The following is a 57,671-nucleotide window of genomic DNA, read 5'->3' on the forward strand; positions in this document are numbered from 1 at the left end:
AAGCTACATGGCGATCGCTCAGATCCAGGCTCGTACGGCGGCCCACGCCGGCTCTCGGCACCTAAGCTGCCAGATTCCGAACAGATAAGGCTCGTGTGCTGCCATCCATGGCAGCACACGGTCCCGGCCTGGCAATCCCGCCGCGCCTCCGACAGTGTGCTGGTGGGGGAGGGAGAGCAGCCGGGCATGGCCCGGCTCAACCGTTCTGATGGGTTGGCGAAGTGACGCTGTTCGTATTGAATCTTGGCGACTGAGCGACTGAGCGACTGAGCGACTGAGCGACTAAGCGACTGAGCAATTGATCGATTGATCGATTGGGCGAAGGCACGACTTCGCGATGAAAGTTGCGCTCCTTGGCGTCTCGTGCGCGAGAGTCGGTGCCCGAAGCTAGACGTCAGCTGCGCAGCAAATCCGCTTTGACCAGCCGCACTTCGCAATCTGTCAATTCGGAGAGGCGCAGCCCATTTCAGGGCCGTAGTGCGCCATGGATGGCGCACTACGAGCTTACATGGGTGAGGGCGGATCGCTTGCGAGGCACTGCCTCGCATCCGACCGAACGCACAGCCGCCAGCGGCTGGGCCGGGCCGCGGAGCGGGACTTGCAGCGGGCCCAGAAATGGGTTGCGCCTCTCCGCAAACGCAGAGAGAGTGGAAACGCTGCTTTTCGCGTTGTCTGTAAGGCGTCAGAGCGTCAGAGCGTCAGCGCTTCGGCAGCCGCACGACCCGCGTCCCGCTGGCCCGGTCATGCCAAGTCAACCGCTGCCGATCCACCAGCGCCCACCAGAACCCCAGGCCGGCCGCCAATACCGACAGCGAGCCCACCGCATAGCGCCGCCACAACTGCCCGCGCGTCGGCACCGTGCCGTCCAGCGAGACCACCTGCAACCGCCACGGCCGCATCCCCAGCGTCTGCCCACCGCGGCGCCAACTCATCGTCGCGTACAGGCCCGTCACGCCCCAGCAGCACGCCCACAACGCCCACTGCCACGCACTGAACGGGGCGATGTTCTCCCGCTCTGCGTGACCGCTCACCGTATAGATCGCCACGAACACCGCACCGAGCAGCATCCACAGCGCCAGCGCGGGGAAGAAGTCGTACAACAGCGACAACCACCGCCACAGCAGCAACGATGCAGGGCGATCAGCAGCGGGGGACGACAGCGCGGTATCGGTCATGACCCGGAGCATACCCGGCCCGCTGCCCGCGTTCGATGGCCCACGCACGGTCTGCTCCGTATGCTGTCCGCATGTCCGATGCCACCACCCCCGCACTACGCCGCCAGCTCATCCAGCACCTGCCCGAGCTGCGCGATGACGACAACGTGCGCATCCAGCGCTTCCTCGACACCGCCTGGGCTGAACACGGCCTCGCGCGTGCCAGTCTGGACAGTTACCGGCGCGATCTCGAAGGCCTCGCGCGCTGGCGTGATGGCGTGGCCGGGGGACTGGCCGGTCTCGATCGCGCCGGGCTCTTCGACTACCTGGCCTGGCGCTCCCGCCACGGCTGGTCGCCGCGCAGCAATGCCCGTCTGCTTTCCGCGCTGCGGGCCTTCTTCGCCGATGCGGTTCGCCGCGGCGAGCGCAGCGATGACCCCAGCGCGTTGCTGGATCCGCCCAAGCTGCCCCGGCTGCTGCCCAAGGCGCTGGCCGAAAGCCAGATCGATGCACTGTTGGCCAGTCCCGACATCGAGACGCCGCTCGGGCTGCGCGACCGCGCCATGCTGGAGTTGATGTATGCCGCGGGCCTGCGCGTCAGCGAACTGGTCAACCTGCCGGCCAATGCCGTGAACCTGCGCCAAGGTGTGCTGCGCGTAACCGGCAAGGGCAGCAAGGAACGGCTGGTCCCGCTGGGGGAAGAATCCCAGCACTGGCTCGAACGTTATCTGGCTGAATCGCGCCCGCAGCTCACCGGGAAGCGCAACGTGCCGACGCCACAGGACGGCGCCGTGCCGATGTTTTTGGAGCCCTCCCTGCATCCCTTGAGCCGCCAGCAGTTCTGGGGGCTGGTGAAGAAGTACGCGGTGCTGGCCGGGATCGACCCCGCCCGGATCAGTCCCCACGGCCTGCGCCACAGCTTCGCCACCCACCTGCTCAACCGGGGCGCCGATCTGCGCGCTCTGCAGATGCTGCTCGGCCACAGTTCGCTGTCCACCACCCAGATTTACACGCTGGTGGCCCGCGAACACCTGCAGAAACTGCACGCCAAGCATCACCCGCGCGGCTGAGACGACGCAAAACCCGGCCGCGCGTCACCGTTCCACTGCGGTCCAGCTGTGTGAGCAGGCAGCTGTGCGAGAATCCAGCCTGACTCCTTACACCGGAATGCTCGATGCTCCGTGTTGCCATTGCGGCGCTCTTCGGCGCGCTCAGCCTGACTGCCTGCGCGCAGCAACCGTCCGCCCCGGCGGCCAACTCCACTGCCGCGGCCCCGGCCGCTGCCGGCGATGCCGACCAGCGCGTGCGCACCGCGCTCCAGCAGCTGGACCCCAACTTCAAGCCCGACTTCATCGGCGCGGCGCCGTTCCCCGGTTTCCGCGAGGTGTTGGTGGGTGGTCAGGTGCTGTACGTCTCCGATGACGGCCGCTACCTGATGCAGTCCCAGCCGTATGACATCCAGAACAAGGCGCCGGTCAGCAGCCAGGGCCTGCTCAGCTACCGCCGCAAGCTGCTTGACGGCGTGCCGCACAACGAGCGCATCGTGTTCGCTGCGCCGAATGCCAAGTACACCGTCAGCGTCTTCACCGACATCGAGTGCGGCTACTGCCGCAAGCTGCACCAGGACATCGCCGAGCTCAACCGCAACGGCATCACGGTCGAATACCTGGCATTTCCGCGCATGGGGCTGGGCAGCCAGGACTACACCGACATGATCTCGGTCTGGTGCGCGGCCGACCGCAAGCAGGCCCTGACCGCCGCCAAGACCGGCAAGGCCGTCACCCCGAAGAACTGCACCAACCCGGTGGCGATGCAATACAAGCTCGGCCAGCAGATGGGCGTCAACGGCACCCCGGCGATCTTCGCCGCCGACGGCACCCAGCTCGGTGGCTACCTGCCGCCGGCGCAGCTCAAGGCTGCGCTGGAGCGCGTCTCGGCAGGCGGCAGCCGCTGAAAACAGAACGCCCCGGCCAGGCCGGGGCGTTTTTCTGTCAGCGGGGGAGCGGCCTGCTTGATCAGCGAGGCAGCGTCCCCCGCGATGGTGTCACTTCAAGCCATCACTGATCGCCTTGGTCAGGGTGCCCTGCGCATCATCGCCGCTGAACTCCCAGAAGAACGCACCGCCCAGGCCCTGTGTTTTCACATAGCCCATCTTCTCGGTGACCATCGCCGGCGTGTCCAGACTCCAGAACGTGGTGCCGTTGGAGATCCACGTGGCCTTGGCAACGTTGTCGGTGTACACCGGCCAGTTGAGGTTCTTCAGCACCTTCCAGTCTTCGATACCGGCTTCGTACGTGCCCGGTGCCGCGCCGCTGGCGCTCTTGTAGAGCCCGTTGTTGCCGCTGGCCACGCCGGTCCAGCCACGCCCGTAGTAGCCGATGCCCAGGTTCAATTTGCTGGCCGGCACCCCGCGGCTGAGGAAGGCTTCCATCGCATCGTTGCTGTTGTAGAGCTTCTGGTCGCCGGTGGAGGGATCAGCCGGTGAATCGAACAGCGCAGAGTGATGGTTGGTCTGCGGATCCCACGCGCCGTGGAAGTCGTAGGTCATCACGTTGATGAAATCCAGGTACGGGTGGTAGCTGGCCGGATCGGTCACACGGATCTTGTCCACGCCAGCACCGACCGCCACCGTCAGCAGCAGGCCGGGTCGCACCGCATCCAGCTGGCGGCGGAACTCGGCCAGCAGCGCGGTGAAGTTGGCATTGTCGGCCGGTGTGCCGCAGCTCAGCCCGCACGCCACCGGGTACTCCCAGTCGATGTCGATGCCGTCGAACACGCCGAGCGCCGCGCCCGCGCCACCCGCGCCGTCGGCCACCGGCAGGTTGCCCTTGATGTACGCATCAATGCACGAGGCCACGAACGCCTGCCGGTTGGCCGGCTGCGCCGCGCTGGAGAAGCCGCGCGACCAGGTCCAGCCGCCCAGCGAGATCAGCACTTTCACGTTCGGGTGTTTGGCTTTGAGCTGCTTGAGCTGGTTCCAGTTGCCCCGCAGCGGTTGGTCCCAGGTATCGGCCACGCCGCTCACGCTGGCACCGGCAGCGAAGGACTTGCCGTAATCGGCGTAGGCATCGCCACCCACGCCGGTGTTCGGGTCGGAGGCCTGGGTCACGCCGACTTCGCAGCGGTTGTTGCGCACGTTGCCGAAGGCGTAATTGATGTGGGTCAGCTTCGCCGCCGAACCGCTGGTGTCGATGTTCTTGACCTGGTAGTTGCGGCCATAGATGCCCCATTGGGTGAAGTAGCCGATCACCCGTTTGGTGCCCCCTCCGCCGCCACCGGCGGCTGTGGTCACGCTGATCGAGCCGCTCTGCGCCGAGGCATTGCCGGCGTTGTCACGTGCCCGCACCGTGTATGTATAGGCCGTGCTCGCGGCAAGACCGCCATCGGTGTACTGGGTGGCGCTGGGCGAGCCGACCAGGCTGCCGTTGCGGTACACGTCGTAGCTGGCCACGCCGCTGCCGCCGCTGTTGTCGGTCGCTGCGTTCCAGGCCAGATTCACCGTCGTCGCAGTCCTGGACGGGGACGCCAGCCCGCCCGGGACGCTGGGTGGCGTGGTGTCGTTGCTGGCCGCGGTGACGGTCACATTGACCGTGGCCGAAGAGGTCACGGCGTTGTTGTTGTCGGTGGCCACCGCCTTGAAGGTGTGGCTGCCGGCCGAGGCATTGCTCCAGACCGCGCTGTAGGGCGCGCTGGTGTCGATGCCCAGCGAGGTACCGCCGCGGAAGAACTCGACCTTGCTGATGCTGCCGTCGGTATCGCTGGCAGTGGCGCTCACCGTGATGCTGCTGCCGGCGGTGAAGCTGGCGCCGGCGGCCGGGGAGGTCAGTGCGACGCTGGGTGGCTGGTTGCTGCCGCTGCCATCGCAGGCGCCGAGGTTGGTGTAGTAGGGCGCGCCGGCCGGGTGGTCGGGCGGGGCGTTCCAGATGTCCTGGTTGGCGCGGTACAGCATGCCGCCTTTCTGCAGAGTCTGGCCAGCGAGGTAGATGGCGGCCCCGTTCCATTCGGGCACACCGGTACAGTTCGCGGCCTGTACCAGCGTGGGCGTGCCGGCGGCAGCGGCCAGGGCCAGCGCCAGCAACCAGCGCCGTCGGCGCGGAAGCAGGGCGGGGGAGGAAAACGATGTCACTGCACGGCGCGCAATCGGGTCTGGCATGGTCGGTCTCCGATCAGGTGGGCGCATGCCGCCGGGATGGCGGCATGCGTGCAGCAGGGTCCGGGCGCCGGTGAGAGAGGCCGGCAACGACATGGGGGACGGACAGCACCTGGCGCTGGGGCCAGGTGGTGATAACGTTGTCATGTAATCCCGGCGCAATCCGTGAACCAGCGCATGGTTCGGGTGTGAACACACCTTGCCGCCGCCCAGGCAGGCCGATCCCCAGGGCCGGGCTGCGGCGGCCGACTTGGGTACAATAGTGGGCCCCGTTCCCAACCACGGTTCCCCGGACATGATGGTCCTCGAGGGCGCATCCGCCCTTTCGCCGTTCCGCCGCGAACGTCTTGAATCCCGCCTGCAGTCCCTGGCCGCCGATCTGCGCATCACCGGTGCCTGGCATGTCTACTTTATCCAGACCGAGGGCGATGCGGCCCCGGACCCGGTGATCCTGAGCCGGATCCTGGAAGCCCAGCCGACCCTGGCCGGGCGTGAGGACGGGGCGGTATCGCGCTTCGTGGTGCCGCGGTTGGGCACGCTGTCGCCGTGGTCGAGCAAGGCCACCGAGCTGGTCCGCGGTGCCGGGCAACCGATCCGCCGGGTCGAACGGGGTCTGCGCATCGATCTGGCCGGCTGGCCGGCCGACGCGGCCGCGCAGGAAGCAGTGATCCGCGCGCTGCACGACCCGATGACCCAGTCCGTGCTGGCCGAGACCGCCCAGGCGCAGGCGCTGTTCAGCGCCCCGGCGCGCGGTGAGCTGGAACGGATCGCCCTGGAAGATCTGGAGGCAGCCAACAGCCGCCTCGGCCTGGCCATGGCCCAGGACGAGATCGACTACCTGCGCCAGCGCTTCGGCGAACTGGGCCGCAAGCCGTCGGACGTGGAACTGATGATGTTTGCGCAGGCCAACTCCGAGCACTGCCGCCACAAGATCTTCAATGCCAGCTGGACCATCGACGGTGCCGACCAGTCGCACTCGCTGTTCCGGATGATCAAGAACACCCACCAGCAGACCCCGCAGCACACGTTGAGCGCCTACAGCGACAACGCCGCCGTGGTCGCCGGCTTCCCGGCCGCGCGCTATCGCCCGGATCCGGCCACCGGCCAGTACCGCAGCGAGGCCGTGGTCGATTCGGCGTTCTGCATCAAGGTGGAAACACACAATCACCCGACCGCGATCGCCCCGTTCCCGGGTGCGGCCACCGGTGCGGGTGGTGAGATCCGCGATGAAGGCGCGACCGGCCGCGGCGGCAAGCCCAAGGCCGGCCTGACTGGTTTCTCGGTCTCGCACCTGCGCATCCCGACCCTGCCGCAGCCGTGGGAGGCGCCGCGCGCGCTGAACCCGCGCATGGCCCCGGCGCTGGACATCATGCTGGATGGCCCGCTCGGCGGCGCCGCGTTCAACAATGAGTTCGGCCGGCCGAACCTGCTTGGCTACTTCCGCAGCTTCGAACTGCCCGAAGGCGAGGGCCTGACCCGCGCCTATGACAAGCCGATCATGCTGGCCGGTGGCCTCGGCGCGATCGACCAGAACCAGGTCGAGAAGCTGCGCCTGCAGCCCGGCGACGCGGTCATCGTGCTGGGCGGCCCGGCGATGCTGATCGGTCTCGGCGGCGGTGCCGCCAGCTCGGTGGCCTCCGGTGAGAGCGCCGAGGACCTCGATTTCGCCAGCGTGCAGCGCGACAACCCGGAAATGGAGCGTCGCTGCCAGGAAGTGATCGACCGCTGCGTCGCGCTCGGTCTGGACAACCCGATCCGCTGGTTCCACGACGTCGGCGCCGGTGGTCTGTCCAACGCGATTCCCGAGTTGCTGCATGACTCCGGCGTGGGCGGTGTGATCGATCTGGGCAAGGTGCCGGCCGATGACCCGTCGCTGTCGCCGATGCAGCTGTGGTGCAACGAATCGCAGGAACGCTACGTGCTCGGTGTGCCGCAGGCGCGCCTGGCCGAGTTCGCCGCGTTGTGCGCGCGGGAACGTTGCCCGTTCGCCGCCGTTGGCGTGGCGACCGCGGAAGAGCATCTCGTCGTGGCGTACGGCGCCACCGTGGGCAATACCCCGGTGGATGCCCCGATCGATCTGCCGATGGACGTGCTGTTCGGCAAGGCGCCGAAGATGCACCGCGACACCGTGCACCCGGCTGCACCGCGCTGGCCGGCGCTGAAGACCGCCGGGCTGGACCTGCACGAAGCCGGTCTGCGCGTGCTGGCCCATCCCTCGGTGGCCTCGAAGAACTTCCTGGTCACCATCGGCGACCGCAGCGTTGGTGGCCTGACCGCACGCGAACAGATGATCGGCCCGTGGCAGCTGCCGCTGGCCAACGTCGCCATCACCCTGGCCGGTTTCGATACCGTGGCCGGTGAAGCCATGGCGATCGGCGAGCGTACCCCGCTGGCCCTGCTGGATGCGGCCGCGTCGGCGCGCATGGCGGTCGGTGAAGCGATCACCAACCTGTGTGCGGCGCCGGTGGATGCACTGGAAACGGTGAAGCTGTCGGCCAACTGGATGGCCGCGGCTGGCCATCACGGTGAAGACGCGCTGCTGTATGACGCGGTGCGTGCGGTCGGCATGGAGCTGTGCCCGCAGCTGGACCTGAGCATTCCGGTCGGCAAGGACTCGCTCTCCATGCAGGCGCAGTGGCAGGACAACGGCCAGGCGCACAAGTCGGTGTCGCCGGTGTCGCTGGTGATCTCGGCGTTCGCGCCGGTGGCCGATGCGAGCGGCCAGCTCACCCCGCTGCTGGACCGTGACGCGGACAGCGAGTTGTGGCTGATCGGCCTGGGCGCCGGCAAGCAGCGCCTGGGCGGCTCGATCCTGGCCCAGGTGCACGCGGACCATTCCGCACTACCGGCCTTCGCCGGTGCCGTGCCGGATCTGGACGATGCACAGCGCCTGCGCGCCTTCTTCGAACTGATCCGCGATGCGCGCCAGGCCGGCCTGCTGTTGGCCTACCACGACCGCAGCGATGGCGGTGCGTTCGCCGCGCTGTGCGAAATGGCCTTCGCCTCGCGCCTGGGCCTGGATATCACCCTGGACGCATGGGGCGATGATCCGTTCCGCAGCCTGTTCAATGAAGAGCTGGGTGCGGTGGTGCAGATCGCCAAGGAAGACCGCGCCGCGTTTGCTGATCTGGTCGAACGTCATGCACTGACCGAATGCGCGCAGCGCATCGCGCGTCCGACCACCGCCCCGGTGGTGCGTGTCTCGCTGCAGGGCGAAAGCCTGGTCGAGTGGCGCTGGGAAGCGCTGTTCGATGCCTGGTGGTCGGTCACCCATGCCATGCAGAAGCTGCGCGACAACCCGGACAACGCCGACCAGGAGCGTGCGATCGCGCGCAACTTCAACGCGCCGGGCCTGAAGCCCAAGCTGACCTTCGATATCAACGAAGACGTGGCGATGCCCTTCATCAACACCGGTGCGCGTCCGCGCGTGGCGGTGCTGCGCGAGCAGGGCGTCAACGGCCAGATCGAAATGGCGAACATCTTCGAACGTGCCGGCTTCAGTTCGTTCGACGTGCACATGAGCGATCTGATCGAAGGCCGTGTCGCACTGTCCGATTTCACCGGTCTGGTGGCCTGTGGCGGCTTCAGCTACGGCGATGTGCTGGGTGCCGGCCGCGGCTGGGCCACCTCGGTGCTGGAGCGCAGCGCGCTGCGGGATGCCTTCGCCGCGTTCTTTGCCCGCGAAGACAGCTTCGCCTTGGGCGTGTGCAACGGCTGCCAGATGATGAGCCAGCTCAAGGACATCATCCCCGGTGCCGAGCACTGGCCGCAGTTCCGCCGCAACCGCAGCGAGCAGTTCGAAGCCCGCACTGCGTTGCTGGAAGTGGTGGAATCGCCGTCGATCCTGCTGCGTGGCATGGCCGGCTCGCGCCTGCCGGTCGCGGTGGCGCATGGCGAAGGCCAGGCGGTGTTCGCCACGGCGGTCGATCAGGCCGCGGCGCGTGTGTCGCTGCGCTACATCGATGGCGACGGCAACGTGGCCACGCAGTACCCGCTGAATCCGAACGGCTCGCCCGATGGCATCACCGGCCTGACGACCACCGATGGCCGCACCACGATCATGATGCCGCACCCCGAGCGCACCCCGCGTGCGATCAACCACAGCTGGCATCCGGACGACTGGAACGGCGATTCGCCGTGGCTGCGGATGTTCCGCAACGCAAGAGTATGGTGCGGCTGATACCGCGCACCGCGTCTGATGTGATGCAGTGAAAATCGCGTGAAGAAACCGCCGGCCTGTCCGGCGGTTTTCTTTTGTGTGGGGCACAAACTGATCGGGAGCAATGAGTTACACAGCGTTACAACGTGAAAATGCGTTATATCGTTTGCTCACATGCAGCTAACAAAAATGCGCAATAACGCGGCGGTTTTGTGACGCGCGGCACGGTCATATGAAAATCAACGTCAAAGTCTTGACGTCATTGAAACTGTACGTTAACACTGCATCCTCATTTCGACAGCGTTCAGTTCCACAGTAACCGCATGGATGGCGAGCACGCTGTAGGTATCTGCCAGCCATTGCGCACAACGCAGTAAATCAAGCGAAAAAACGCCCCCAGGGGACGTTGGACCACGCGGTCCGGCGTTGGCGTCGCTTTGCCTAAAACCAGCCTAATCAGGAGCCGCATCGATGAATCGGATTTATCGCAAGGTCTGGAACAAAGCACTGGGGCAGATGGTCGTCGCCTCGGAATTGGCCAGCAGCCAGTCCTCGGGTGTCGTCATCGATCAACGCCGAACCGCTGGCGGACGCAACACCGCGCTGCTCTCGGCCGCTATCGCGTTGACGCTTGGATTAGGCGCGGCAGGCGCTGTGCAGACGGCACACGCGCAGTCGATCGAAGTCGGCGGCAATGCGAATTGCCTGGTGCTCAACAGCGGCATCGTCGACAGCTGCGTGGTCGACGGCAACGCCACAGCCTCGGGCACCAACGCGGTCGCCATCGGCAGCAACAGCACCGCCTCCGGCGCCAACAGCGTGGCGCTCGGCGCCGGCTCGAAAACCAACCGCGCCAACACCGTGTCGGTCGGTGATGCCGGCAAGGAGCGCCAGGTCACCAACGTCGCCGCCGGCACCGCCGCTACGGATGCGGTGAACAAGGCGCAGCTGGACAAGGTGGCGGTCGCCGCCGAAGGCGCGACCCGCTATTTCAAGGCCGATGGTGACGGCACCGCCGCCGATGCTGCGACGATCGATGGCGAGGGTGCGCTGGCCGCAGGTGCCAGCGCCAACGCCGATGGCGACGGCGCAACGGCCCTTGGCAACAGCAGTCAGGCGATCGGCAATGCCACCACGGCCGTTGGCAACCAGGCACTCGCGGTTGGCCTCGGTGCAAGTTCGTTCGGCCAGGGCAGCATGGCCTTCGGTGATGCCAGCATCGCGCTCGGCCAGAGCGCGGCGGCATTTGGTCTGGGCGATGTCGCCCTGGGTGCATCAGCGGTAGCGGCCAGTGAGAACGGTGCGGCAACGGCAATCGGTGGTCTGGCCGAAGCCAGCGCCGATGGTGCGACCGCGATCGGTGGTGGTGCGCTGGCCATTGGGCCGGGCACCACCTCGCTGGGCCGCGGTGCGGCCAGCGCGGGCGAAGCCTCGGTGGCGGTGGGTGCGTTCAGCGTCGCCGTCGCGGATTTCAGTGCGACGCTCGGCGCGAATTCGGCGGCGGTTGCCGTAGGCAGTGTGGCGCTCGGCGCTGGCTCGTACGCCGATCGCGTCGACACGGTGTCCGTCGGCAATGCGGACAACGGCCTGCGTCGCCAGATCACCAACCTTGCCGACGGCACCGAAGACAGCGATGCGGTGAACAAGGCGCAGCTCGATGAGGTCGGTGCGGTTGCCGCGAACACGAGCAGATACTTCCAGGCCACCGGCAGCAGCGACAGCGATGCCGGTGCGCTTGCGGCAGGCGACAACGCGACCGCGATCGGTGAAGCATCCAACGCGCTGGCCGACGGCGCGACCGCGCTAGGCAGCGGCGCCACGGTCACCGCGCAGAACGCGACGGCCGTCGGCTACAACGCCAGCGCCACCGGTCAGAACAGCGCAGCCTTCGGTACCAACGCGCAGGCCAACGGGCCGGGCAGCGTGGCCGTGGGCGGGGCCGCGGTGGATGCCGACGGCAACCCGCTGATCACCAACGGCGGCGTGCCGGTCGATACCGGCGCGACCAGTGCCGGCGTGGGCGGCACGGCGGTCGGCGCGAGTGCGGAAGCTGCGGGCTTCGCGTCGTCGTCGTACGGCGTGGGTGCCTACGCATCCGGTGCACAGGCCTCGGCATTCGGCGCGGTCTCCAATGCCACCGGCGACTACGCCACGGCGGTCGGTACGCAGAGCGTGGCGACCGGCAACAGCAGTACCGCCATTGGCGGTCCGGCGGATCTGCTGCCGGGGCTTGGCTTCTTCGTGCAGACCCAGGCCAGTGGCGAAGCCGCTACTGCGGTGGGTGCCGGTGCGATCGCCAGCGGCGACTACGCCGTGGCCAACGGCACGTTGAGCGAAGCCTCGGGCACCGAAGCCACGGCCGTGGGCTACTTCGCCTACGCCCCCGGCGAGGGCGCCACCGCACTGGGCGCGGAGACCTGGGCCAGCGGTGAACTGAGCACAGCGGTCGGTTTCTACAGCACCGCACGCGGCGCCAACAGCGTCGCCCTGGGCGCCAATTCCACCGCCACCCGTGCCAACACGGTCTCGGTGGGTGACGTCGGCAACGAGCGCCAGATCACCAGCGTCGCCGCGGGTACCGAAGCCACTGATGCGGTCAACAAGGCGCAGCTCGATGCGGTTGCGACCTCGGCCTCGGCGACCTCGGCGCAGTTCAAGGCAAACGGTGCGGCCAGCGGTGCGGTCGGTGCGTTCGCCGAGGGCGACGATGCATTGGCGGCCGGTGAAGCCAGCAATGCACTCGGCGCAGGTGCCACCGCCGTGGGCGGTGGGGCAACCGCGGTCGGCGACGACACGGTGGCCTTGGGGCGCAACAGCAGTGCGACCGGCAACGGCAGCGTGGCTATTGGTGGCCTGGGTCAGGCGTATGACGAGTACAACCAGCCGCTGGTCGATGACCAGGGCAATGCGATCCTGATCGGTGCCACCGCGGCGCCGGACAGCGTGGCGGTCGGTGCCGGTGCACAGGCTACCGGCACTACAAGCAATGCGTTCGGCAGTGGCGCACAGGCCACCGGCAGCAACAGCCTGGCCAGTGGCTACAAGGCACGCGCCACCGGCGATTACAGTGTGGCGCAGGGCGACAACGCCTTCGCCAGCGGTGAAGAAACCACGGCAACCGGCGCATATGCGTGGGCAACTGCGGATGGCGCCACCGCGTTCGGTTCCAGTGCGTGGGCCACCGAAGCCAACGCCACGGCGGTGGGTCAGTCGGCGTGGGCCAGCGGTACCGGGTCCACCTCGATCGGCTACAACAGCTGGGCGCGCGGCAGCAGTTCCACCGCGCTTGGCCGCGGTGCCTTCGGCTACGGCGACAACAGCGTCGCGGTCGGTTTCCAGGCGCTAGGCAACAGCATCAACAGCATCGCCATCGGTACCAATGTGGTGGCCGGCGGTGAAAGCTCGATCGGTATCGGTGCCGGCAGCAATGCCAGCGCGTCCAATACCGTGGCGCTCGGCGCCGGTTCCGTCGCCGACCGTGCCTACACCGTCTCGGTTGGCAACGATGGCCGGCAGCGCCAGATCACGCAGGTTGCCGCCGCTACCGAGGGCAGCGATGCCGTCAATCTGGATCAGCTGACCGCCGCGACGGACCAGTTCCAGGCCAGCGGTGACGGTGTTGCCGTCGCAGGTGGCGAGGAGAGCGTGGCCGCCGGTGCAAACGCGGCGACCGACGGCGATTACGCCACTGCGGTCGGTTCGAGCAGCTTCGCAGCCGGCACCGGTGCATCGGCGATCGGCAGCGGCGCCTTCGCCTTGGCGGACAACGCCAGTGCAGTAGGCTTCAATGCCGTCGCCAGCGGTGCCAATGCAACCGCAACCGGTGCCAACGCGCAGTCGACCGCCGAGTACGCAACGGCGACTGGTGCAGAGAGTCTGGCTTCCGGCGAGCAGAGCACCGCGACCGGTGCGGCCAGCGTCGCCTCCGGCGCCGGCAGCCTGGCCGGTGGCGCGCTGTCCGATGCGGCCGGTGAGGAGTCGGTGGCCCTGGGTTACTTCAGCAGCGCCAGCGGTGATGGCGCGACGGCCGTCGGCGCGGAAAGCGTGGTGAGCGGGACCCTCTCCGCGGGTTACGGGTTCGCCTCGGAAGCGACGGCCAGCTACACCACTGCGATCGGTGGCTATGCGGTGGCCTCGGCCTTCAACGCGACCGCGCTCGGCAGCTTCGCCCAGGCGACCGGCTCCAACAGTGTGGCGGTCGGCGGTGATGCTGAGGCCTCGGGTGCGTACAGCACCGCGACCGGCCAGGGCAGCCTGGCCAGCGGTACGAACAGCGTGGCCGTCGGTGGTGCGCTGTTCGGCCTGCTGCCCACCGAAGCCTCGGGCAACTACTCCACGGCCGTTGGCGGTGGTGCATGGTCGCCGGGCGTGAACAGCACGGCGCTGGGCAATGCGGCGACCTCCAGCGGCGCGAACAGCGTTGCACTCGGTGCCGACTCGATCGCCGATCGCGATGACAGCGTCTCGGTCGGCAGTGCCGACGCGCAGCGCCAGATCACCAACGTCGCGGCCGGTACCGATGGCGCCGATGCGGTGAACGTGAATCAGTTGAATGCAGTAGCCGATGCGGCCGCGACGACCAGCAAGTACTTCCAGGCCAGCGGCAGCGATGACAGCGACGCCGGTGCCTATGTGGAAGGCGACAATGCGCTTGCTGCCGGTGAGGCTTCCAATGCCATCGGCAACGGCGCCAGCGCGCTGGGCAGTGGCGCCACCGCCGTTGCCGACAACGCGACAGCCGTGGGCTTCAATGCGCTGGCGAGCGCTGAGGGGGCCGCAGCACTGGGCAGTGACGCGCAGGCCACCGGCGAAGACAGCGTCGCCATCGGCAACGGCGCCAGTGCCAGCGAGATCGGCGCGAGCGCGACCGGTGCCGGCGCACAGGCCACAGGTGCCTACGCCACGGCTACCGGCAGCCAGGCCACCGCAGCGGGCCAGCAGGCGACCGCCAATGGCTTCCGCGCCAGTGCGTCCGAAGCCGGCGCCTCGGCCTTCGGCAGCTACAGCGAAGCGACCGGCCAGCTCTCGTCCGCGCTGGGCTATGGCGCGGTGGCCTCCAACGCTTACGCCGTCGCGGTTGGTGCGGCCTCGACCGCATCCGGCTCGGGTGCGGTGGCGGTCGGTGAATACTCCGAAGCCACTGGCGATGAGAGTGTGGCGATCGGTGGCACGACCTTCTTCGGTCTGCTGCCGTCGCGCGCCTCGGGAACGGGTGCATCGGCGTTCGGTGCAGGCGCTTGGGCGACTGATGATTACGCCACCGCGATCGGCTGGAACTCGTGGGCCGATGCAGGCAATGCCACCGCGCTGGGCGCCAGTGCCAGCGCGGAGGCGGTGAACAGCGTTGCCCTCGGTGCCGGTTCCACCGCTGACCGTGACAATTCCGTCTCGGTCGGTACGGCGACGGCCCAACGCCAGATCACCAACGTCGCCGCCGGCACCGAAGGCACGGATGCGGTGAATGTCGATCAGCTGAACGCGGTCGCCGATGTGGCTGGAACCACCAGCCGCTTCTTCCAGGCCACGGGCAGCGGTAATGGCGACGACGTCGGCAGCTATGTCGATGGGGCGTATGCCACCGCCGCGGGTGAGGCCGCCAACGCGTTCGGCACCGGGGCCTCGGCCTATGGCAGCGGCGCGTTGGCCTCAGGCCGCAATGCGTCTGCGTCGGGCTTCAATGCGTCGGCAACGGCGGATTCGGCGACTGCGATCGGCGGTGCGCTGTACTACGAAGACGACAATGGCAACGTCCTGCTCGACAAGGCCACCAGCGCCAATGGCGTGGGCGCCACTGCACTGGGCGCCGGCGCACAGGCCGAGGGCAGCTTCAGCACGGCCACCGGCGCCGGTGCCACCGCGGCAGGACTGCAGTCCTCGGCCTTCGGCTACAGCGCCGAGGCTGGCAGTGACTACAGCACCGCCGTTGGTACCTTCAGCGCGGCCAGTGGCGTACGCACCACGGCGCTGGGTTACGGGGCCGAGGCCAGCGGTGATTACGCCTCTGCACTGGGCTGGGGCAGCGCCGCGTCGGGCAGCTACGCCAATGCGATCGGTTATGCATCGCAGGCCAGTGGCGAGAACAGCGTCGCGGCCGGTTCCAATGCCTGGGCCACCGCCGCACGCACCACGGCGGTAGGGCAGCTGGCATGGGCAACCTCGCAGGGCGCAACGGCCATCGGCCAGGACAGCTACGCCTACAGCGGCATCAATGCCACGGCCTTGGGCAGCAGCTCGTCGGCCAGTGGCGCAGGCAGCGTCGCGCTCGGCGCCGGTGCCCGCACCAGCGAGGCCAATGTGGTTTCGGTCGGTGGCGGCAACGGCACCACCGGCCCGGCGACGCGCCGCATCACCAATGTCGGTGACGCGGTCAATGCCAGCGATGCGGTGACCAAGTCGCAGCTTGATTCGGTCGCGGCCACCGCCGATGCGGTCGGCAAGCACTTCCAGGCCAGCGGCAGCGGCGTGGCTACGGCCAGCGGCAGTGATGCCCTCGCCGCGGGTTCCGGTGCCACCGCCAGCGCAACCCGCAGCAGTGCACTGGGTACCGCGGCTGTCGCTTCCGCGGCAGGTGCCACGGCCGTCGGCGCCGATGCTTCGGCACGCGGCGCCAACAGCACCGTGCTCGGTCGCCAAGCCTCCACCAACGCCACCAACGGTGTGGCGATCGGCAACGGTGCGTTCGCCAGCAACGGGGCCAACAGCATCGCAATCGGTTCAGCGGCGGGTGTCTCCGGTGCCAACGCAGTGGCGCTGGGTGCCGGCTCACGGGCGGTCGAAGCCAATGTGGTCTCTGTCGGCGGTGGCAACGGCACCGACGGTCCGGCCACGCGCCGCATCGTCAACGTCGGGGCCGGCCGTATTGCCGCGGGCAGCACGGACGCGGTGACCGGCGGCCAGCTCAACACCACCAACCAGCGTGTGGGGACAGTGGAAACCCAGGTCGGTGAGTTCGATTCCCGCATCGGCTCGGTCGAGAACGTCACCGCCAATGCGCTGACCTACGACGACAGCAGCCGCGACACGCTGACCCTGTCCGGGCTGCAGGGCACCACGCTGGACAATGTCGGCAGCGGTTCGATCGCGTCCGGCAGCCGCCAGGCGATCAACGGCGGCCAGTTGTTCCAGTCGCTGACCGATGTCGCCACCTTCCTCGGCGGCGGCGCCAGCGTGGGCATGCAGGGCGTGTTCGTGGCGCCGAACTATGTGATCCAGGGCGCGACATACAGCAACGTCGGCGATGCACTCGGCGCGCTTGACCGCAAGGTCAGCGATCTCGATCAGCGGGTTGCCGGTGGCAGCAGTGGCAGTGCACGTGCACGCACTGCCTCGCTGGCGACCGCCAGGGTGGCAGCGGACACCAGCGCAGCACCGGACACCAGCGTCGTCACTGCCGCCAGCGACACCGCCGTCGCCACCGTGCAAGGCGCGCCGACCGCAGCGAGTGTCGGCAGCAGTCAGCCGATCAACGCGCCGGCGGCAACACCTGCGGTGGTGAACGCGGTGGTGATGGGCGAGGGGGCCGTGGCCAGCGGTGCGTCGGCCACAGCGATCGGCCAGGGCGCGACCGCGTCGGCAGCCAACTCGGTTGCACTGGGCCAGGGCTCGGTCGCCGACCGCGCCGACACGGTCTCGGTCGGCAGTGCCGGCAATGAGCGCCAGGTCGCCAACGTCGCCGCCGGTACCCAGGCCACCGATGCGGTCAACAAGGGCCAGCTGGATGGCGGCATCGCGACCGCCAACAGCTACACCGACCAGCGTTTCACCTCGATGGCCGACAGCTTCGACATCTACAAGGGCGAGATCGATCAGCGGCTGCGTCACCAGGACCGTCGCATTGATCGCCAGGGCGCGATGAGCGCGGCCATGCTCAACATGGCCACCAGTGCCGCCGGCGTGCGTACCCAGAACCGCGTCGGTGTCGGCGTCGGTTTCCAGGGCGGCGAATCGGCGCTGTCGCTTGGCTACCAGCGGGCGCTCAGTGAGCGCGCCACGGTGACCCTGGGCGGTGCCTTCAGCAGTGATGACAGCTCGGTCGGCGTGGGCGCCGGCTTCGGCTGGTAAGTCGTTCCAACGCGGGGCCGGATCCGGTCCCGCGGCAACGCAATGCAAGGCCTGAGGGGGCGGGTCACGGGAACCCTGGCCAGGGCCGGCCAGGGAGCTCGCATGGAGTGTTGGCCTGAACAGTCGTTTGATCCATGACCTTGAAGAGGACGTCAACGTGACCAGTAAGCAGAACCTTCGCATCAATGTGCTGGCAGCCGCCGTGCTGTCGTTGTCCGCAGGCGCCAGCGCCTATGCAGCCGGTCTGCCGGCCAAGGAACCGGTGCGCCAACCAGCCTCCGCCCAGGGCGCAGAGCGGATCATCGTCAAATACCGTGCAGGCACCGCAGCGGCCACGGACCGTTCGGCCAAGCTGACCACCGTGCAGTCGGCGGTCGCCCGCGCCAGTGTCGGTGGCTCCGCCGCCGGCCGTGCCAGTGCGGTGAACCCGCAGATCGTGCGCAAACTCGGTGTCGGCGCCGATCTGATCCGCCTGCAGGGCCGTTTGAGCCCGGCCGAACTGCAGAAGGTGCTGGCCGAGATCAAGGCCGATCCTTCCGTGCAGTACGCCGAAGTGGACGTGAAGCTGCAGCGCACCGATGTGCGCCCGCGCGACGCGACCCCGCAGCTGGTGCCGAATGATCCGTACTACGCGCAGTACCAGTGGCACCTGAGCAGCGCCACCGGCGGCATCAATGCACCGGCCGCGTGGGACATCGCCCAGGGCGAAGGCGTGGTGGTGGCGGTGCTCGATACCGGCATCCTGCCGCAGCATCCGGATTTCTCCGGCAACCTGCTGGCCGGTTACGACTTCATCAGCGATGCGGAAACCTCGCGCCGCCCGACCGATGAGCGCGTGCCCGGCGCGCTGGATTACGGTGACTGGGTCGAGAACGACAACGAGTGCTATGCCGGCTCGCTGGCCGACGACAGCTCCTGGCACGGTACCCACGTCGCCGGCACCATCGCCGAGTCGACCAACAACGGTGTCGGCATGGCCGGTGTGGCGTACAAGGCGCGTGTCCTGCCGGTCCGCGTCCTCGGCAAGTGCGGTGGCTATCTGTCCGACATCGCCGACGCGATCACCTGGGCCTCCGGTGGCACGGTGGCCGGCATCCCGGCCAACGCCAATCCGGCCGAGGTCATCAACATGAGCCTGGGCGGCGGCGGCGCGTGTGATGCGCTGTACCAGGACGCCATCAACGGCGCCGTGTCGCGCGGTACGACCGTGGTGGTCGCGGCCGGCAACTCTGCCTCCAACGCGGCCAACTTCCGTCCGGCCAGCTGCGCCAACGTGGTGTCCGTCGGTGCGACCCGCATCACCGGTGGCATCGCTTATTACTCCAACTTCGGCACGGCGGTGGATCTGTCCGGTCCGGGCGGCGGTGGCAGCGTGGACGGCAATCCGGGCGGCTACGTGTGGCAGTCCGGCTACAACGGCCTGACCACGCCGACCTCCGGTGCCTACAGCTACATGGGCATGGCCGGTACCTCGATGGCGTCCCCGCATGTGGCGGCGGTGGCGGCCCTGGTGCAGGGCGCGGTCGCGGCGGCCGGCAAGGATCCACTCACCCCGGCTGCGCTGGAAGCCCTGCTCAAGCAGACCGCACGGGCCTTCCCGGTCACCATTCCGACCGCCACGCCGATCGGCACCGGCATCGTGGATGCCAAGGCCGCCCTCGACAAGGCGCTGGAAGAAGAGTGCACCGAGAACTGCGGCCCGGTGGCCACGCCGCTGACCAACAAGGTCGCTGTCGGTGGCCTGAGCGGCGCCGGTGGCAGCGAAGTGCTGTACAGCTTCGAGGCGCAGGCCGGCAAGGTGCTGAGCCTGCTCACTTACGGCGGCAGCGGCAATGTGTCGGTGTACGTGAGCCAGGGCAAGGAGCCGACCGCCACCGCGTTCGATGCCAAGTCCTCGCGTCCGGGCAACAGTGAAACCGTGCGCTTCACCGCGCCGGTGGCCGGCACGTATTACATCAAGGTCGTCGGCGAGTCCGCGTTCAGCGGCGTGAGCATTCTCGCCAACCAGTAATAGCGCACTACCCCGAACGGGAGTCCGTCATGTGACGGGCTCCCGTTTTTACATCTGGACCGCGGGCAATACCGCTTAGCATCGCAACGAACTGCTAAAGTCGCAGCGGTTGCCAGGAGAACATTCTTGAACGCGGTTGCCCCGGATCCCACTGCAGAATCCACCGCAGAATCCCGCATCGTCGGGGTATTGCTGGAGAAAGGTCGGCTCAAGGACAGCGACCTGGTGCGCGCGCGTCCGCTGCACCGTGAATCCGGCGGCAGTCTGCTCGGTCTGCTGGTGCGGCTGGGGTTGGTCTCCGAGCGCGACCAGGCACAGACCTGTGCCGAGGTGCTCGACCTGCCGTTGCTTGATGCCAAGGCCGTGCCGGAAGCGCCGCCTGAAGCGTTGCTCGATGGTCTGCCGTTGACGCTGCGCTTCCTCAAACAATTCCATGTCTGTCCGTTGGCGCTGCAGGACGGCGTGCTGGATCTGTGGCTGTCCGATCCGCAGGACCCGTACGCGGCCGACGCGGTGCGGCTGGCGATGGGCCTGCCGGTGCGCTTGAACGTCGGCCTGCGCTCGGAGATCGATGATCTGATCGAGCGCTGGTTCGGCCAGGGCCGCAGCGCGATGGGCGCGATCATTGAAACCGCCGACGGGGAAGGTGCCGCCGTTGACGACATCGAGCACCTGCGCGATCTGGCCTCCGAAGCGCCCGTGATCCGGCTGGTCAATCTCATCATCCAGCGGGCGGTGGAACTGCGCGCGTCGGACATCCATATCGAGCCGTTCGAGAATCGCCTGAAAGTGCGTTACCGCGTGGACGGTGTACTGATCGAAGGCGAAAGCCCGCCGGTCAATCTTACGGCCGCGGTGATCAGCCGCATCAAGATCATGGCGCGGCTCAACATCGCCGAACGCCGCCTGCCGCAGGACGGCCGCATCATGCTGCGCGTGCAGGGCAAGGAACTGGACCTGCGCGTGAGCACGGTGCCCACCGCGCATGGCGAAAGCGTGGTGATGCGTCTGCTCGACCGCGACACCGTCGTGTTCGATTTCCACCGGCTGGGCTTTACCGATGCGTTCCTGCCGCAGTTCCGCAAGGTGCTCGAGCAGCCGCACGGCATCCTGCTGGTGACCGGCCCGACCGGTTCGGGCAAGACCACTACGCTGTACACCGCACTGAGCCAGCTCAATACCGCTGACGTCAAGATCATCACCGTCGAAGATCCGGTCGAGTACCAGATCGAAGGCATCAACCAGATCCAGGCCAAGCCGCAGATCGGACTGGATTTCGCCAATGCGCTGCGCAGCATCGTGCGCCAGGATCCGGACATCATCATGATCGGCGAAATGCGTGATCTGGAAACCGCGCGCATCGCGATCCAGTCCGCGCTCACCGGCCACCTGGTGCTCTCCACGCTGCACACCAACAACGCCGCCGGTGGCATTACCCGCCTGCTGGACATGGGCGTGGAAGATTATCTGCTGACCTCCACGATCAACGGCATCCTCGCCCAGCGCCTGGTGCGCCGGCTGGAGCCGCAGCATGCGCAGCGTTATTCCGCCTCGCCGGAAGAGATCGACAAGTTCGGTCTGCGCCGGCTGCAGCCGGAGGGCGAGATCTTCCTGTACCGCGCACAGCCCTCGGCGATCGCGCCCACCGGCTACCTCGGCCGGACCACCATCGTCGAGTTCCTGGTGATGAACGATGCGCTGCGCAGTGCGGTGATGCGTCGTGCCGGCATGGGCGAGATCGAACAGATCGCGCGCGCGGCCGGCATGCGCACCATGTATGAGGATGGCCTGTCCAAAGCGCTGCAGGGCCACACCACGCTGGAAGAAGTGCTGCGCGTGACGGAGGAATCCTGATGCGTGCATGCTGCCGGCACACGGTGAGCGGCTGAGCATGGCCCAGTACCGCTACAAGGCGCTCAATGCCCATGGCGAACTGTTCGATGGCCAGATGGATGCGGCCAGCGAAGCCGAGGTGGTCGCACGCCTGCAGGACCAGGGCCACATGCCGATGGAAGCGCGACTGGCCAGCGAGGGCGTGGCCGGTGCCTCGTCCTGGGCGGCGCTGCTGCGCCGGAAGCCGTTCGATGGCGGTGGGCTGGTGCAGTTCACCCAGCAGCTGGCCACGCTGCTCGGTGCCGGGCAGCCACTGGACCGTGCGCTGAGCATCCTGCTGGAACTCCCCGAAGACGAGCGCACGCGCCGGGTGGTCACCGACATCCGCGACATCGTGCGTGGCGGCGCGCCCCTTTCCACCGCGCTGGAACGCCAGCACGGGCTGTTCTCGCGGCTGTACATCAACATGGTGCGCGCCGGTGAAGCCGGTGGCAGCCTGCACGACACCCTGCAGCGGCTGTCGGATTACCTGGAGCGCAGCGCAGAGTTGAAAGGCCGCGTCATCAACGCGCTGATCTACCCGGCGATACTGCTGGCGGTGGTCGGCGGGGCGCTGCTGTTCCTGCTGGGCTACGTGGTGCCGCAGTTCGCGCTGATGTACGAAAGCCTGGATGTCGCGCTGCCGTGGTTCACCCAGTGGGTGCTGACCGCCGGCCTGATCGTGCGCGAGGGCTGGATCATCATGATCGTGGTGCCGGCCGTGATCGCGCTGGTGGTGGAGCGGCGGCTGCGGCAACCGGCCACACGCCTGGCGATGGATGGCTGGCTGCTGCAGCGCAACGGCATCGGCCCGCTGCTGGCCAAGCTGGAAACCGCGCGCCTGGCCCGCACCCTGGGCACGTTGCTGCGCAACGGCGTGCCGCTGCTGTCCGGCCTGGGCATCGCGCGCAACGTGCTCAGCAACCGCGCGCTGGCCGCCGATGTGGATGCAGCCAGTGACGAGGTCAAGAACGGCAACGGTCTGTCTGCATCGTTGGCGCGCGGCAAGCGTTTCCCGCGCCTGGCGCTGCAGATGATCCAGGTCGGCGAGGAATCCGGTGCGCTGGATACGATGCTGCTCAAGACCGCCGATACGTTCGAACAGGAAAGCGCGCGCGCGATCGACCGGTTGCTGTCGGCACTGGTGCCGGTGATCACCCTCGTACTTGCCTCGGTGGTCGGCCTGGTAATCGTGGCCGTGCTGGTACCGCTGTACGACCTGACCAATGCCATCGGCTGACCGGCCGCTGGTGGATACCCCAACGATTCGATGCAAGGAGCCTGCCATATGCAACGCCGTCGCCTGACCCGCTTTTCTTCCGCGCGCCACCAGTCCGGCATGAGCCTGTTGGAAATCATCATCGTGATCGTGTTGATCGGTGCGGTGCTGACCCTGGTCGGCAGCCGCGTGCTCGGCGGTGCCGATCGTGGCAAGGCCAACATCGCCAAGGCGCAGGTGCAGACCATGGCCGGCAAGATCGACAACTACCAGCTCGATACCGGCAAGCTGCCGGCCAAGCTGGATGATCTGGTGACCCAGCCCGGCGGCAGCGCGGGCTGGCTCGGCCCGTACGCCAAGCCGGCCGACCTCAATGATCCCTGGGGCCATGCGTTGGAGTACCGCGTGCCGGGCGAAAGCCAGCCATACGACCTGATCAGCCTGGGCAAGGATGGCAAGGTCGGTGGCAGCAGTTACGACGCGGACATCCGGTACGAGTAATCGGCATTGGGAGCGCTGTGGACCGTGCCGAGCAGACCGCCGCATCGCGTGCCCACGGGCACCCATGCACGCGGTCTGTCGTTGCTGGAGATGCTGCTGGTGGTTGCCCTGATCGCCATCATCGGCGTGGTGACCGCCACCGCGATGAACGGTGGCATCGATGGCATGCGCCTGCGCAACGTCGGCAAAGAGATCGCCACGCAGCTGCGCTACACGCGCACGCAGGCCATTGCTACCGGGCAGACGCAGCGCTTCGTGATCGACCCGCGTGCGCGGACGTGGCAGGCCGCCAATGGTCGCCACGGGCAGATTCCCGCCGCGCTTGACGTCCAGTTCCGCGGTGCGAGCCAGCTCAGCACTGCGCCGGGGCAGGGCAGCATCGCCTTCTTCGCCGACGGCGCGGCCAGTGGCGGCAGCATTGACCTGAGCACGCGCGGTGCGGTGTGGGAGATCCACGTCGGCTGGATCACCGGTGAAGTCCGTGCAGGGCCGCGCCGGGAGGGCCGATGAGGCGTCAGCGTGGCTATTCGCTGCTGGAGGTGATCATCGCGTTCGCGCTGCTGGCGTTGGCGTTGACGCTGCTGCTGGGCAGTCTGTCCGGTGCCGCGCGTCAGGTCGGCCAGGCCGACGTGCGCAGCCGGGCCACGCTGTATGCGCAGTCGCTGCTGGCCAGCACGGGTGTGGAGAACCCGCTTCAGGAAGGCAGCACGCAGGGCGAGTGGGAGCAGGGCAGGTACCGCTGGCAACTCCAGGTAGAACCGTACGCGGAGCCGCGCACGACCACCGCACCGGTGACCACCGATGTTGGCGGCCCGATCCTGGCGCAGATCACGCTGCAGGTGCGCTGGGGCGAAGGCAACGGCGAGCAGTTGCGATGGCGCAGCCTGCGCCTGTTGCCGCCGGTAGCGGGCGCACCGCGATGACGCTGCGCGCACGCCGTGCCCGCGGCTTCACCCTGATCGAGATCCTGCTGGCGACCGCGCTGCTGGTCGGCGGCCTGGCGCTGGCCTTCGCCACCGTGCGCTCGGCGATGGCGATCAGCCAGCGCGGCGAGCGCATGGCGGCACAGAACGAGCGGATGCGCGCCGTCGAAGGCTTCCTGCGCCGGCGCCTGTCGACCGCGCTGGTCATCGCGACCTCGCCCCCGGACCCCACCCGCGACCCGGTCTACTTCATTGGCGAACCGCAGCGGATGCTGTTTGTCTCGGATCTGCCCGGCTATCTCGGCCGGGGCGGGCCGTATGCGCATGAGCTGCAGGTCCGTCGTGCGGGTGGGCAGGAACAGCTGGAGGTAGGGCTGACCCTGCTGCAGAACGGTGAGGCGATCGAAGAGGACCCGCCGCGGCCGCCGGAAATGCTGGCCGATCAGCTGCGCGACGTGCGCTTCCGTTATCGCGGTACCGATCCGCGCACCGGCCAGCTGACCGAATGGCTGGACCGCTGGGAGGACACCCGCCGCCTGCCGTTGCTGGTCTCGATCGAGATCGTCCCGCTGCAAGGACCGGCGTGGCCGCCGATGATCGCGGCGCTGCCACCGCCACGCGGAGATCGCCCATGAAACCGGCGCGCGGTGCCGCGCTGGTGCTGGTGCTGTGGTTGATCGCACTGCTCACCGCCGTGATCGGTGCATTTGCACTGAGTGCACGCGTCGAGCACATGCAGCAGCGGGTCATCGGCGACGATGCCATCGGTCAGGAATACGCGCGCGCGGGGCTGGAATATGCCCTGCACCGTCTGCAGCCGCGCGCCAGCCAGCCGGCATGGGTGGCCGATGGCCGCCGCTACCGGTGGACCTTCGACGATCGCCGGATCGACCTGGCGGTCCTGGATGAGAACGGCAAAGTGAATCTGAATCTGGCCGATGCCAGCCTGCTGACGGCTTTCCTGCGTGCGATGGGGGAAGACCCGGGGCATGCCCAGCAATTGGCCGGCGCCATCGTCGACTGGCGTGATGCCGACAGCCTCAAACACCCCGGTGGCGGCGCCGAGACGCCGGATTACCTCGCCGCCGGCCTGCCATATGGTGCACGCAACGCGCGCTTCGAAACCGTGGGCGAACTGCAGCGCGTGCTGGGCATGGAGGCGGACCTGTATGCGCGGATCGAGCCGATGCTGACCCTGTACAGCCGCCAGGCGCGGCCCGATCCACGCTTTGCGGCCGGCCCGGTGTTGACCGCGCTGGGGCTGGATGCAGAACGCCTGCTGGCCGAGCGCGAGCGTGCGGCGGCCGCCGATGACGCCGGATTGCCCGTCACACCGCTTGCAGGTGGCAGCGGCACCTATAGTATCGAGAGTCGCGCCACGGACGAACGCGGCCGGATATCGGTACTGCGCGCCGTGGTGAGAATGGGTTCGGCAGGCGCGCCGGGCACGGCATACACAGTACTTCGCTGGGAACAGGGAATGGCAGCAAGATGACGGCATGGCGTGACAGTCTGGTGCGGGCCCGCGGGCGGTTGTCGCCCAGCGTGGGCGGCAGCCTGCGCTGGTGGCGGCAGTCGTTGCTGGCCTGGCTGCCGGTCCGATGGCAATGGGCGATGGGGTGGTCGCGCTCGCGGCTGCTGCTGAAGCGCGACAGTGAGGTGCTGCACGTTCAGCGCCAGACCGGTGAACAGATCGAGGTGATCGCCGAACTGCCCTGGCCGGTATCGCCCGCCACCTTGGACAGCGTGCTGGACGCGCGCCTGCGCAGTCTGCCGCGGCATTGGTTGCTGCCTGCCGGCAGCGTGTTGCGGCGGCCGCTGCGGCTGCCCGCAGCGGCCGCGGAGCGGCTGCGCGATGTGGTCGGTTTTGAGATCGATCGGCAAACCCCCTTCGATGCCAGCCAGGTCAGCTATGACGTGCGTGATCTGGGCGCGTTGCCGGATGGCCAGCTGCAGGTGGAACTGGTGGTGATCCCGCGTGTCCAGCTGGAGCAGTGGGCGCAGCAGGCCGGGCCATGGGCGCAGGCCGTGGCCGGTGTGGATGCCGTCGACGCCGATGGCCAGCCGCTGGACGTCAACCTGCTGCCCGTCGCACAGCGGCAGCCGTATCGCGATCCGATGGCCCGCTGGAACGGGCTCCTGGCCGTGGGCGCGATCGTGGTGCTTGCGCTGGCTGGCCATCAGCTGCTTGAAAACCGCCAGGCGGCCGCGGACGGACTGCGCGAGCAGGTCGATGCCGCCGCGCGTGATGCACGCCGGGTCGCTGCCGAGCGGCAACAGCTTCAGAGCCTGGTGGAAGGCGCCGCATTCCTGGAGGGCAAGCGTGCCGAGCATGCCAGCACGGTGGAGATCTGGAACGAACTCACCCGCCTGTTGCCCGATGGCACGTATCTGGAAAAAATGTCGATCGAAGGCAGCACGCTGCAGCTGATCGGGCTCAGCCGTGAAGCCTCGCAACTGGTCCCGCTGCTGCAGGACTCGCCGCTGTGGCGCAAGGTCAACCTGACCGGCGTGCTGCAGGCCGATGGGGCGACCAGCGGCCGCGACCGTTTCACGCTGACGGCCGAGCTGCAGCCGCTGCCGGGCGCGACGCCGCCTGCGAAGGAGGTTGCCGATGGCAGCACAGCCGACGCGCCGTGATCGCTGGCTGGCACTGGGTCTGCTGCTGGCGGTGATCGCCGTGGCCTACCTGCTGCTGGTGCATCCGTGGTTGACCCGCCCGCTGCTGGCGATCAACGCCGACATCGCCGCCGTGCAGGAACGCCAGCAGCGCGTAGAGGCGCAATTGGCGCAGCGCGGCCAGATCGCCACCCAACTGCGAGACGTGCAGACAGCACTCGACGGCCGACCGGGCTTCCTGCGCGAGGCCACCGCCGAATCTGCCGCCGCGGCGCTGTCCAGCCGCCTGCAGGATGCCGTGGCGTCGGCCAGCCCGGGCAACCGCAGCTGCACGATCAGCAACCGCACCCCGCTGCCCGATGCCAGCCGCGAACCAGCGTTCCCGCGCGTGGCCCTGCAGGTGCGGCTGCGCTGCGGTGTGCCGGAGATGGCCGCGGTGCTGCACACGCTGGAGACCGGCACGCCGCGCTTGTTCGTGGACAACCTCAATCTGCTGGCGCAGCGCTTCCAGCAATCGCCGAGTGAAACCGGCACCGGCCTGGACGTGTCGTTCGAACTGGTCGGCTATCTGCGTCCGGGTGCCGCGCTGGAGCCCGGTGCGACGGTGCCACCCCCTCTTCCGCTGCCGGCGGGACAGGACGCTGGGCAGAACGCCGATCCAGGTGAGGCCGCGCCTATCGATGCAGCGGAACCCGCGCCGGCACCGGACGCGGCCGAGGAGGTCGAGCATGAAGCTTGAAGCAGCCGGCCTGCGCACCTGGTGGCTGGGGGGCATCGCGCTGTGGGCGCTGGCGATATGGATCGCTACGCTGTTCGGGCTGGGCAGCCGCATCGCGCCGGCCACCGATGGCGATATCGGCTCTGCGCCGTTGCCCAGCCTGGCGCCTGCCGCGCCGGAGCGCATGGCCTCGGCCAGTACCTACGCACAGATTGGTGCACGGCCGCTGTTCGCCGAAGACCGCCAACCGCGTCCGTATCTGCTCGGCGGCACCGAACAGGGCACCGCCAGCAGCGTATCGCTGACCGGCGTGCTGCTCACGTCTGAGTTCGCCATGGCGATCCTGACCACCGACCAGCGCCAGTCGCTGCGGCTGCGCTTGAACGGTGATGCGGTGAACGGCTGGCAGCTGCTCGCGCTGGAACCGCGCCGCGCCACCGTCAGTGGCCCAGGCGGGACGCAGACGCTGGAACTGCAGGTGTTCAACGGGCAGGGCGGCGAACCGCCCACCGTGTTGGGCACCACGCAGCTCACGACGGTTCCGCCTGCCGGCGCTGGTGCGCGGCCGAACAACGGCGTGGTGGCACCGATGCCAGCACCGCCGCCGCCGCCGACCGCAACGCCTGCGCCGCTGTCCGGCACGGCGTCGAACGCGGCAGGCCCCGCCCAGAATTCGCAAGGCCCCAGCGAAGACCAGATGAAGGCGATCCGTGAACGCATCCAGGCGCGCCGCCAGCAATTGCAGCAACAACAGCAACAGCAGCAACAGCAGTCGCAGCAACCGCCCGCGGGCGGCTCCGGCCACAACCCTTAGAGTGACAGCATGACCCTGCGCCTTTTCCCCGTGTCTTTCCTTGTCGCCCTGCTGGTGGGCTGCACCACCGTGCCCGCGCCGGAGGTGCGCCGCGATGCGGTCCTCGACAGCCACCAGGTGGTCGCCGGTGACGGCTCCCACGCAGGCGTCGATGCCGAGCCACTGGGAACCAGCGGTGCACCGCAGGCGGTGATCCGCCGCGGCACCGGCACGATGATCAACCGCAGTGCCGCCGCCGCGCCGCAGCCGTCGCTGGGCAATGCCTCCACCGGCAATGCGACCTTCAACTTCGAAGGCGAATCGGTGCACGCCGTGGTCAAGGCGATCCTCGGCGACTTCCTGGGCCAGAACTACGTGATCGCACCGGGCGTGCAGGGCACCGTAACCCTGGCCACGCCCAAGCCGGTGTCCTCGGCGCAGGCCTTGAACCTGCTGGAAATGGTGCTGGGCTGGAACAACGCGCGCATGGTCTACAGCGCAGGCCGCTACAACATCGTGGCAGCCGATCAGGCGCTGGCTGGCACCGTGTCCCCCAGCACCGCCTCGCCGGCCAATGCGCGTGGCTTCGAAGTGCGCGTGGTGCCGCTGCAGTACATCTCCGCCACCGAGATGAAGAAAGTGCTGGAGCCGTACGCGCGCCCGAACGCGATCGTCAACGTCGACAACGGCCGCAACGTGATCACCCTCGGCGGTACCCGCAGCGAACTGGAGAACTACCTGCGCACTGTCGAGATCTTTGACGTGGACTGGCTCTCGGGCATGTCCGTGGGCGTGTTCCCGATCCAGTCCGGCAAGGCCGAGCAGGTGGCCGCCGATCTGGAGAAGGTGTTCGGCGAGGAGAGCAAGACCCCCAGTGCCGGCATGTTCCGCTTCCTGCCGCTGGAGAATGCCAACGCGGTACTGGTGATCACCCCGCAGGCGCGTTACCTCGACCAGATCCAGCAGTGGCTGGACCGCATCGATACCGCCGGTGGCAACGCGCGGCTGTTCTCCTACGAGCTGCGCTACGTCAAGGCCAAGGACCTGGCCGAGCGCCTGGCCGAGGCCTTCGCCAACGAGAATGGCCGCAGCGGTCGTGGCAGCAGTTCGCTGGCGCCGGGCGCGTCGCCGATGGACCTCGGCAGCCGCGATGGCAACAGCAACAGCAACAACAATTTCTCCAACACGGGCAGCAGCAACGGCAGCAGCCGCGGCGGGTTGGGCGATGGCACGATGAACCTGCCGCAGCGCCAGTCCGGCAACGCCAGCTTCAGCCTGGAAGTGCAGGGCGATACGGTCGGCGTGTCGGCGGTGGAAGAAACCAACACCTTGCTGGTGCGCTCCACCCCACAGGCTTGGCGCTCCATCCGCGAAGTGATCGAAAAGCTCGACGTGATGCCGATGCAGGTCCACATCGAAGCGCAGGTGGCCGAGGTCGCGCTGACCGGCGATCTCAGCTATGGCGTGAACTGGTTCTTCGAGCAGGCCGTGGCCACCGGCAAGACCGAGAGCGGGATCGACCTGCCCAGCGCGCTTGGCCGTTCTATCTGGGGCAGTATTTCCGGCACCGTCGGCGATGGTGGCGTGGGCTGGACCTTCCTCGGCAAGAATGCCGCCGCGGTGGTCAGCGCGCTGGACAAGGTCAGCAACCTGCGCCTGCTGCAGACCCCCTCGCTGTTCGTGCGCAACAACGCCGAAGCCACCCTCAACGTGGGCACCCAGATTCCGATCAACTCGGTGTCGGTCAATACCGGCGTGGGCGGCGACAACACCTACAGCCAGGTCCAGTACCTGGATACCGGCGTGATCCTCAAAGTGCGCCCGCGGATCACCCGCGATGGCGTGGTGTTCCTGGACATCGTGCAGGAGGTCAGCTCGGCCGGCGCGATCCCCAGCGGCTGCGACCCGACCCGCACCACCTGCAACCCGCCGATCAATACCCGCAAGATATCCACCGAAGCGGCGGTGCAGAGCGGTGACACCATCATGCTCGCCGGCCTGATCACCAATTCCGATGACGATGGCGCCAATGGCGTGCCTGGCTTGAGCCGGATCCCTGTCATCGGCGCGCTGTTTGGCAGCAAGACAAAGAAATCCGGGCGCTCCGAAGTGATCGTGCTGCTGACCCCGACCATCGTGCGCAACGCGCAGGAGTCGCGCAACCTGACCGACGAATACAGCAGCCGCTTCCGTGCGATGGAGCCGTTCCCCGAGCCCAAGGCCAAGCGCTGAGCGATGCCAAGCCCCTGCTGTCATCGCAGGGGCCGATCTTGTTACGCTGGCCGCGCCCAGGGGAGCCCGCGATGAGACAGCGACACGGCGAAGACGGCAGCACGCAGAGGTCCGCATGAGCACGGTCATCCTGCTGCCGATCGGGGTCGACGATGCCGCGCTGGACCGCTGCCTGGCCGCGCTCGATGCCGGCACCGCTGCGGGCACCGCGATCTGGCTGGCCGACGATGGCCAGGCCGGCCCGCGCGCCCAGGCCGTGATCGAACATTGGCTTGCACAGACGCCGCTGCAGGCCGAGTACACCCGCCGTGCCCGCGCGATCGGCGAAGTCGCCCATCTGGATGAAATGCTCGCGGCATGTACCGGCGCCGACGTGGTGGTGCTCGCCCCGGATGCGATCCCGGCACCGGGCTGGTTGCAGCAGCTGGAGGCGTGCCTGGCCCGCGATGCCTCGATCGGCTCGGCCACGCCGTGGTGCAACGCCGGTGAGACGGCCGCCTGGCCGCGCCTGGGCGAGATCAATCCGCTGCCCGACGACCTTGATCTGGCCCCGCTGGCCCAGGCCTGTGCGGTGATGCCGCCATTGCATCCCGAACTGCCGTCTGCGGTGACCCACGCGGTGCTGTTGCGTGGCAATGCCCGACGCAAGGCCGGTGGGCTGGACATGCACAGCTACGCGTCGTGGAATGCGGCGCTGATCGACCTCAGCCTGCGCATGGCCGGGCTCGGTTGGCGCAACGCACTGTGCGAGACCGCCTTCGTCGCCCGCGTGGCCGAAGGCGTGACCGGCGAGGGTGACATGGAGGCGTTGGCGACGCGCTGGCCGGCCTGGCCGCCGCGACTGGCCGGCTTTCTGATGGCCGATCCACTGCAGCAGGCGCGCCACGATCTGCAGCAGCACCACCGGCAGGCGATAATGCCCAGGGCGCAGGGCGATCTGTTCGCGCCCCCTGTCATTGCCGCCCCGGAGTCCCCCGTTTGAGCCCTGCCATCGCCGCCATCATCGTCAGCTACCAGAGCGCCAGCACGCTGGACGCCTGCCTGCTGCGCCTGCGCGAGGCGCGCGACATCGCCGAAATCCGCGTGGTCGACAACGACTCCACCGACGGCACCCTTGAGATCGTGCAGCGCCATGCCAGCGCCGATCCGCGGGTCCGCTTCATCGCCAACCCGGACAATCCGGGCTTTGCCGCGGCCAACAACCAGGGCGTGGCCGACAGCCACGCACCCTGGCTGGCCTTCATCAACCCCGACCTGATGGTCGGCCCCGAGACCCTGGCCCAACTGCGCGAACGCGCGCTGCCGCTGGGCGATTGTCTGCTGGGGGTCGAGCAGGTGGACGAAGACGGTCGCCCTGACGCCGCGGTGCGCCGCCGTGATCCGGAGTTCGCCGCGATGTTGCGCAACCCCGGGCAGGGCGGAAAACTGGCCATCCCGGTCGACCGCAGCCAGCCGCTGCAGGTGGTGCCGGCCCTGTCCGGCGCATTGCTGTTGATGCCGCGCGCCCTGTTCGACCGGATCGGTGGGTGGGATGCGGGCTACCGCCTGCACGCCGAGGATCTGGACCTGTGCCGGCGCGCACGCGAGGCCGGCGCGGTGATCGCCATCGCCAACGACCTGCAGGTCACCCATGTACGCGGTGTCTCCAGCCGCTCACGGCCGTTCTTCGTGGAGTGGCACAAGCACCGCGGGCTGTGGCGGTACTTCCGCAAATTCGAGGCGCCGCAACGTGCCTTTCCGGTGCGCTGCGCCGTGTGGGGCGCGATCTGGGCGCATGCGCTGGCGCAGGTCCCGCGGCTGTTGCGTCGCCGGTAGTCCCGCCCCGTCAATCCCCCATCAGGGGAGAGCGCTGGCGTGAACGCTGCCCGCCGCGGTAGCGGCCGACCGTTGGTCGGTGCCTGATGGCGGGCGCATAATCCCCGGCATGATCATCCAGTCCCTGCTCGACACCGACCTGTACAAGTTCACCATGATGCAGGCGGTGCTGCATCAGTACCCCGGCGCGCAGGTGCAGTACCGGTTCAAGTGCCGGACCCCGGGCATCGACCTGGCGCAGTTCATCGACCAGATCAACGCCGAGATCGACCACCTGTGCAGCCTGCGCTTCAGCGCCGAAGAGCTGGATTACGTGCGTGGCCTGCGCTTCGTCAAACCGGATTTCGCCGATTTCCTCGGTCTGTTCCACCTGGACCGCAAGTACATCGCGCTGCGCCCCTCGACCACCGTGCCCGGTGAGATCGATCTGGACATCACCGGGCCGTGGCTGCACACCATCCTGTTCGAAGTCCCGCTGCTGGCGATCATCAACGAGGTCTGGTTCCGCAACACCACCGACTCGGATTTCAGCGAGGGCGAGCGCCGCCTGCAGGCCAAGACCGCGCTGCTGCGCGATACCCCCGGCTTCGAACTGTGCCGGATCGCCGATTACGGCAGCCGCCGCCGTTACTCGCGCGAGTGGCACGGGCGGATGCTGCCGATGCTGCGCGATGCGCTCGGTGCGCAGTTCGTGGGCACCAGCAACGTGCACTTCGCCCGGCTGTACGGCATGACCCCGCACGGCACGATGGCCCATGAGTACCTGCAGGCGTTCCAGGCACTCGGCCCGCGCCTGCGTGACTCGCAGGTGGCCGCGCTGGAATCCTGGGCGCGCGAGTACCGCGGCGACCTCGGGATCGCGCTGTCGGACGTGGTCGGTCTGGAGGCCTTCCTGCGCGACTTCGACATGTACTTCTGCAAACTGTTCGACGGCGTCCGCCACGATTCCGGGGATCCCTTCACCTGGGGCGATCGCATGCTGGCGCACTTCGAAAGCCGTCGGGTGGATCCACGCAGCAAGGTGCTGGTCTTCAGCGACGGGCTCAACATCGAAAAGGTGATGCAGCTGTTCGATTACTTCCGCGGCCGCTGCCAGGTGGCCTTCGGAGTCGGCACGCACCTGACCAATGACCTGGGCCCGACCCCGCTCAACATCGTCATCAAGATGGTCCGCTGCAACGGCCAGCCGGTCGCCAAGCTGAGTGATTCACCCGGCAAGAGCATGTGCGACGACCCGGGCTATCTGGCGTATCTGCGCCAGGTCTTCGAGCTGCCCGCCGAGGGTTGAGCAGTGCACCGGCGCGGCAATGGCTGCCGCCGGACACCCGTCAACCCCGATTCCGTTCAGCCCGGCCGGGGCAGGTGACGCTGCGCGTCAGGAAGCGACGCGGCGCGCTCGCTATGCAGGAAAGCCAGATGTGCCACAATAATATGAGGCGCAGTTCACACTTTTGACCGACATCGATGCCGGTAATTGCCCGTACGCCGCCTCCGCATCGTGGTTCGTCTAGGCTTCCCGGATGAATGCATCAGCACCACTCGATTACTACCGTACCCACGCCTGCTCTCGCCAGTGGCGCGGCTTCCTGCTGGCGCTCTGCGAAGAGTTCGACAGTGCGTTGCCCGATGCCGAGCTGGCGCGCTTGATGGCGCGGATCGGTGAACGCTTCGGCCGTGCCCATGCACTGCCGGCGGCAGCGACCCTGGAGGAACTGCAGGACGCCGCCAACGCGGTGTGGTCCTCTGCCGAGTGGGGCCAGGTGGCGTTCGAGGAATTGCCGGAACAGGTTCACATTCACCATGCCGCCTCGCCGTTGTCGGCGGTACTCGGCGGCCGCGTCGGGTGGGATACTGGTTTTCTGGAAGGTGTCTACCGGCAATGGTTCCGCGCCGCCGGGATGGTGTCGGTACTGGATGTCCGGCACCTGCAAAGCGACAACCCGGATGTAGCGACATACACGCTGTCGCGTGTGTTCTGAATCTCTCTCCCCCCTTTGATGGTGCCATGAGCAAGCTTCTGCAACATGCCGATACAGAGAGCCACGACGATGACGTGGCCGGCCTCTTCAACCGCTTGGGCGGCCGCGATGACACGCGTGCCTACCAGGATTTCTCCCACAGCCGGGCACGCGCCAGCACACCGGCCCGACCGCGCGATGAGGCGCCGCCGCCGCTTCCGGCCGCGAGCCTGACCCCGGTCGTGAGCGCCGCGCCGGTCAGTGCCGCGGCGATCGCACCGGTCCAGGCCGCTTCGGTGGAGACACCGGCACCGGCTACGCCGGCACGGAGCACACCGCTGGAACAGCTGTTCCAGCGCCTGGCCGGTGCGCGTAGCGCGACGCCGGAGCACAGTCCGCTGAGCCGGCTGCGCGGGGCGTGAAACGTAGTCGGTGATCGATCGCCGCGCCCTCCGGGGTGGGGCGGGAGTGCCGGCTGATGCAAGGGGATGCCGCGCTCTGCGGCCGTGTTGGGGAACATCATGAGCAAAACTTCCACCCCGAGAGGGGATGCCGTTCTGGCCCGCTTGGCGCTGCTTGCGCTGGTGGTCGGCGGCGCCATGCTGCTGGCCTTCGTGATCACCGTGCCCATGGAGATCGGTCAGCAGTTCCTGTTCTCTGCGGTGGTGTTCCTGATCGCCCTGTGCCTGCGCAACCGCGAAAGCCGGTTGATCCCGCTGGTGTTGATGGGTCTGTCGTTGGTGATGTCCACGCGCTACATGTACTGGCGCCTGACCGACACCATGGGCATGAGCAGCTTCGTCGATCTCACCCTGGGGCTGGGCCTGGTGGCCGCCGAGGTGTACTCGTTCATCGTGCTGGTGCTGGGCTACTTCCAGGTGGCCTGGCCGCTGCATCGCAAGCCGATGCCGCTGCCGGAAGATCAGTCGCTGTGGCCCACCGTGGATGTGCTCATCCCGACCTACAACGAGCCGCTGTCGGTGGTGCGTACCACCGTGCTGGCCGCCACCGTGCTGGACTGGCCGGCCGACAAGCTCAACATCTACCTGCTTGATGACGGCCGCCGCGAGGAATTCCGCGAATTCTGCGAAGAGATCGGGGTGAAGTACATCACCCGTACCAACAACAATCACGCCAAGGCCGGCAACATCAATGCGGCGTTGAAGAAGACCAGCGGCGAGTACGTGGCGATCTTCGATTGCGACCACATGCCGACCCGCTCGTTCCTGCAGATGTCGATGGGCTGGTTCCTGTTCGACGAGAAGATGGCCGTGGTGCAGACGCCCCATTACTTCTTCTCGGCCGATCCGTTCGAGCGCAACCTGGGCAACTTCGGGCGGGTGCCCAACGAAGGCGAGCTGTTCTACGGCCTGCTGCAGGATGGCAACGACCAGTGGAACGCGACCTTCTTCTGTGGCTCCTGCGCGGTGATCAAGCGCGGACCGCTGGAGGAAGTCGGTGGCGTGGCCGTCGAAACCGTCACCGAGGATGCGCACACCGCGATCCGTCTGCACCGTGCCGGGTATCGCAGCGCCTACATCCCGGTGCCGCAGGCGGCCGGCCTGGCCACCGAGAGCCTGTCGGCGCACGTTGGCCAGCGCATCCGCTGGGCCCGTGGCATGGCGCAGATCCTGCGGGTGGACAACCCCATGTTCGCCAAGGGGCTGAGCCTGATGCAGCGCATCTGCTACACCAACGCGATGCTGCATTTCTTCTATGGCCTGCCACGGATCATCTTCCTGACCGCACCGCTGGCCTTCCTGTTCTTCGGCGCCCACGTCATCCACGCCTCGGCGCTGATGATCCTGGCCTACGCGCTGCCGCACATCGTGATGGCCAACCTGACCAACCTGCGCGTGCAGGGCAAGCATCGCCATCTGCTGTGGAACGAGGTCTACGAGACCACCCTGGCCTGGTACATCCTGCGCCCGACCCTGATGGCGGTGATCAACCCCAAGCTGGGCAAGTTCAACGTGACGGCCAAGGGCGGGCTGGTCCAGCGCAGCTATTTCGATGCGCAGATCGCCCGCCCGTATCTGCTGCTGCTGTTGTTGAACCTGCTGGGCGTGGTGGCCGGCATCGTGCGGATGGTGATGGCCGATACCAGCGGCGAGGTCAATACGATCTGGTTGAACCTGGGTTGGACCGTCTACAACATGATCATGCTGGGCGCGGTGATCGCCACCTCCAGCGAACAGCGCCAGATCCGCCGCTCGCACCGCGTGCCGCTCAACATGCGCGCTGTATTGCACCTGCCCGATGGCCAGGCACTGCCGTGCCGCACGCTGAACTTTTCCACCGGTGGCATGGCGCTGCGGCTGGACCAGTCCCAGCCCGTGCAGCCGGGTACGTACGTGGAGGTCGAACTGGCCCATCGCCAGCGCAGCGAGCGCCTGCCGGCCGAAGTGCGGCATGACCGTGACGACCAGGGCATCAGCATCCAGTTCGGCGAGCTGACCCTGGAGCAGGAACGCTGGCTGGTCACCTCCACCTTCGCCCGTGCCGACATCTGGGTGAAGCTGTGGGGTCGCCATGACCGCGACACGTTCCTGCGTTCCACCACCGACGTCCTCAAGGCCAGCATGCGCGGCTTCCACCGCCTGGGCCAGTTCGTTCTTGCGGGGGGCCGCAACGACGGTCCCACCCCGCCGCGCACCGGAGATTCCGCATGACCCGTCGTCACCGTTCCCTGTTCCGCCCGGTGCGCATGCCGCGTCCGTCCGCCGCAGCGGTGGCGTTCACCCTGACCCTGCTGTGTGGCGCGGTCTACGCGCAGGATCCTGCGGTACCTGCACCGGCCACCCCCGTCGCCGCACCCGCCGATGCCGCCCCGGCAGTGCCCGTGGCGCCCGCCGCGCCGGCGGCCGGTTCGCGGCAGAGCCGCGCCACGCTCAAGCAGCTCGGCATCGATTACGAGATCACCCTGCGCGGCATCCAGGGCACCGCTGGCGTGCCGTTCTCGGTGCGCAACGACCAGGTGGTCGATCGGGCCTCGCTCCATCTGAAGTACAGCTATTCGCCGGCGCTGCTGCCGGATCTGTCGCACCTGAAGGTCACCGTCAACGACGTCACCGTGGCGACCCTGCCGACCCCGGTCGAGCAGGCCGGGCGGATGATCGAGCGCGACATCGACATCGATCCGCGCATGATCATCGACTACAACCGCATCAACCTGCAGTTGATCGGTCACTACACGCGCGAGTGCGAAGACCCTGACCACACCAGCCTGTGGGCCAACATCGACGCCGGCAGCTATCTGGAACTGGGCTGGGCCCCGCTGCAACTGACCAATGATCTGTCGCTGCTGCCGGTGCCGTTCTTCGATGCCCGTGACACCAACCGGCTGGAACTGCCGTTCGTGTTCACCGGGCAGCCGGGGCAGGGCCTGCTGCAGTCGGCCGGTATCGTCTCTTCGTGGTTCGGCGCGCTGGCCGGCTATCGCGGTGCGCTGTTCCCGGCCTCGATCGATACCGTGCCGCTGGAAGGCAATGCGGTGGTCGTGGCGACCCCGCGCAACCCGCCGGCCGGCCTGGTGCTGCCCGACATCAGCGGGCCGACCCTGGCCGTGATCGCCAATCCGAACGATGCCAACGGCAAGTTGTTGCTGGTGCTCGGCCGCGATGACGGTGAGCTGCGCATCGCCGCCACCGCGCTGACCCTGGGCACGCCGTTGTCCGGACCGACCGCCAGCATCGGCGATTTCAAGGAGATCGCGCCGCGCAAGCCGTATGACGCGCCGAACTGGATTCCCAGCGATCGCCCGGTGCGCGTCTCCGAACTGGTCCAGCAGACCAGCGAGTTGAATGTGGTCGGCTATCACCCGGACCTGATCCGGATCGGCCTGCAGCTGCCGCCGGATCTGTTCACGTGGCGCCGTGACGGCATCCCGCTGGACCTGCGCTACCGCTACACGCTGCCGGAAGGGGCGAACAAGTCGGCGCTGAACATCAGCATCAACGATGCCTTCGTCACCACGCTGCCCTTGAACGGCCGCCCGGCACCGCGCTCGGTGTCGGAGATGCTGTGGAACAAGATGAAGGCACCGGGCGTGATGCCGATCCAGCAGAAGGTGATGCTGCCGACCGGCCCGTTCTCGTCCAACAGCCAGCTGCGCTTCCACTTCTTCTTCGACCGCCCGCAGGCGGCCGAGTGCAAGAACACGTTCCCGGATGTGTCCGCGGCGATCGATGGCGACACCAGCATCGACCTGAGCGGCTTCGACCACTACATGGCGATGCCCAATCTGGCCGCCTTCGGTAATGCCGGCTATCCCTTCACGCGTCTGGCCGATCTGTCCGAGACCGTGCTGGTGCTGCCCAACAACCCCACCGCCGATGATGTCGGCAACGTGCTGACCCTGCTCGGCCGCATGGGCGCCTCGACCGGCTACCCGGCGGTGCGCAACCGCATCATCGCCGCGGGCCAGGTGGGCGAACATGCCGATCAGGATCTGGTCGTGCTGGGCTCGCGTCGCAGCCAGCCGCTGTTCGGCGAGTGGGCCGCGCACCTGCCGATCGGCGAGGCGGGGCAGTCGCGTCGCTTCCAGCTGTCGGACTGGGTGTTCGAGCGGATGCCGTCGTTCCTGTCGCCGGATGCGCGCCGTACCGATCTGCCGACCACCGCCGAAGTGTCGGTGCGTCCGGATGCCGGCGATGTCGTGCTGATGGGCTTCGAGTCGCCCCTGCGCAAGGGGCGCAGCGTGATCGCGGTGATGGCCGATGATCCGGCGCAGGTCAATCGCCTGTTCGAGGCATGGTTCGATCCGGACCGCCTGCGTGACTTCCAGGGCAGCGTGGTGCTGCTGCAGAAGGACAAGGTGCGCAGCCTGGCCGGTAACCAGAGTTATTACGTCGGCCACCTCCCGCCGTTGACCTGGCTGCGCTGGTACTTCTCGCAGAGTCCGTTGCTGCTGGCCGGCTTTGTCGGGTTGGCCTGCCTGTTGTTGGCCCTGATTGCACGTTGGCTGCTCAAGCGCAACGCCAAGGCACGCATCCGGGTGTCCGGCTGAGCATGCGCGACACGTCCGTCCCCGCGCCGGCGCTCGCGCGCCGCCGCTTTCTGCAGGCACTTGCGGCAGCCGGTGCTGCCGCCGCGTTGCCGCTGGACGCGTGGGCGCAGGCCTGTGGCACGCCGTGGCGCGAGTGGCGCACGTTCGTGGATCGGCACATCGAGCCCGATGGGCGCGTGGTCGATCACCTCAACACGGATCTGCGCAGCACGTCCGAATCGCAGTCCTACGGGTTGTTCTTCGCGCTGGTCGACAACGATCCGGTGCTGTTCGACCGCATCCTGGCCTGGACCCGACGCCAGCTCTGTCGCGGGCGCGCGGATCTCAATCTGCCGGCGTGGCTGTGGGGCCGGGCCGCCGATGGCCAGTTCCGCGTGCTCGACCCCAACACCGCCTCCGATGGTGAGTTGTGGATCGCGTATGCGCTGCTCGAAGCCGGTCGCTTGTGGAAGCGCCCGGGACTGGTCGAGGCCGGGCGCCAGACGCTCGCGCTGATGCGCACAGCCGAAATCGTCGAGCTGCCCGGATTCGGGCCGATGTTGCTGCCCGGCAATCGCGGCTTCGTGCAGGCCGACCGCTGGACGCTCAATCCGAGTTACCTGCCGCTGTTCGTGCTGCGCCGCTTCGCCGCCGTCGATGCACGCGGTCCGTGGGCGCGGCTGGCCGAGCGCAGCGTGGCGATGACCCGCGCCAGCGCTCCGGTGGGATTTGCGCCGGACTGGATCGCCTGGAACGGCAAGGCCTTCGTGGTCGACGCCGGCAAAGGTGGGATCGGCAGCTACGATGCCATCCGCTGCTACCTCTGGGCCGGGATGACCGACCCGGCCGATCCGCTGCGGCGCAGCTTGCTTGATGGCCTGTCCGGCCCGCTGTCGATGCTGCGCGCGCAGACCGGCTTTGCCGAGAAGATCGACACGCGCCTGGGCGTCGGCACCGGCGCACCCTCGCCGGGCTTTGCCGCGGCGCTGTTGCCGTATCTCAGTGCACTTGGCCAACCTGCACTGGCCAAGGCACAGCTGGCGCGCATCCCGACCGGCACCCTCAACTATTACGATCGTGCCCTGGTGCTGTTCGGCAAGGGCTGGATGGATCGCCGCTACCGTTTTTCTGCCGATGGGCGACTGCTGCCCGCGTGGAGTTCGCCATGTTCCGCAAGACCCTGACCCCCCTTTGCCTGGTTGGCCTGTGCGTGTTGACCGTGCCGGCCTTCGCGCAGAACGCATCGTCCACGCAGCAGCTGGTCAGCCAGGGCAATTACTGGCAGGACCAGGGCCGTGAGGATCTGGCGGCCGATGCCTGGCGCAAACTGCTGGCGACCGATCCCAACCAGGCCGACGCACTGCTCGGCCTGGGCCTGATCGACCTCAATCAGGGCCGCCGTGCCGAGGCACAGAAGCGGCTGCAGCAGCTGCAGGCACGCCACCCGTCCTCGGCGCAGGCCACGCGCCTGCGCATGGCGCTCGGCGGTGGCGGCGGTGGCAACCAGCTGCAGACCGCGCGCCGTGCGGCGGCGGCCGGTCGCTACGTCGAAGCGGTACGCGCCTATGAAGAGGCCTTCGGTGCGGGCGGCCCGCCCAATGATCTGGCGCTGGAGTACTACCAGGTGCTGGCCGGTACACCGGAAGGCTGGACCCGCGCGCGCGATGGCCTGCGCCGTATCGCCACCGGCAACAACAACCCGGCCAAGCTCGCGCTGGCCCAGGTGCTGACCTACCGCGAGCCGACCCGCCGCGAGGGCATCGCCCAGCTGCGTACGCTCAGCCAGGCCAACGACACCGCCGGCCCCGCGCGCGCGGCCTGGCGCCAGGCGCTGCTGTGGCTCAACGCCACCACCGCCGATGCCGGGCTGTATCAGGCCTTCCTGGACGTCGTACCCAACGATCGTGAAGTGGCGGCCAAGCAGGCGCAACTGCGCGAGCAGGCTGTGGCCAACCGTCCCGTGCCGCAGGACCCGAACCAGCGCCTGCTCGGCGAGGGCTTCCGCGCGCTGGACAGCAACAATCTGGCCCAGGCCGAAGCGCGTTTCGCGCAGGTGCTGCGCGCGCGGCCGCGCGATGCCGAGGCACTCGGTGGGCTGGGTTCGGTACGCCTGCGCCAGGAACGTTTCGGTGAAGCCAATGAACTGCTGCGTCCGGCCGCTGCGATCAACGGCAAGTGGCGCAGCGCGGCTGATGCCGCGCGCTACTGGCTGACCCTGCAGGAGGTGCGTCGCCAGCCCAGCGGCGATGCCATCGCCCGTGTGCAGCAGGTCATCGCGCTGCAGCCGAAGGAGCCTGCGGGTTACGTTGCGCTGGCCGACCTGCAGAGCGGCAGCGATCCGGCCGCGGCCGAACGCAGCTACCGCAAGGCATTGGAACTGGATGCCGGCAATGCCGGTGCGTTGCAGGGCCTGGTCGGCCTGCTTGGCCGTCTTGGGCGCGCCGATGAAGCAGCCGCACTGTTCGACCGGCTGACCCCGGCCCAGCAGGAAAGCGCCGGTGGCCAGTCCGTGCTGCGTGCCAACCTCGCCCGCGCCCGTGCGCAGCAGGCCTTGGCCGAAGGCAGCATCGAGATGGCGCAGATCGAATTGGAAGACGCGCTGCTGGTACAGCCGCGCGATCCGTGGCTGCGGCTGGAACTGGCGCGGCTGTACACGCGCGCGGGCCGTCCGGACCAGGCCAACGGGGTGATCGAAGGGCTGCGCGCGCTGGACGACAGCTCGGCGACGTCGCTGTATGCCCAGGCCCTGTTCGCCCAGGAAAGCAGCGATTGGCCGCGGGCCTACGCGCTGCTCGAACGCATTCCTGCCGCCTCGCGTGATTCTGAAATGACCGCCCTGCATGACACCGCGTGGGTGCAGGTGCAGGCCGCCCAGGCGCGCTCACTCATGCAGCGCCAGCGCAGTGGCGAAGCGCAGTTGCTGCTGGCCCGCGCCGAAGCCGCACTTGGTGACCGGGTCAAGAATCCGTCCATCGTGGCCGCGTTGGCCGGTGCCTACGCCGATATCGGCAGCCAGCAGCGCGCCCTCGTGCTCGCGCAGCGCCTGATCGAAGGCGGTTCGCCCAGCGTCGACAACCGCCTGGAATATGCCTCGGTGCTGTTGCGCGCCGGTCGCGATGGCGAAGTCGCCGCGATCCTGCGCCAGCTCGCCGACGTGCCACTCTCGGCGGGCCAGCAGACCCGTTTGAACGATCTGCGCAGCGGTTACGTGCTGCGCCAGGTCGATGCGCTGCGTGAGCTGGGCAATCTTGAAGGCGCGTACGCCGTGCTGGCCCCGGCGTTGGCCGAGCGCCCGCAGGATCCGCGCAACATCGCCGCGCTGGCGCGGCTGTATGCCGCCGCGGGCGACAACGGCCAGGCCCTGGCGCTGTATCAGCAGCAGCTGCAGCTGGCGCCGGGCGATCTGGATGCGATGGTGGCCGCTGCCGGCAGTGCTGCGGCGATGCGTGACATGGACCTGGCCGAACAGTATCTGGAGCGCGCGCTGAAGCAGGCGCCGGAATCGCCGGATGTGTTGGCGGCCGCAGGCCGTGTGTATCGCGCGGCCGGCAAGAACCGCCGCGCCGAAAGCTACTTCCGCGCGTCGCTGGCGGCTGCTGCGAAGGGCAGTGGCCAGCTCGACAACGGCTACCCGCAGGCCAGCACCGCGATGCTGGCAGGCGGTGGCAGTTTCAACCCGTTCGCCGGTCTGAACCGTGGCGGTGGCACCCGTACCGCAGCGCTGCGCGACGGTGGCCTGCCGTTGCCGGCCGCCACCGCACGCCTGGCTGCCGAACCCCTGCCGATGGACGCCGGTCCGGCAATGGGCATGAGCCTGGGCCCGGCCAGCGTCACCCCGGTAATCGATGCCGATGGCCTGCCGGAGCCGGTCATGGTCACGGCCGCGGCCAGCGGCGGTGTCGCCCTGCCGTTGCCGGTGCCCGGCTCGCGCCAGGTACCCAGCCAGGCGAGTGCACCGCGCGCCTCGCGCAATACCGCGCTTGGTCCGTTGCCGGCGGCCACCACCGGCAACGGCGTGCTCGATGAACTGCGCGCGCTCAAGGCCGAGAACAGCAGCAGCCTGGCGGTCGGCGCGGCGTATCGCACCCGCGCTGGCGAAGCCGGCATGGGCCAGCTCGATGACCTGCAGGTGCCGATGGAAGGGCAGTTCGCGGTCGGCGACGGCAAGCTCAAGGTTACCGTCACCCCGACCGTGCTCGATGCCGGGCGCCCGGATCCCGAATACACCAGTGCCAGCCGTTTCGGCGGTGGCCCGCAGGCGGCTCTGGCCGGCGCTCTGGCGGCCGACCGCACGCCGGTCGATGACCTGGTCGGCTCGTCGCTGTACCAGACACTACTGACCCGCGGCGAGAGCAATGCCACCCGCAATCTGATCTACGACCGCGCCCTGGACAACGGCCGTTACCAGGAGCTGTTCAACCAGACCGATGGTTCGCTCACCCAGGCCGAACGTGCGGCGGCCGCGCGTGCGCTGCTGTTTGCCGATCCGCTGCCGAGCTACATCCTCAGCCGCGACCTGGCCAACACGCCGATCAGCGACATCGCCACCCAGGTGCTGGGCAATGCCGGCCTGGTGCGCGGGCTGACGGCGGCCGAGCAGGCCCAGCTCAAGACCCTGTCCCAGGGCGGTGGTGGATCGCAGACCCCACAGGCCTTCCAGGACACCCTGTACGCGATGGTGGCCAATGCGGCCGGCTCGCAACGGATGAGCTCGCAGGATGCCAGCGGTGCCGGCGTCTCGGTCGGCTACGAGCGCGGTGGCTTCCGCGCCGATGTCGGCAGCACCCCGCTCGGCTTCGATGACACCCAGATCGTCGGTGGCATCGGCTACCGCGGCCAGATCGGCGACGCGCTGACCTGGTCCGGCGAAGCCTCGCGCCGCGCCGTGACCGACAGCCTGCTGTCGTTCGCCGGTGTGGAAGACGGACGCAACGGGCTGCGCTGGGGCGGGGTGACCGCCAGCGGCGCCAAGCTCGCCGCGACTGTCGACAACGGTCAGTTGGGCGGCTACGCCAGTGCGTCGTGGCATCGCCTGGAAGGCGAGAACGTGGCCGACAACGACCGCCAGGAAGTCGGTGTGGGCGTCTACGTGCACGCGCTGGAAACCACCAACCAGTCGCTGACCGCCGGCCTGAACCTGACCGCGATGCAGTACGACCGCAACCTCAGCGGCTTCACCTACGGGCACGGCGGCTACTTCAGCCCGCAGCGCTACGTGGATGTCGGCTTCCCGGTGCACTGGAACGGTCGTACTTCCAGCGGCCGCGTGGCCTGGCAGCTGGATACCAGCGTCGGCGTACAGCACTTCAAGGAAGAGGCCGCGCCGTACTTCCCGACCGATCCGGCGATGCAGCAGGCCGCCTACGATGCCGCCTCGATGGCCGCGCTGCTCGGCCTGACCACCGAGTACGTCGACCCGGTCTACACCGGCCAGACCAAGACCGGCGTGTCCTACAACCTCAGCGCCGCCGCCGAATGGCAGCTGTCCTCGCAGCTGTTCCTGGGCGGGCGGATGGAGTTCAACAACGCGCGTGACTACCGACAGTTCGGCACCAGCCTGTACCTGCGCTTCCTGCTCGACCGCCTCGGCGCCGGGCTGGGCAAGCAGCCGCAGCCGCTGCGCTCGCCGTACGCCTCGGGTGAATGATCGCCGTCATGCGCTGATGACCGGCCCGCTGCCAGGCTTTACCTGGCCGCGGGTGTCCCGCAGGCTTGGCGGGTTCCTGCTGCGAAGAGGCTGATGTCCCGTGACTGATTCCCGAGCGTTCCACCCGATGCGCCGCCGCCTGCTGCAGGCGCTGGCCGTGACCCCGCTGCTGGCCTGTTCGGCCAATGGTCCGGCACGTGGTCCCGGCCCGTGGACCGCGTGGCAGGTGATGCGCGCCTCCAGCGTGACCCCGGACGGCCGCATGGTCGACCACAACAACGCCGACCAGCGCTCGACCTCCGAAGGCCAGTCCTACGCGCTGTTCTTCGCGCTGGTGGACAACGATCAGCCGCTGTTCGACCGCATCCTGCGCTGGACCGAGGACAACCTCGCCGGCGGCAGCATGGCCCAGCGCCTGCCGGCCTGGCTGTGGGGGCGTGATGCCGCCGCCAGCGCCTGGAAGGTGCTCGACGACAACCCGGCCAGCGACTCGGACGTGTGGCTGGCCTACACCCTGCACGAAGCGGCGCGGTTGTGGAAACGGCCGGCGCTGCGGCAGACCGCCGAGGCGATGCTGGCCGCGATCCTGGCCCAGGAAGTGGTGAATGTGCCGGGGCTGGGCACGATGCTGATGCCAGGGCCGAACGGGTTCGCGACCGAAGATACCTGGCGCTTCAATCCCAGCTACGTACCGTTGCCGCTGCTGCGCCGGTTCGCCGCACTGGACCCGACCGGGCCGTGGACCACCGTGATCGGCAACAGTGTGCGACTGCTGCGCGACACCGCGCCGCACGGTTTCGCGCCGGACTGGACGGCGTGGCGCGACGGCGGTTTCATCGCCGATCCGGACAAGGGCCCGCTCGGCAGTTATGACGCGATCCGCTGTTACCTGTGGGCGGGCATGACCGCGGTCAACGATCCCAGCTTCCGCCCGGTGCTGGAGGCGCTGCATGGTCCGCTGACGGTGTTGCGCGACGGCCAGCCGATACCCGAGAAGGTCAACACGCTCACCGGCGCGCGCGAGGGCACCGGCAACTACGGCTTCGAGGCGGCATTGGTGCCGTACCTGCAGGCGCAGGGCGAAGCGGACCGGGCAAAGGCGATGGCGGCTGGCCTGCCCACACCGGAGCAGCAGCGTGCCGCGCCGCCGCGCTATTACGAGCAGGTGCTCAGCCTGTTTGCGCTGGGCTGGTACGAAGGTCGCTACCGCTTCGCCGCGGACGGCCAATTGCGGCCGGCCTGGGTCTGATCCGCCGGCTACCGACCGCGGGTCGGTAGGCGCACCCTCATTCCAGCGCGTAACGCAGCACGAACAACCCGGCCACCAGCCACACCGCCGGGTGCACCTCGCGCCAGCGCCCGGTGCCGGCCTTGAGCACCGCATAGGCGATGAAGCCGAAGGCCAGACCATTGGCGATGGAGTAGGTGAACGGCATCGCCAGCGCGCACAGCGCGGCCGGCACCGATTCGGTCAGGTCGCCCCAGTCCACATCGACCAGCTCGCGCAGCATCAGCCCGGCCACGAACAGCAGGGCAGGGGCGGTCGCGTAGCCGGGCACCATCGCCGCCAGCGGCGAGAACAACAGGGCGGCCAGGAACAGCGCGGCCACGACCAACGCGGTCAGGCCGGTGCGGCCACCGGCCTGCACGCCCGACGCGCTTTCAGCGAAGGCGGTGGTGCTGCTGGTGCCGAGCAGCGAGCCGGCCACGATCGCGGTGCTGTCGGCCAGCAGCGCACGGCCGAACCGCTTCTGTGCCCCTGGCAGTTTCAGCAGCCCTGCGCGACCGACCACGCCGTACAGCGTGCCGGTGGCATCGAACACTTCCACCAGCACGAAGACCAGCACCACCTGCAGCAACACCGCGATCGGCGCGCCGCCGTCGTGGTGCAGCAGGCCGGGCAGGTCCAGCTGGAGGAAGGTCGGGGCCAGACTCGGCGGCAGCGAGATCAGGCCGTGGAACTGCACATCACCAAGCAGCCAGGCGGCACCGGTGACGGCCAGGATTCCGATCAGGATCGCACCGCGCACCTTGCGCGCCTCCAGGATCGCGATCAGCAGGAAGCCGGCCAGTGCCAGCAGCGGCGGCGCGGTGTTGAGTGGGCCCAGTGCGACCAGCGTGTCGGTGTTGGCGATGATCACGCCGGATTTCTGCAGCGCGATGATCGCCAGGAACAGCCCGATGCCGGCCACGATCGCCGCACGCAGCGAGGGCGGGATGCCCGCCACCAACCACGCGCGTACGCCGGTGAGCGACAACACCAGGAACACCAGACCGGATATGAAGACGGCGGCCAACGCCTGCTGCCAGGGCAGGCCGGCGGCGCCGACCACGGTGAAGGCGAAGAACGCATTCAAGCCCATGCCCGGGGCCATGCCGACCGGGAAGTTGGCCGCGAACGCCATCACCAGCGAGCCCAGCGCGGCGGCCAGGCAGGTGGCGACGAACACCGCGCCCGGGTCCATGCCGGTGGTGGCCAGGATGTCCGGATTGACGAAGACGATGTAGGACATCGTCAGGAAGGTGGTCAGGCCGGCCAGCAGTTCGGTGCGCACGGAGGTGCCGTGCTGCTGCAGCTGGAACAGGCGCTCGGGGAGGGACATGGTGGTTATCTCGCGACGATAAGGCGTCACGACCAACGGTCGTGACCTACCGGAATGCAAACGGCCGCGCAGTGCGCGGCCGTTTTTCCTTTCTTATTTCAGCGCCTTGAAGCGCAGGCGCTTCGGCGCGGCGTCGTCGCCCATGCGGCGGCGCTTGTCTTCTTCGTACTCGCGGTAGTTGCCCTGGAAGAACTCCACGTGCGAATCGCCTTCGAACGCCAGGATGTGGGTCGCGATGCGATCCAGGAACCAGCGGTCATGCGAAATCACGAAGGTGTTGCCCGGGAACTCCAGCAGCGCATCTTCCAGCGCACGCAGGGTTTCGATGTCCAGATCGTTGGACGGTTCATCGAGCAGCAGCACGTTGCCACCCTGCAGCAGGGTCTTGGCCATGTGCAGGCGGCCACGCTCACCACCGGACAGCGAGCCGACCAGCTTCTGCTGATCCTGGCCCTTGAAGTTGAAGCGGCCGATGTAAGCGCGCGACTGGATCTCCACACCGTTGATGTTGAGGATGTCCAGGCCGCCAGCGATTTCCTGGAAGACGTTGTGGTTGCCTTCCAGCGCGTCGCGGCTCTGATCCACGTAGGACAGCTTGACGGTCGGGCCGACCACGATCTCGCCGGTATCCGGCTTTTCCTGGCCGGTGATCATCTTGAACAGGGTCGACTTACCGGCACCGTTGGGGCCGATGATGCCGACGATCGCGCCACCCGGGACCAGGAAGTTGAGGTTGTCGAACAGCAGGCGATCACCGAACTTCTTGGAGACGTTCTTGAATTCCATCACCGCATTGCCCAGGCGCTCGCCCGGCGGGATGAAGATTTCATTGGTCTCGTTGCGCTTCTGGTAATCCACCGACTGCAGCTCTTCCAGGCGGGCCAGACGGGCCTTGCCCTTGGTGCGGCCGCCCTTGGCGTTCTGGCGCGACCACTCCAGTTCCTTCTGGATCGCCTTCTGGCGGGACTTCTCCTGGTTGTCTTCCTGACGCAGGCGGTCGTCCTTCTGGGTCAGCCAGTCGGTGTAGTTGCCCTTCCACGGAATGCCGCGGCCGCGATCCAGTTCCAGGATCCACTCGGCGGCGTTGTCCAGGAAGTAGCGATCATGGGTAACGGCCACGACAGTGCCGGTGTAGCGGGCCAGGAACTGCTCCAGCCATTCCACGGACTCGGCGTCCAGATGGTTGGTCGGTTCATCGAGCAGCAGCATGTCCGGCTTCTGCAGCAGCAGGCGGCACAGCGCCACGCGGCGCTTTTCACCACCGGACAGGGTGCCCACGATGGCTTCCCACGGCGGCAGGCGCAGCGCGTCGGCGGCCACGTCCAGCTGGTTTTCCAGGGTGTGTGCATCGCCGGCGGCGAGGATCGCCTCCAGGCGCTCCTGTTCCTTGGCCAGCTTGTCGAAGTCGGCGCCTTCCTCGGCATAGGCCAGGTAGACGGCGTCCAGCTGGGCCTGGGCCTGCAGCACTTCGCCCACGCCTTCCTCGACGGATTCACGCACCGTCTTGGTCGGGTCCAGCTCCGGTTCCTGGGCCAGGTAGCCGACCTTGATGCCGGCCTGCGGGCGGGCTTCGCCCTCGAAATCGGTATCCACGCCGGCCATGATCTTGAGCACCGTCGACTTGCCGGAGCCGTTCAGGCCCAGCAGGCCGATCTTGGCACCGGGGAAGAACGACAGCGAGATGTCCTTGATGATCTGCCGCTTGGGCGGGACCACCTTGCTGACGCGGTTCATGGTGTAGATGTATTGCGAGGACATGAGCTCTCCGAAGGCGCAACCCTGCGCCCGTTCCGGACGGAACAGGAACAGAAGAAGAAAAGGATGGGCCAATTATAGCCGGAAGCGATCAGGGCCGCCGGGAGCCAAGGTGCCCGGGGCTTGCCGCCGCCTGAATGCGGGGTCAAACCCATTGAATTGGAAACCGTTTCCAGCCGGAGACCGTTCAGACGCGGTGCGCATGATGGAGCCATCAACCCACCAAGCGAGGCCAGTCATGCGCATGAATCGATTTGTGGTCGGGGCCGTTGCCTCGCTGCTGGCCCTGGGCACCGTGGCCCCGGCCTTCGCCGATGACCATCGTGGACGCGGTCACGACCGCCGCGAGTGGCGTGATGACCGCCGCGACAACCGCCACGACAACCGCCACGATCGCCATGACCGGCACGACCGTCATGACCGTCGCGAGGTCCGCCACGACCGCCGTTACGACCCTCGCTACGACAACCGTGGCTACTACCGTCCGGGCCCGCCGCCGCCGCGTGTGGTCTATCGCCCGGCGCCGGGGTATGGCTCCTACGGCTGGGCGCGTGGCCACCGTTACCGTGAGTACTACGGTGGCCCGGTCTACGTGGTCAACGACTACAGCCGCTATTCGGTGCGCCGCCCGCCGCGCGACCACCACTGGATCCGCGATGATCGCGGCAACCTGCTGCTGGTCGCCATCGCCACCGGGATCATTGCGGATTACGTGATCAACCGGTGAGCCGGATGCGTGATCCGGTAACCTGGCGGTCGAACGCTACATGACAAAAAGGCGCATCCGGTGGATGCGCCTTTTTGCTATCGCACGCCGGCGATCATTCCGGCGGCTGGCGCAGGCAACCTCCGCCCAGGGACGTGCAGCGATCTTCCGCGGGCCTGATGGCCGCACCGTCCATCCGGTACATAGGGGTGGTCGACGGTTCAGCCAGCGGGGACACAGCGACAGCAGGCAGATTCGCCGCGACGTCACGGGCCACCTGCCGTGCCTGCTCTGGCCACACGCCGACGATATCCAGCGTACCGGGGCGATAGCGGATGTCATAGTTGCCCAAGCGCGCGCCCCGCGCATCGCTGGCGAGGATCGCGTAGCGGCCGGGGCGGGCATCGGCATCATCCCCCTCGGTGCGCAACACAACGCTGTCGATCGCATCGCCGTTGAGCAGCCCTTCGGCGGTGTGGCCGTTCAGTGCGGTGGTCTGGCCAATGCCCCCGCGGGCGTCATTGGCGGTGATGGTCAGCCCGGCCTTGCCGATGGACAGGATTCCGTTGACGTAGGTGATGTCGTAGTTGGACAGCCCGGTGCCGTCGGCATTGCGGGCAGTGATCACGTAGTTGCCGACGTTGGCCATGGCGCTGGATCCGGCACTCGCAAGATCGACCTTGCCCACCGTATCGCCATTGAGCAGGCCATCGAGTTGATAGCCGTTGAGGCCCCCGGTCTGGCCATAGGTCTTGCCGCCGTCGTTGGCGGTGATCGTCAGTGCCCGTGGATCCACCTGCAGGGTGCCGTCGATGAAGCGCAGTGCATAGCCGGATTGCGGGCTGTCGAGTGATCCCTTGCCGATCCACAGCGCATAGGGTGTCGTGGACACATGGGCCGTCGCAGCGGAGCCGGCTGATGTGATCAACGGAGCGCCACTCAACACGCTGCCGATCTGATCCGTCTTGTAAGCCCCGGTTACGCCCTGCATCGCCCCGCTCACGATGTAAGCCTGGCTCAGATCGAGGGCATCGCCATAGGTCTTGCGCAGGTTTGCACCGGTGACGGTCAAGAGAGGTTGGTAGGCGAACAGGTAGCGGTTGCCGCCGGCGGTCGGCGTTGCGAATGCCGGGGTGTTCCAGAGTGCGGTATTGCCGCTGTCGACCCCGTTGAACTGGTGGTTCAGCATTGGGCTGTCGAGGAAAATGCGCCACTGGCCAGTGCCGCCGCTGACATCGAGCGCGGTGGAGCCGACCTCGTTGACAAAGCGACCCCCTGCGGCGAGGTCGATCGTGTCGGCCCGGATCATGCCGGTGAGGCGCAGCTCGCCACCGCTGCTGGCGCGCAGTGCCCCCGATACCGACGTCGTACCGAGATCGAGCGCACCGTGGCTGGTCGCGGCCAACGAGGACGCAGACACGCTGCCGAACGCCAGCGCATTGCGATCCGTGATCGCCACCGCGCCGGCTCCGACGAGGTCGACCTTGCCCCCGAAATCATTGTCGGCGCGCGTCAGGGTGATCGCACCGCCATTCGTCGCCAAGCGTGTGTCGCCCGTGACCTGGAACGCAGCCGACTGGGTGATGCCACCTCTCTCGCTCGCGAGCGACAGGGTGCCACCGCCGTTGCCGTCGTCGATGGTCAGCGCACCGCCGATCGCGATCCGCGCTGCAGCGGCATCCAGCCCGGCAAGCGCATGGCTGCCGCCGACCGCGCCCTCGAAGCGTATGTCGCCGTCGCCGGCGCGCGCGGTCAGGGTATGCCGGCCACTGGCGGTCGAGTCGACTGTGCCGATGAACGCGATGTCGCCCGACGCGCTGTCCAGCGCGGTGTCGGCGTCGAGCACGACGCCGCCCCGGTAGGTCTGGTCGCCCGATGTGGTGATGGCAGGCGCCAGGCGGATCGTCGCCGCCTGTACATCAAGGCTGGCCGCGTCCACCTGGCCGAGTACCAGAGTAGTGCTGTCGTGGAGCGCCACGTTGCGACCGCGCGTGTGCACGCGACCACGGAAGTCGTTGCCGGCACCGCGCAGGTCCATGTCGCGACCCGCATCGAGGGTCGCTGCGCCGCCTGCAGTGATGCGACCACCGGTCTGTACGATGTCCACGCCGCTCGACAGCGCGAGCGCGCCTGCCGCGGAGACGTCGGCACCGAGCACCAAGCCGTTCGCGCCATGCAGGGACACCGCACCGCCGCCCAGTGCGTGCCCAAGGGCCAATGCGCCCGTCTCCGAGCGCAGGGTCACGCGCCCTATGCCCGTAGTGACCGCGGTGGCGAGTTCCAGAATGCCGCCCGCGAGGTCGACATTGCTTCCAGCGCCGCTGGCGAGGTCGACGACCCGCAGGGTGTCTTGGCCGCGCAGGACCACGCCTGCACCGGCGCGCGCGCCCACATCACCGCCGAATCGGTTGCCGGCATGTCCCATGGCGATTGCGTCGACGGCATCGAACGATGCGGCCGCGTCGACGTCGAGTGCGCCAGCCTGGCCGATCGTCGCGCCGCTGTCTGCGGTGAGGCTGCCGCCGACGCGGCCGGCACCAAACACGAGGCCGCCGGTGCCTGCATGCGCGCTCAGGTCGCCGTCGATGTCGAATGTGCCCAGTGAAAGCGCGCTGCCGGTCAGCGCGGCATCACCGGTGACCCTCGCGTTGGCCAGCGTCAGCCCGGCCACGCTGGTCGCGCGCAGGCTGTCCACGGCGATGCCGTCGAGCGCCAGCGTCGATGCGGCATCGACGATTGCAGCGTCGCCATCGAGCCACAGCGTGCCGCCGAAACGGTTGGCGGCGTTGTCGAGCGTGATGTTGCCATCGGCCACGAAGCGGGCGTGGCCGCCGATCTCGTAGGTGCCTTGTTGGGTGTACGCGCTGCCACTGTCCACGGTCAGCGTATCGCTCACGCGGATGGCGTGGGCGGATACCGTCGCGCCCTCGAGCGCCAGCGACTGCAGACGACGGGACGCACCGGCATCGGCCTCCAGCGAAACCGCATCGCGGGCGTCGAGCGTGAGCCGACCGCGACCGTCGGTTTGCGCGTCGAGGAGACCGGTCACGGTGATCGATCCATCCGTGCTGCGCACCGTGTAGTTTCCCCCACGCAGACCGATCGCGCCGAATGCGATGTTGCCCGTGGTATTGAGGTTGCCACCGACCGTCGTCTGGTAGTGGACGCCGCGGGTATCAAACGACGACAGCGCCGTCACGCCGCCGATGTCGCCCGCGAACGCCAACCCGCGGGCGGTGATGCCGAGTGCGTACGCGCCATCCACGCGACCGCTGAAGTCTACGGTGCCGGCGCTACTGGTCAACTGTGTATCGCGTTCAAGCAGGAGGTCGCCATCGTAGCGCTGGTAGCCGAGCGTGGTGACTGGTCCGGACAGCCGCAGCTGCGGCGCCCTTGCAATCAACGCGCTGACGTTCAGCGTGCCGAATCGCAGCATCGCGGCGTCGCTGATGTACACGTTGTTGCCGGCCAGCGACACGATGCCGCCGAAGGCATTGCCGGGGTTGTCCAATTCGATGTCGCTGTTGGTCTGCACCGTCGTCGCGCCGCCCACGTGGAGCGACGCGAACTGCGCCAGTGCGATGCTGTTGCCCACCACCAGATTGCCCTGCACGGTGCCGCCGAGCTTGTGGATGCGGTTGGTGGCCGACCCCAGCGACACGTTCTGCAGAGGGCCGGTAAACTGCAGCGTCCCAGCCGAGAGGGCTCCTGAGTTCTGGGTGACATCGCCTTCGGCGTACAGCGTGGCGGCACCGGCGTAAACGTCGCCGGTCTGCACGATGCCCCCGCCCCGGGCCTGTACCAACAGGCTGCCATCATTGCCCGAGAGGCTGCCGGCGGTGACCAGCCCGCCCACGTTGATCAGGCTTGACAGCAGACCCGGCGCCACCGCCGCCTTCAGGCTGATCGCCCCGGCCTTCAGGGTGCCGCTGTTGTTGATGGCGCTGTTGCCGAACGCGGTGCCGGTTGAAGTGCCGATGCTGGCCAGGTAGTAGCTGATGCCGATGCCGGGCTCGTAGAACTGCAGCTGCGCCTGGTTGGCCGCCAGCAGGTTGATCTGCGCGGCCTGGATGCTGCCGCCATTGGTGATCGCCGCGCCCAGCAGCGAAATCGACCCGTTGGGGGCGCTCAGGGTGCCCTGGTTGATGATCTGCGCCCCGGCCTGGAAACTGCCCTGGAAGTCGTAGACGTCATCGGCCACCCCGCCGTCCAGCGTCATCGTGCTGGCTACCAGGCCACCGACGTTGACGCTGGATCCGGCGCTGAACACGATCCCGGCCGGATTGATCAGGAACACTTGGCCGTGGCTGTTGAGCATGCCGGCGATGGTGCTCGGTGTGCCCGAATGGATCCTGTTGACGGTGACTGCGTTTTTGACGGGCACCATGAAGGTGACGCTATGGGCGTTACCGATGTCGAAGCTGGCCCAGTCGATGATGGCCTTGGCCGAGGTCTGGTCGACGGTGAGCGCGTTGGCACCGTTGGGGGTGATGGTGCCGGCGCCCGTGCTCCAGCTGCCGCCGGTAGGCAGGGTCGCGGCAAGCCCGGCCGGCACCCACAGCGCCATCAGCAGCGGCAGCCAGAGTGGGCGCAGTGCCAACTGCCGCTGCGAGGGCAGGGCAGCACCGGATCCGGCCATGCTGCCACTGGCCAGCTCGGAAGCAACTTGGACGCGGCCCAAAGCACGATTGAAAACAAGGCGATAGATACGATTCATGGTCTGTGTTCCTCAGAACGTCAGGCTGATGCCGGCCCAGACGCGCATATCGTCTTGATCGGTAGGTTGGGTGCGGCCGGTCGGGGTGGAGGCGGTCAGGTTGAACTGCAGGCCCTGCAGCTGCGGCAGCCGCAACTGAAGGCCCAGGCCTGCGCCTTCGAGCGTGATGGGCTGCAGCCCGAGCCGGCGGTTCTGCGCCACGGGCGAGGTCCTGCCCCAGTCGTAGAACACCTGGAACGACACCACGTCTCCCCAGTTGCGGCCTTGGAACGGCGAGGGCAGGGTGGCGAAGCCGGGCGCATCGACCTGGTATTCGAACGTGGCCTGCACGCCGCGATCGCCCAGCGCGGCCGAGAGCGGGAAGGCACGCACGCTGTTCGGGCCGCCGACACTGAACTGCTCCATCGGTGTCAGTGCGTTGTCGGTGAACTGGCCAGTGCCACGCAGATAGAGACGCTGGTTGCCGGGCAGGGCCTGCAGGCGAGCCGCCGACAGTCGCGTCACCCAGTAGTAGCTGTCGTGGTTGGGATACAGCCAATCGAACGGCGCTGACTCGTCGCTGATCGACTTGCGCGTGCTCAGCTGCACCAGGTTGATGCCGCGCAGCCGGCGGTCGGTATGCCGCATCGACAGGCCGGCTTCAAGCACGTCGAACGCATGACTGGAGAGCTGCATGCCGAGGCCATCAAGACGGGATTCCTGGTGGATCCAGCGGCTGGAGACCTGCAGCAGCAGATCGGTGCGGTTGATGAATTTCCAGTCCAGCCCGACGTGGCCGACCGTGGTGGGGCCATGGATTTCCAGCGCCGAGAACGGGCCGTTGTTGAGCTCGATCTCGCTGCGGCTCACGCCAGCGGTCAGGCTGAGGCCATCGATGGCGGAGGAGGGAATACTCAGCGACAACGCCCCCTGCCAGCTGTCGGCCGGGTCCAGTCCGTAGGCGACACTGGCGCTCAGTACATCAGCCGCGCCCAGCGCGTTGAAGGCACTGATACCGAGTTCGGCGCGGTACTTGCCGGTGCTGTCGGTGCCATGGTTGTTCAGCCCGGCCGTGACTTCATACGGATGCGCGCTGTCCTGGGCGACCAGCACGATGTCCGTTTCACCAGCGTGCTCACCGGGCTGCAGGATCGAAGTGACCGACACCCCGGGCAGGTCACGCGCATACAGCAGGGCGCGGTCCAGTTCTGCCCGGCGCAACGGGCGGCCGATCAGCCCCAGGCTGCTGGCGGTGAGCTGGTCGTCGCGGTAGCGCTGGCTGCCCTGCACCAGCACCCGGCCCACCCGGCCTTCCAGGACTGTCAGCGTCAGGGTCTGGCTGTCCCCGATGTCCTGCGGCGGCACATAGGCCACCGAGACCAGAAACCCTGCCTCGCGATACGTCTGGGTGATACGCGCGCTGATCTGCTGGATCTGCTCGAAATCCAGTGCAGCGGGCAACGTTGGGCCGATCTCACGCAGTGTCCGGTTGGCGACGGCCTCCACGGCGGCGCGGCTGATGCCGCTGGCAGGGTGATCGCCCACCCCCTCCACCGTGACCCGTGCGATCAACACGGTCGTGGCGTTCGGTGTGCCGGGGGTACTGGCTGCGCCGGTTTCTGCTGACTGAGCCCAAGCCTGCGGGCCGAGGCAGGTGCTGAGGGCCAGAGCGAGAAGGCTGGTATATGGCCGCCGGCGCGTGCCTGGCAGGAGACGATCGGGGTGACGGCCGGAACGGGACATCGGAGCACTTCCTTGACGGTTCGGGGGCCTGGACGCGAATCGTCCACGGGGCCTGATCCTTCTTGACCGTCAAAAGCGTGGCAGTCCTATCATCGCGATCCACACCCGCCGACACGCGCACCGGATACTGCGCGCCCATGAAAAAGGGCGCGCCCGAAGGCGCGCCCTGTAGGTCAACCGTTGACCTGCATCAGAACTGGACGGACCAGTTCAGCTGCACCCCCACACCGCGCTGGCCGTCGCCGGCGCTGGTCTGCGCCTGCAGCGACAGGCGGCTTGCCGTCGTCGGGCTGACCGCCACGCCCAGCTCGGCAAGACCCATGCTGCGCGCCAGCGGCACGGACTGCATCGCAAAGGTCGTATCACCGTTCTCGAAGCGCGCACGCGTCGCTGCCCCCAGGTCACCATCGGCATACTGCCAGCCGACCCGTGCAGTGAGCGCCGCACGGTCACGCTGCCCGCCGCTGATGTCCCACACCGCGCGCAGCGCTGCCACGCCGGTGCTCAGTTCATCGCGGTTGGCCTGCACCTGCAGCGCACTGCTGCCGCCGGTTTCGGCGATCCGCTCACTGCGCAGACGCACGTGTGCCAGTTCGATCTCCGGGGTCAGCGTCAGGGTGCGGGCCGTGAAGTCCCAGCCCGCGCGCGCGAACACGCGGGTGGCGGTGGCATCCGACCGTGCCGCCAACGACTGCGACAAGGTGCTGCCGACGGTCACCGCGCGGGTGGTGTCGATGCGGTAGTCGGTGCGGCTGACGCCACCGCGCAACCCGAAGTGTTCGCCCTGGAACTGGCCGTACACGCCGTATTCGGTGGCGTCCGCGTCGGCCTTGGCCTGGCGGTCGTCCAGTCGATTGGTCAAGGTCTGCTCGCCCACCGCCACGCCCAGCAGCACGCGCTCGCTGATGCGCCAGTCGGCACCCGCCATCAGGCCCTGCTGCTGCACGCGCGAACGCGCGCCCACGCCATCGGCGTCCAGGCGCAGCGAGTTGCCGCTGCCGGCCACCCACACGCCGGTGTTGCCGGCGAGGACGCCACTCATCGCCGCGCCGTCCAGGCGCTGGTGGATGCCATCGCGCAGGAAGCGATCCTGCAGCAGCGCGGTGCGCGCGGCGGCGTGGATCTCACCGCCCAGACTGTCGAAGGCCGGCACTACCTGTGGCACTTCCAGGCGGACGACGGCGTCATACACCGCATTGCCCGCGCCCAACGCTTCCACCGCGCCGGCCACGGCCTTCTGATTGGCATTGACGACCACGTCCGGGAAGGCCAGTTCGACCTCCGGCATGGAGACGTCATTGCGCGCCATGGTCAGATAGACGTTGTTGGCGTCATAGCTCAAGGTCGGA

General features: G+C 67.9%; 34 protein-coding genes (1 of these 34 running past the window's edge). 27 read left to right on the plus strand and 7 right to left on the minus strand.

Annotated elements, in window-relative coordinates:
- Positions 1-698: 698 nt before the first annotated feature.
- Positions 699-1,187 carry an RDD family protein gene (locus tag EDF74_RS00005; RefSeq protein WP_123728302.1) on the minus strand — a complete coding sequence of 163 codons (489 nt, stop codon included), beginning with the start codon at positions 1,185-1,187 and terminating at the stop codon, positions 699-701.
- A 59-nt stretch (positions 1,188-1,246) separates the two neighbouring features.
- On the opposite strand from EDF74_RS00005, the gene xerD reads away from it, so the two are divergent.
- A complete protein-coding gene (gene xerD / locus EDF74_RS00010) occupies positions 1,247-2,224 on the plus strand; it encodes a site-specific tyrosine recombinase XerD (protein ID WP_123728303.1) in 978 nt (325 codons plus the stop codon).
- Between the two features lie 104 nt (positions 2,225-2,328).
- Complete coding sequence (locus EDF74_RS00015) at positions 2,329-3,108, plus strand: thioredoxin fold domain-containing protein (RefSeq protein ID WP_123728304.1); 780 nt, start codon at positions 2,329-2,331, stop codon at positions 3,106-3,108.
- A gap of 90 nt (positions 3,109-3,198) precedes the next feature.
- Here the strand turns inward: EDF74_RS00015 and EDF74_RS00020 are convergent, their stop codons facing one another.
- Positions 3,199-5,307: a glycosyl hydrolase family 18 protein gene (locus tag EDF74_RS00020; RefSeq protein ID WP_123728305.1), complete on the minus strand. Its 2,109-nt coding sequence runs from the start codon at positions 5,305-5,307 to the stop codon at positions 3,199-3,201.
- Between the two features lie 292 nt (positions 5,308-5,599).
- Here EDF74_RS00020 and purL point away from each other — a divergent pair, with 292 nt between their 5' ends.
- From purL to bcsZ (EDF74_RS00145), 24 genes are all read left to right on the plus strand, one after another.
- A complete protein-coding gene (gene purL / locus EDF74_RS00030) occupies positions 5,600-9,484 on the plus strand; it encodes a phosphoribosylformylglycinamidine synthase (RefSeq protein ID WP_123728306.1) in 3,885 nt (1,294 codons plus the stop codon).
- Between the two features lie 450 nt (positions 9,485-9,934).
- The gene (locus EDF74_RS00035; protein ID WP_123728307.1) at positions 9,935-17,524 is read left to right on the plus strand and encodes an ESPR-type extended signal peptide-containing protein; all 7,590 of its coding nucleotides are present in this window, start codon (positions 9,935-9,937) and stop codon (positions 17,522-17,524) included.
- A gap of 157 nt (positions 17,525-17,681) precedes the next feature.
- Complete coding sequence (locus tag EDF74_RS00040) at positions 17,682-19,535, plus strand: S8 family peptidase (protein ID WP_123729659.1); 1,854 nt, start codon at positions 17,682-17,684, stop codon at positions 19,533-19,535.
- Between the two features lie 126 nt (positions 19,536-19,661).
- A complete protein-coding gene (gene gspE, locus EDF74_RS00045) occupies positions 19,662-21,389 on the plus strand; it encodes a type II secretion system ATPase GspE (RefSeq protein WP_123728308.1) in 1,728 nt (575 codons plus the stop codon).
- A 37-nt stretch (positions 21,390-21,426) separates the two neighbouring features.
- A complete protein-coding gene (gene xpsF / locus EDF74_RS00050; protein ID WP_123729660.1) occupies positions 21,427-22,647 on the plus strand; it encodes a type II secretion system protein XpsF in 1,221 nt (406 codons plus the stop codon).
- Positions 22,648-22,695: 48 nt separating this feature from the next.
- A complete protein-coding gene (gene gspG / locus EDF74_RS00055) occupies positions 22,696-23,127 on the plus strand; it encodes a type II secretion system major pseudopilin GspG (protein WP_123728309.1) in 432 nt (143 codons plus the stop codon).
- A 48-nt stretch (positions 23,128-23,175) separates the two neighbouring features.
- Entirely contained in the window at positions 23,176-23,637 is a 462-nt protein-coding gene (gene xpsH / locus EDF74_RS00060; protein ID WP_428999127.1) for a type II secretion system protein XpsH, read from the plus strand.
- Positions 23,634-24,050 (plus strand): type II secretion system protein XpsI, encoded by a 417-nt coding sequence (xpsI, locus tag EDF74_RS00065; protein WP_123728310.1) that lies wholly within the window; start codon positions 23,634-23,636, stop codon positions 24,048-24,050. The genes xpsH and xpsI overlap by 4 nt, the downstream gene beginning before the upstream one ends.
- Entirely contained in the window at positions 24,047-24,685 is a 639-nt protein-coding gene (locus EDF74_RS00070) for a type II secretion system protein J (protein WP_123728311.1), read from the plus strand. Before xpsI ends, EDF74_RS00070 begins: the two co-directional genes overlap by 4 nt.
- Positions 24,682-25,545, plus strand: a complete 864-nt coding sequence (locus EDF74_RS00075; protein WP_123728312.1) for a general secretion pathway protein GspK — start codon at positions 24,682-24,684, stop codon at positions 25,543-25,545. Before EDF74_RS00070 ends, EDF74_RS00075 begins: the two co-directional genes overlap by 4 nt.
- On the plus strand, positions 25,542-26,690 hold the full coding sequence (locus EDF74_RS00080) for a PilN domain-containing protein (RefSeq protein WP_123728313.1): 1,149 nt from the start codon (positions 25,542-25,544) through the stop codon (positions 26,688-26,690). Before EDF74_RS00075 ends, EDF74_RS00080 begins: the two co-directional genes overlap by 4 nt.
- Positions 26,665-27,408 carry a type II secretion system protein GspM gene (gspM, locus tag EDF74_RS00085; protein WP_123728314.1) on the plus strand — a complete coding sequence of 248 codons (744 nt, stop codon included), beginning with the start codon at positions 26,665-26,667 and terminating at the stop codon, positions 27,406-27,408. The genes EDF74_RS00080 and gspM overlap by 26 nt, the downstream gene beginning before the upstream one ends.
- Positions 27,398-28,201 carry a general secretion pathway protein GspN gene (locus tag EDF74_RS00090; RefSeq protein WP_123728315.1) on the plus strand — a complete coding sequence of 268 codons (804 nt, stop codon included), beginning with the start codon at positions 27,398-27,400 and terminating at the stop codon, positions 28,199-28,201. The genes gspM and EDF74_RS00090 overlap by 11 nt, the downstream gene beginning before the upstream one ends.
- 9 nt (positions 28,202-28,210) lie before the next feature.
- On the plus strand, positions 28,211-30,412 hold the full coding sequence (gene gspD / locus EDF74_RS00095) for a type II secretion system secretin GspD (RefSeq protein WP_123728316.1): 2,202 nt from the start codon (positions 28,211-28,213) through the stop codon (positions 30,410-30,412).
- Between the two features lie 115 nt (positions 30,413-30,527).
- Positions 30,528-31,394, plus strand: a complete 867-nt coding sequence (locus EDF74_RS00100) for a glycosyltransferase family 2 protein (protein WP_123728317.1) — start codon at positions 30,528-30,530, stop codon at positions 31,392-31,394.
- Positions 31,391-32,227, plus strand: a complete 837-nt coding sequence (locus EDF74_RS00105) for a glycosyltransferase family 2 protein (protein ID WP_123728318.1) — start codon at positions 31,391-31,393, stop codon at positions 32,225-32,227. The genes EDF74_RS00100 and EDF74_RS00105 overlap by 4 nt, the downstream gene beginning before the upstream one ends.
- A 109-nt stretch (positions 32,228-32,336) precedes the next feature.
- Complete coding sequence (pncB, locus tag EDF74_RS00110) at positions 32,337-33,515, plus strand: nicotinate phosphoribosyltransferase (RefSeq protein WP_121042648.1); 1,179 nt, start codon at positions 32,337-32,339, stop codon at positions 33,513-33,515.
- A 232-nt stretch (positions 33,516-33,747) separates the two neighbouring features.
- On the plus strand, positions 33,748-34,206 hold the full coding sequence (gene bcsD, locus EDF74_RS00115; RefSeq protein WP_123728319.1) for a cellulose biosynthesis protein BcsD: 459 nt from the start codon (positions 33,748-33,750) through the stop codon (positions 34,204-34,206).
- A 26-nt stretch (positions 34,207-34,232) separates the two neighbouring features.
- The gene (locus tag EDF74_RS00120; RefSeq protein ID WP_123728320.1) at positions 34,233-34,607 is read left to right on the plus strand and encodes a hypothetical protein; all 375 of its coding nucleotides are present in this window, start codon (positions 34,233-34,235) and stop codon (positions 34,605-34,607) included.
- Between the two features lie 99 nt (positions 34,608-34,706).
- Entirely contained in the window at positions 34,707-36,857 is a 2,151-nt protein-coding gene (gene bcsA / locus EDF74_RS00125; RefSeq protein ID WP_123729662.1) for a UDP-forming cellulose synthase catalytic subunit, read from the plus strand.
- Positions 36,854-39,193, plus strand: a complete 2,340-nt coding sequence (gene bcsB / locus EDF74_RS00130) for a cellulose biosynthesis cyclic di-GMP-binding regulatory protein BcsB (protein ID WP_260232158.1) — start codon at positions 36,854-36,856, stop codon at positions 39,191-39,193. The genes bcsA and bcsB overlap by 4 nt, the downstream gene beginning before the upstream one ends.
- Positions 39,194-39,195: 2 nt before the next feature.
- Positions 39,196-40,356 carry a cellulose synthase complex periplasmic endoglucanase BcsZ gene (bcsZ, locus tag EDF74_RS00135; protein WP_123728321.1) on the plus strand — a complete coding sequence of 387 codons (1,161 nt, stop codon included), beginning with the start codon at positions 39,196-39,198 and terminating at the stop codon, positions 40,354-40,356.
- Positions 40,338-44,819, plus strand: coding sequence for a cellulose biosynthesis protein BcsC (locus EDF74_RS00140; protein WP_184996990.1), 4,482 nt, complete (start codon positions 40,338-40,340; stop codon positions 44,817-44,819). Before bcsZ (EDF74_RS00135) ends, EDF74_RS00140 begins: the two co-directional genes overlap by 19 nt.
- A 127-nt stretch (positions 44,820-44,946) precedes the next feature.
- Positions 44,947-46,068, plus strand: coding sequence for a cellulose synthase complex periplasmic endoglucanase BcsZ (gene bcsZ / locus EDF74_RS00145; RefSeq protein WP_123728323.1), 1,122 nt, complete (start codon positions 44,947-44,949; stop codon positions 46,066-46,068).
- Between the two features lie 37 nt (positions 46,069-46,105).
- Here the strand turns inward: bcsZ (EDF74_RS00145) and EDF74_RS00150 are convergent, their stop codons facing one another.
- Entirely contained in the window at positions 46,106-47,422 is a 1,317-nt protein-coding gene (locus tag EDF74_RS00150; protein ID WP_123728324.1) for an NCS2 family permease, read from the minus strand.
- Between the two features lie 93 nt (positions 47,423-47,515).
- Positions 47,516-49,180, minus strand: coding sequence for an energy-dependent translational throttle protein EttA (gene ettA / locus EDF74_RS00155; RefSeq protein WP_121042662.1), 1,665 nt, complete (start codon positions 49,178-49,180; stop codon positions 47,516-47,518).
- Positions 49,181-49,415: 235 nt separating this feature from the next.
- On the opposite strand from ettA, the gene EDF74_RS00160 reads away from it, so the two are divergent.
- On the plus strand, positions 49,416-49,904 hold the full coding sequence (locus tag EDF74_RS00160) for an RcnB family protein (RefSeq protein ID WP_123728325.1): 489 nt from the start codon (positions 49,416-49,418) through the stop codon (positions 49,902-49,904).
- A 94-nt stretch (positions 49,905-49,998) separates the two neighbouring features.
- On the opposite strand, the gene EDF74_RS00165 is transcribed toward EDF74_RS00160, so the two are convergent.
- From EDF74_RS00165 to EDF74_RS00175, 3 genes are all read right to left on the minus strand, one after another.
- Positions 49,999-54,600: an MBG domain-containing protein gene (locus EDF74_RS00165; RefSeq protein WP_123728326.1), complete on the minus strand. Its 4,602-nt coding sequence runs from the start codon at positions 54,598-54,600 to the stop codon at positions 49,999-50,001.
- A gap of 12 nt (positions 54,601-54,612) precedes the next feature.
- Entirely contained in the window at positions 54,613-56,154 is a 1,542-nt protein-coding gene (locus EDF74_RS00170; protein ID WP_184996992.1) for a ShlB/FhaC/HecB family hemolysin secretion/activation protein, read from the minus strand.
- 358 nt (positions 56,155-56,512) lie between these two features.
- Positions 56,513-57,671, minus strand: the 3' portion of a protein-coding gene (locus tag EDF74_RS00175) for an autotransporter domain-containing protein (protein ID WP_148045891.1). Its footprint extends 2,378 nt past the window's final position; only the last 1,159 of its 3,537 coding nucleotides appear in the window; its start codon lies beyond the right edge, outside the window; the stop codon is at positions 56,513-56,515.

The sequence above is a fragment of the Stenotrophomonas rhizophila genome (genome assembly GCF_003751305.1).
Classification (GTDB): domain Bacteria; phylum Pseudomonadota; class Gammaproteobacteria; order Xanthomonadales; family Xanthomonadaceae; genus Stenotrophomonas; species Stenotrophomonas rhizophila_B.

Excerpts from the sequence above, each read along its gene's own strand:
- EDF74_RS00160 (WP_123728325.1), top strand. The coding sequence starts at position 49,416 with ATGCGCATGAATCGATTTGTGGTCGGGGCCGTTGCCTCGCTGCTGGCC.
- EDF74_RS00070 (WP_123728311.1), top strand. The coding sequence starts at position 24,047 with ATGACGCTGCGCGCACGCCGTGCCCGCGGCTTCACCCTGATCGAGATC.
- EDF74_RS00080 (WP_123728313.1), top strand. The coding sequence starts at position 25,542 with ATGACGGCATGGCGTGACAGTCTGGTGCGGGCCCGCGGGCGGTTGTCG.
- xpsI (WP_123728310.1), top strand. The coding sequence starts at position 23,634 with ATGAGGCGTCAGCGTGGCTATTCGCTGCTGGAGGTGATCATCGCGTTC.
- bcsB (WP_260232158.1), top strand. The coding sequence starts at position 36,854 with ATGACCCGTCGTCACCGTTCCCTGTTCCGCCCGGTGCGCATGCCGCGT.
- EDF74_RS00015 (WP_123728304.1), top strand. The coding sequence starts at position 2,329 with ATGCTCCGTGTTGCCATTGCGGCGCTCTTCGGCGCGCTCAGCCTGACT.
- xerD (WP_123728303.1), top strand. The coding sequence starts at position 1,247 with ATGTCCGATGCCACCACCCCCGCACTACGCCGCCAGCTCATCCAGCAC.
- bcsZ (WP_123728321.1), top strand. The coding sequence starts at position 39,196 with ATGCGCGACACGTCCGTCCCCGCGCCGGCGCTCGCGCGCCGCCGCTTT.
- EDF74_RS00120 (WP_123728320.1), top strand. The coding sequence starts at position 34,233 with ATGAGCAAGCTTCTGCAACATGCCGATACAGAGAGCCACGACGATGAC.
- gspM (WP_123728314.1), top strand. The coding sequence starts at position 26,665 with ATGGCAGCACAGCCGACGCGCCGTGATCGCTGGCTGGCACTGGGTCTG.
- EDF74_RS00165 (WP_123728326.1), bottom strand. The coding sequence starts at position 54,600 with ATGAATCGTATCTATCGCCTTGTTTTCAATCGTGCTTTGGGCCGCGTC.
- EDF74_RS00005 (WP_123728302.1), bottom strand. The coding sequence starts at position 1,187 with ATGCTCCGGGTCATGACCGATACCGCGCTGTCGTCCCCCGCTGCTGAT.
- EDF74_RS00090 (WP_123728315.1), top strand. The coding sequence starts at position 27,398 with ATGAAGCTTGAAGCAGCCGGCCTGCGCACCTGGTGGCTGGGGGGCATC.
- bcsD (WP_123728319.1), top strand. The coding sequence starts at position 33,748 with ATGAATGCATCAGCACCACTCGATTACTACCGTACCCACGCCTGCTCT.
- ettA (WP_121042662.1), bottom strand. The coding sequence starts at position 49,180 with ATGTCCTCGCAATACATCTACACCATGAACCGCGTCAGCAAGGTGGTC.
- EDF74_RS00075 (WP_123728312.1), top strand. The coding sequence starts at position 24,682 with ATGAAACCGGCGCGCGGTGCCGCGCTGGTGCTGGTGCTGTGGTTGATC.
- purL (WP_123728306.1), top strand. The coding sequence starts at position 5,600 with ATGATGGTCCTCGAGGGCGCATCCGCCCTTTCGCCGTTCCGCCGCGAA.
- gspG (WP_123728309.1), top strand. The coding sequence starts at position 22,696 with ATGCAACGCCGTCGCCTGACCCGCTTTTCTTCCGCGCGCCACCAGTCC.
- EDF74_RS00020 (WP_123728305.1), bottom strand. The coding sequence starts at position 5,307 with ATGCCAGACCCGATTGCGCGCCGTGCAGTGACATCGTTTTCCTCCCCC.
- EDF74_RS00100 (WP_123728317.1), top strand. The coding sequence starts at position 30,528 with ATGAGCACGGTCATCCTGCTGCCGATCGGGGTCGACGATGCCGCGCTG.
- xpsF (WP_123729660.1), top strand. The coding sequence starts at position 21,427 with ATGGCCCAGTACCGCTACAAGGCGCTCAATGCCCATGGCGAACTGTTC.
- bcsA (WP_123729662.1), top strand. The coding sequence starts at position 34,707 with ATGAGCAAAACTTCCACCCCGAGAGGGGATGCCGTTCTGGCCCGCTTG.
- bcsZ (WP_123728323.1), top strand. The coding sequence starts at position 44,947 with ATGCGCCGCCGCCTGCTGCAGGCGCTGGCCGTGACCCCGCTGCTGGCC.
- EDF74_RS00140 (WP_184996990.1), top strand. The coding sequence starts at position 40,338 with ATGTTCCGCAAGACCCTGACCCCCCTTTGCCTGGTTGGCCTGTGCGTG.
- EDF74_RS00035 (WP_123728307.1), top strand. The coding sequence starts at position 9,935 with ATGAATCGGATTTATCGCAAGGTCTGGAACAAAGCACTGGGGCAGATG.
- pncB (WP_121042648.1), top strand. The coding sequence starts at position 32,337 with ATGATCATCCAGTCCCTGCTCGACACCGACCTGTACAAGTTCACCATG.
- gspD (WP_123728316.1), top strand. The coding sequence starts at position 28,211 with ATGACCCTGCGCCTTTTCCCCGTGTCTTTCCTTGTCGCCCTGCTGGTG.
- EDF74_RS00150 (WP_123728324.1), bottom strand. The coding sequence starts at position 47,422 with ATGTCCCTCCCCGAGCGCCTGTTCCAGCTGCAGCAGCACGGCACCTCC.